We start from the raw sequence: 55,384 nt of genomic DNA, 5'->3' as shown, positions 1-55,384 counted from the left end.
GCAAACGAAATCAGGTACGAGGACGTATAGCCGGTCACGACGCTCGTAATGTCCGTGGTCGTGGGTCTGGGACTCGTTAGCACGATGCCCGCCCGCGCGCCCTCCCTGGCGGCGTTGGTGATGACAGCCTGGTCGTACAGAGCCAGGCCGAACTCGACGATTCCGAACACAATCAGCAACAGAAGCGGAAGTACGAGCGCGGTTTCGACGGCCACCACACCCTTTTGCTTTTTCTTCAGGTTCATCATTTGACTCCGTAGGCGGTCACGCAACATTCGCCGACCGCATCCTGTTCGCTAAAGCTTGCGCTCTGCTCCGGACGCTGATTCGGTGGACGCGATCTTGTATTTCGCAACGGCGCGGCTAGCGCCAGGAAATCGAAGTTGGGGTGACTGAACGGCAACGAGCCAGCACACATCGAGGTAACATCGATGACGTGGCAGGTTTGAAATATGATGGAATCGCGACGGTGCTCTTCGCTTGATTTCTCATGATGTCCCCCGACGATGAGTGCCACACTCCGCATGTGATTGCTGAATGCGAAGGGCCTCGGGAAGCCATCTGGTTGTCATTTTGGCTTCCGTTTATAGCTTCAAAGCATACGGGCCAAAGCGGGAAATTCTGCGCGCTGCCGCACAATTCTTCTGCAATAGCGGCAAGGCGGCGATCGACGACAACCCATTGGAATGGTTCACCTCCCCCTATGAGCAACAGGATCGCGCGGCTTTTCCGGCATCTGACGTCAGGCGTATATGTGATCGGCGTAGCGGACGGCGAGCGCCGCAATGCGTTCACCGCAAGCTCGGTGATGCAGGTTTCGTTTGCACCATTGCTCGTCGCGCTCGGCATCAGTCCCGAGCATCAGTCGTACGAACTGCTGCGCAGCGGCGCGGTGTTTGCGATCAGCGTGCTGCGCGCGGATCAACAGAAGCTCGCCGAGCACTTCGGCACGCAGTCGGGCCGCGCCGTCGACAAGCTCGCGACGACTCGCTGGCGTACCGGCGTGACCGGCGCGCCGCTATTGGTCGATGCGCTCGCGCATTTCGAGTGCCGGGTGGTCGATGACATCGCGGCGGGAGATCATCGGGTGGTGATCGGGCGTGTCGTCGATGGCGCGCTAGCCGGCGCGGGCGGAAAACCGCTGATCTATGCGCAGACCGGCAATCTCGATATGAGCGAGGACCTTTATCCCGGGACGTTTTCGTAATGGGTGGCGCGCTGGCTGTTCAATGCCAGTGCCCGCCATGTCCGCCGTGCCAGTGGCCGTAGTAGCCGCCATGATGATAGCCGCCGCCCCAGTAGCCTCCGATTACCACTGACGGCCCCCACCATCCGTAGTAGCCAGCCCATGGATAACCGTATGGGTAGCCGTAGGGATACCCGTAATAGCCCGGATAACCGTAATACCCGGGATAGCCGTAGTAAGCAGGCGCAGGAACCGCGACATAGGTGCAATCCTGTCCCGACAACGGCAAATCGTTTGGGGCCGGATTCGCGCCGGCCGTCCCGCTTGCCGGCGTGGGCGCGTTGCCGGTCGCGGATTCCGTGGCGGCAGTGGCCGCCCCGCTGGTGCAGGCGTAGTAACCACCCGCTCCCGGATAGTATGAATAGGGACCGTAATAGACGCAGCCACACAGCGCAAATACGCCCGCCACGCCAGTGCATAGACCAACGATTCCACAACGCATGATCGCTCCCCCTCTGCGGGCGCAGCGCAGCCGTCTCGACACGGCATGGTTTTATTCTAGTCGTCGAATCCTGCATCAGGTACGCGTCTTGCGCAGCACAGGTATTCCGTGGAAATCAGGAGTTTCGACATGAACCTGCCCGATCCTCTCGACCCGAACGCCTCCTCGACTCCCGCACAGCCGGCCACCGGCGCACGGATCGCCGGCGGTGGCGTTGGCGATGGTCCCGGCCCCGAAGTAATGGCCGCCGCCACGCTCGACGGCAACAAGGTACTGTCTTCCGACGGCCAGGACCTCGGCAAGATTTCCGACATCATGCTCGACGTGCGCAGCGGCCGCATCGCGTATGCGGTGCTGACGGAGGGCGCCATTCTCGGCATCGGCGGCACCTTGCACGCGATCCCCTGGCGCGCGCTGACGCTCGACACGGACCGCAAGTGTTTCCAGCTGGACGCCACGGCCGAGCAGGTGAAAAGCTCGCCGGGCTTCGACAAGGACCATTGGCCGGCGATGGCCGATCGCGCATGGGGCGCGTCGGTCCACCAGTTCTATCATCGCGAACCGTACTGGGAAGCCACACGCGGTGTCGTCGAAAGCGATCCCGCCGCACGTATCGATCCGACCACCGGGATCTGAAGACCCTCGTCCCGGCGCTCCAGCACCGCTATCTCACGCACGCCACCGTCTTGCGACGAGCACACGAGGCGCGGCGCGCGGCAAAGGAGAAACGACGATGATCCGACGCGCACTAATCAATCGAAAGAACATATCCTTCGTCGCGTGGGTAGCAATCGGCACGGGTTCGGTGTTTCTCAGCCTTGCGCTTCCGCTGCCCGCGCTGGGCGCATTCGTAGTCGGCGCTTGTTGCGCGTATGCGGGGCGTTCCGGCCGGTGGCAGAGCGGGCATCCGGTCGCCGGCTTGCTGGAGCGCAAGCAACCAGAGGTCGTCGACGACGTGAATCAGCAAGCACCTGCGACGAATTCGACGCGCGAGGCGAGCGAGACGGAAGACGAAGCGGCGACGCGTTGAAGCGCCGCATTCGCACGCTCATCGCCGGGCCGCGATCAAGTCATAGCGTTTGAGCAGCGCATAACGGCGAAGCTTGCGCATGCCGTCAGGCGGCACAATAGGCGTATGACGGATGTCGAGCGAAGCTTGCCTGACTAGCGAGAACGCCGCGCAGATCGCGTGCGGCGAAGGAAAAACGGATAATGCACGGCAGTCTGTCCCCTGCGCAGTGGTGCACTGCGCCATATCGGTATCGGTGCGGCTTACGGGCAGAATGGCAGTGCGCATCACTCGCGAACAAGGCGGTTTCCTTCAACTGCAACTGAAAAAAATTTCCCTATGCGCATCCCACCGCTGAAGGCGATCATCGCGTTCGAAAGCGTTGCCCGCACGAAAAGCGTAAATCGCGCGGCCGACGAACTTGGCCTGACCGCGTCGGCGGTGAGTCATCAGCTGAGCAACCTCGAATCGATCATCGGGCAGGCGCTGTTCCAGCGCTCTGGCCGCGGACTCGTGCTGACGCCGACCGGCGAGCGTTATCTGGCCGACGTGACGGGCTCGCTCGCGGACCTGAGCCGCGCGACCGAACGCGCGTCGAGCCGTACCGACGTCGAGATCCTGCGCGTGCATTCGAGCCCGAGCTTCGGCCTGATGTGGCTGCTGCCGCGACTGTCTTCGTTCCAGGAAGCGAACGACGACATCCAGCTGAACGTCGCCTGCTCATACGAAAACGTGTCGTTCTCGAACGGCTTCTACGACATCGACGTGCGCCACGGCTACGGCAACTGGAGCAACGTCGAAGTCAAAACGGTGCGCGGCGAGTTCATCGCGCCGCTCGCGTCGCCGAAGTACCTCGCGCAACATCCGGTGAAGACGCCGGAAGACCTGTTGTCGCATCGGCTGATTTATTCGGAGTCGCCGCTCGTGCAGTGGAAACAGTGGTTCGGCAGGACCGGTGTCTCCGCCGCGCACAAGACCTTCGACTTCTCGTTCGACCGCTCGTACATGTCGCTCGAAACCGCGGCACTCGGGCTCGGCATCGCGCTCGAAAGCCTGATGCTCGCATCGGTGAAGATACGCGAAGGCCTGCTCGCGCCCGTGTTCGACGCCAGCTTCGCGGTCGAAGTCGGTGCCCATCATCTCGTCTATCCGGCGCAGAACGCGGACCTGCCGCGCGTCGAGCGCTTCCTTGCGTGGATCGAGCGCGAAGCGGCCGCCGACTTGCGGGGCTGAATCCGCGTTTTCGTTCGCGTGGCTGCACACCTGGCACAGCGCCGCGCGTGCGCTCCATCCGTCATCTGAATTTTTCTCAGCTATTGCTGAACGTTTCCGCGTTGATGCGGGCGCCTCGCGAGCCGACACTCTGGGCACCAGTCAACACACAGGAGACAAACCATGTTGCTCGAGAACCGGACCATCATCGTGACGGGTGCGGCGTCGCCGCGAGGCATCGGCAAGGCCACGGCGCGCGCGCTGGCCGCGCAAGGCGCAAACGTCGTGATCCTCGATCTGCGCCGCGAAGATGCGCAAAGCGCGGCCGCCGAGCTCGGCGCGAAGCATCTCGGTCTGGCTTGCGACGTAACCGACAAGGACGCCTGCATCGCGGCCGCGCGCGAGACGCTGCAGCGCTTTGGACGCATCGACGGTCTCGTCAACAACGCGGGCATCACACAGCCGGTGCGCACGCTCGAGATCGGCGGCAAGGACTTCGACGCGATCGTCGACGTCAATCTGCGCGGCACGCTGTACATGTCGCAAGCGGTGCTCCCGGCGATGAAGGAGCAGAACGGCGGCAGCATCGTCTGCATGTCGTCGGTCTCGGCGCAGCGCGGCGGCGGCATCTTCGGCGGCCCGCACTACAGCGCCGCGAAAGCGGGCGTGCTCGGTCTCGCCAAGGCGATGGCGCGTGAATTCGGCGCGAACCAGATCCGCGTGAACTCGATCACGCCGGGCCTCATCCATACGGATATCACGGGCGACAAACTGACGCCCGCGATGCGCGAGGACATCATCAAAGGCATTCCGCTCGGCCGGCTCGGTGACGCCGCGGACGTCGCGAACGCGTGCCTGTTTCTGCTGAGCGACCTGTCGAGCTACCTGACGGGGATCACGCTCGACGTCAACGGCGGCATGCTGATTCACTGAAACACCGCGCGCCGCCAGACGGCGCAAGCAACGCACCCGGGACACTATCCGGGGCACGTGGCCGCGGGCACGCGCAGCAGCGCCTGCCGCGGCGCACATAGGAGACATCGATGAAAGCGAAATACACCGCGACCGTTGCAGGCGACGTGATACCGCGAAACGACGAAATCACGTTCGAAGCGCGGACCTATGCGAAAGTCGCCCGGCGGCTGATTCCATTCCTGATGCTGTGCTATCTCGGCGCGTATCTGGATCGCGTGAACGTCGGCTTCGCGAAGCTGCAGATGCTCAACGATCTGCAATTCAGCGAAACGGTGTATGGGATGGGCGCCGGCATCTTCTTTCTCGGCTACTTCCTGTTCGAGGTGCCGAGCAACGTCATTCTTCATCGCGTCGGCGCGCGCCGCTGGCTTGCGCGAATCATGCTGACGTGGGCCGTGATCTCCGCGAGCTTCGTGTTCGTCAGAACACCTACCGCGTTCTATGTGTTGCGGTTTCTGCTCGGCGTAGCCGAGGCCGGCTTTGCGCCCGGCGTGATCCTTTACCTGACCTACTGGTTCCCGGCGCAGCGTCGCGCCAAGGCGTTGTCGCTGTTCTTCATGGCGATTCCGCTCGCGGGCATCATCGGCGGACCGCTGTCCGGCGCGATCATGCATTCGCTGCACGGCGCGCTGTCGATGTCGGGCTGGAAATGGCTGTTCCTGCTCGAAGCGCTGCCGTCGCTCGTGCTCGGCATCGCGATTCTGCTGTATCTCGACGACGGCATCGCCAAAGCGAAGTGGTTGAACGATGCGGAGAAAACGCTGCTCGCACGCAACGTCGCGAACGATGCGCAACAGACGGTCACGCACGTGTCGATTCGCGACTTCATCGGCGACCGGCGCCTGTGGCTGATGGCCGCGATCTACTTCTGCGTGGTGCTGGGCCAGTACGGCCTGACGTTCTGGCTGCCCACGATCATCCGCAAGGCCGGCGTCGCCGATCCGTTGTGGGTTGGCCTGTTCACCGCGATTCCGTATCTGTGCGCGATCGTCGCGTTGCCGCTGATCGGCATGAGCGCGGACCGTCGCCAAGAGCGCCGCTTTCACCTGGCGATTCCGATGCTGGTCGCCGCCGCCGGCTTCGCGACCTTGCCGCTGCTTGGCAGCGTCGGCGCGTCGATCGTGTGTCTGAGCGTCGCGTCGGCAGGCATTCTCGCTTCGTCGTCGCAGTTCTGGTCGCTGCCGACCGCGTTGCTCGGCGGCATGTCCGCGGCGGCCGGTATCGCCGCGGTGAACTGCTTCGCGAATCTGGCGGGCTTCTTCTCTCCGGCAATCGTCGGCTGGCTCAACGATCTGACCGGCAAGTCCACCGCCGGGCTGATCTTCATTTCCGCCGCGGTAACGCTGGGCGCCTTGCTGGTCTTTCTGGTGCCCGCGCGATCCGTGAACCGATGAACCTCTCTCTCGACCTGCTACAGGAGTTACCGATGGACACTGAGACCATCACCGAGTCGGTCACGCTCGCCGAGCGTGCGTACCGCATTCGCCGCAACGCGTTGCTGATGGGCGAAGTACAGGGCCAGGGCTATGTCGGCCAGGCGCTCGACATCGCCGACGTGCTGGCCGTCGCCTACTTCGGCGCGATGCGTTACCGCGCCGAAGACCCCGAATGGGAAGGCCGCGACCGCTTCCTGCTGTCGAATGGCCACTACGCGATTGCTTTATACGCGGCGCTGTTCGAAGCCGGCATCCTGCCCGCCGATGAACTCGAAACCTACGGCAGCGACGACAGCCGTCTGCCGATGTCCGGCATGGCGAGCTACACGCCCGGCATGGAGATGTCGGGCGGCTCCCTCGGCCAGGGTCTGACGATCGCCGTCGGCCGCTGCCTCGGATTGAAGCGCAAAGCGTCGGACTCCTTCGTCTACACGCTGTTCTCCGACGGCGAACTCGACGAAGGCGCGGTCTGGGAAGGCCTGATGTCGGCCGCGCACTGGAAGCTCGACAACCTGATCGCGATCGTCGACGTGAACAACCAGCAGGCCGATGGTCCCTCAACGCAGATCATGTCGTTCGAGCCGCTCGTCGACAAGCTCGAAGCGTTCGGCTGGTACACGCAGCGCGTGGACGGCAACGACATCGACGCGGTGAAGCGCGCCTTCGATAACGCGCGGCATCACGACAAGCCGCAACCGCGCATCATCGTCTGCGATACGAAGATGGGCTGCGGCGTGCCGTTCCTCGAAGCGCGCGAGAAGAATCACTTCATCCGCGTCGATGCACACGAATGGCAACTCGCGCTCGAAGCGCTCGAAGCCGGGAGACAAGCATGAGTACCGTTGCAAATAAGCCGCGCCTTAAAACCTCGGCGATGATCGCGTCGATTGCCGCCGAAGGACAGGTCACGCGTTCGGCGCCGTTCGGTCACGCGCTGGTCGAACTGGCACGCACGAAGGCGAGCGTGATCGGCATGACAGCCGACCTCGGTAAGTACACCGACCTGCATATCTTCGCGAAGGAATTTCCGGACCGCTACTACCAGATGGGCATGGCCGAGCAACTGCTGATGGGCGCGGCCGCCGGCTTCGCGCACGAAGGCGCGCAGCCGTTCGTCACGACCTACGCGGTGTTCGGAACGCGCCGCGCGTACGACTTCATTCATCAAACGATCGCCGAAGACAATCTCGACGTGAAGATAGTCTGTGCGTTGCCGGGCCTGACGACCGGCTACGGCCCGAGTCACCAGGCGGCCGAAGATCTCGCGCTGATGCGCGCGATGCCGAACATGACGGTGATCGATCCGTGCGACGCGCTCGATATCGAGCAGATGGTGCCGGCCATTGCCGCACACGAAGGGCCGGTCTATGCGCGCCTGTTGCGCGGCAACGTGCCAGCCGTACTCGACGAATACGGCTATCGCTTCGAACTGGGCAAGGCGAAGCTGCTGCGCGACGGCAACGACGTGCTGCTGATCTCGTCGGGGATCATGACGATGCGCTCGCTCGAAGTCGCGAAGGCACTGGAAGCCGATAACATCGGCGTGGCGGTGCTGCACGTGCCGACCATCAAACCGCTCGACACCGCGACGATCCTGCGCGAAGCGAAGCGCACGGGCCGCATGGTGATCGTCGCGGAGAATCACACGGTGATCGGCGGACTCGGCGAAGCCGTGGCGCGCACGCTGCTCAGCGCTGGAGTTGCGCCGCCGTTCCGGCAAATCGCGCTGCCCGACGAGTTCCTCGCTGCCGGTGCGCTGCCGACGCTGCACGATCGCTATGGCATCTCGACTAATGCGATGGCTACGTCGATCAAAACGTGGCTCGATTGACGTCGCACGTTGTCACGACACCGCGCGGGCCTCGTCGGCTTTACACCCCGATGGTCCGCGTCGTCTTCAGCGCGATCCATGTCATGCCTTCGCGCAGTCCTTCGAGTACCGCTTCTCTTTCCACGGCGAACACCTGCGATTGCTGAAAGGTGCGTTCGAAGTCACCTTCGGGCGACACATGTTTGACATGGATCGTCGCCTGAAATCCGCCTTCTGCCGCCTCCTCCGTATGGACACTCACGGACCAAGTTCCTTGCTGTGCGTTTGCTGATATAGCCATCGAATGCTCCTCGGGTTGTTGCGAGCGGCTACCACCGTCAGCGTAGGTCCGTGCAACGCCCGTCTCGTTGATCCAGGTCAAGTGTCGACGCGAACCGTGCGTCACGCTCGACGCCGATCGATCCCACGATGCCTTCAGCTTCGCTTCAGATTCACGCGAGCGCGTGAAAACCCTGCCGGGAAAACGCGCAACGACCCGTGCATGCGACATGCTAAAGAGGCCGCCATGCACCGCACGCGCATCGATTTCGATGCCCCCTCGCGCCGAGGTTTCGCGGTAAGCTTTTGCGACGTACCCGCGTCACGAGTTCGTGCCGGTGCGGCAACGCTGCCCTCATGATCGACGAACGCCGGGGTTCATCATGTGGTACGCCTTTATCGATGCACAACAACGCCTCGCTCGCGCGATGGTCGGGGGAGTTCTAACCGAATCTGGGTCGATGCCGAGCGCGCAAAGGGGCTGGCTCAGCCCGAATCATGCGACCGACGCGTTCAGCCACTGGCTGCTGAGATCGACCTGCGCCTTCGAGCGAACGCCGCCATTCGCGATCCACTCGGTTGCCGTCGACGATCGCCGCGTGAGCGTCGACGAAAACGTCGTCGCCTCGTTGCCACTCGGCGCGCTGCTCAGATTCAAGCGCAACCTGCCTACACCACCTACCGACACCAAACCGCCAGTGCTGTTGTGCGCGCCACTCGCCGGACATCACTCGGTGATGCTGCGCGAGACCGTCGAGACGCTGCTCGAAGAACGTGACGTATTCGTGACCGATTGGACCGATGCGCGCGACGTTTCGCTCGAAGCGGGCCCGCTATCGCTCGACGACTACGTGCAGGCGCTCGACAGCTTCATCGGCACCGCCCGCACGTTCGGCTCGCCGGTTCATGTGGTCGCAATCTGTCAGGCGAGCGTGCCCGCGCTCGGCGCCGCGGCGCTGCTCGCCGTGGACGAGACCGCCCCGCTTGCGAGCATCTCGCTGCTGGGCGGCCCGATCGATACCCGTTTGAACCCGACCGTCACGGATCGCTTCGCGAGTTCGCACACGCTCGAGTGGTTCCACGATCATGCGATCGATATCGTTCCACCGCCCTATCGCGGCGCGGGACGTCTCGTGTATCCGGGATTCATCCAGCAGGCCGCGATTTTTGCCGCGCATCCGGAGCGGCAGTTGCGGCTCGAAGCGGACTACTGGTCCCGCTGGCTCGCCGGCGACATGCCCGGTGCGCAGCGGGCACTGCGCTCGGCCAACGAGTATGCGGCGGTCCTGGATATGACGGAGCGCTACTTCCTCGACATGCTTCGCGTGGTGTTTCACGAACATCTGTTGCCGCGCGATCTATGGTCGGTCGCCGGGCGCCGGGTGCGGATCGCCGCGCTGCGCGATACCCCGCTGTGCACGATCGAGGGCGACAGCGACGAGATCACCGGCGCGGCGCAAACGCATTGCGCGCATGCGCTGTGCGATACATCGCCGATGCGGCCCGCGCGGCAGTTCACCATCGAGCAGTGCAATCACTACGATCTGTTCATCGGCCCGCGTTGGCGCGATGCGGTTTATCCGGGCCTCTGCGAATTCTGGCGCGATGTCGAACACGCTGCGTCGGAGGTTTGCCAGCCGCGCTGCGCGGCCAGGGGTTCGGCAGACCGCAGTTCGGCGTGAGGTGGCCGCGACAACGCCGGCAGTCCGCGCGTCACGTCACGACGCCAGTTTGCTCAGTTCCCACGCTCCATGCCGATCGCGGCTTCCAGGGCCAGTTCCGCCACATCGAACGCGCGGCGGATCGCCGCTTTGGCGTCGTCGTCAGCGCAGTGCGCGATCGGCTTGAGTTCGCGCGCGGGCGTGACGAGATCGAGCCGCACGTCATACAGCGGATGCGCCGATCCCGGGCGCAATGCCTCGATGGCGAGATGGCAGTGCGACACGAGCGCGCCAAACCGCGCGAGACGCACCAACTGCGCACCTGCTTCAGCTTCGAGCGGTGCGGCACCCGCAAAGCCAAGGTAGACGATCTGCATGTCAATGCCCATCTTCGCCTCCCGTTGCCAGTGTCGAACGGACCTGTTCCACGCAGATGCAAGTCCAGGCGCTCGCTATGGGCTTATCTTGTTCCTGTCGGAGTGGCGGTCATTGACGTGGGTCAAGCGCGGTGAAGGCAGTGTGGCAATGCCGCTCTGGTTCGAGATTTGCCCGATATTCACAAGGACCCATTCGATCGGCTTCTGGTCGCACAAGCTCTTTCGGAGCCGTTGCGCTTGCTGAGTTCAGACGGCCGCCTGTCGAAATACACAGACTTGGTTATCGCCGTCTAGGACACTCGTCAATGCATATGCATCCCCCCATTGATCGCAATATCGGCACCAGTGATAAAAGCCGCTTCGTCGGAGCATAGAAACGCGATCAACGCCGCCACCTCGTCCGGACGTCCGAGCCGGCCGACCGGGATCTGCGGCAGGATCTTCGTGTCGAGAATCTCGCGCGGCACAGCTTCGACCATCGCGGTCGCGAGGTAACCGGGCGACACGGTGTTCACCGTAACGCCGTGCTTCGCGGTTTCGAGCGCAAGCGCCTTGGTAAAGCCGTGCACGCCCGCTTTGGCCGATGAATAGTTGGTTTGCCCGTAGGCGCCGCGCGAGCCGTTGACCGATCCCACGTTGACGATACGGCCGTGGCGCCGCTCGAGCATGCCGGGCAACAGCGGCTTGGTCATGTTGAACAGGCCATCGAGATCGGTGCGCAGCACGGCGTCCCAGTGCTCCTTGCTCATTTTCGCGAAGCTCGTGTCTTGCGTGATGCCGGCATTGTTGATCAGCACGTCGACCCCGCCCAGTTCGGTCAGCACGCGTTGCGCGCAGCGCGCGCAGGAATCGAAGTCGGCGATGTCGGCTTCATATGCGTGAAAGTCGCGCCCCGTGTCGCGCTCGTGCTGCAGCCAGGTCGGCACGTGATCGTTGTGCGTCGAGTGCGTCACCGCGACCGTCATACCCGCGTCATGAAGCGCCCGGCTGACCGCCGCGCCCAAACCGCCCATCCCGCCTGTGACCAATGCCACGCGATCCGTTCCCATCTGAACTCCTCCTTGCCGTGTCTGCCATTGACGGTGCGCGCGCCGGCTTTGCCGGCCCGCGCGGCTAAACGCCGCCCGCGAACGGCAGCGCGTTCTGCGAGCTCCACCACCACGCGCTCAAGCCGCCCGCGAGCGGCGCGACTCCCGGCGCGATGCCGTACGCCGCCTGCCACCACGCAGACCACGCAGCGCAAGCGCGGTTCGCCTCGTCGAACCACTCCGCCTCGCGCTGTACAGCGAAGGCGATCGACTTGCTCCAGTCGGCGAAACTCCGCGCCGCGTACTCGCGCGCCGCGCCTTGCGCGGTCTGATACGCCGACGCGTAATCGAACCAGCCTTCGGGCTGTCCGGATGCCGTCGAGGTCCATGGTGAAGCGAAGCGTCCGAGCGGCGCATCGAATTCGGAAGCCATCATCGCTGCCCTCCAGAGCACAGCATAGGATTGCCAGGCGCGGTTGCAAACCGTCGAGCGCGTCTGCCACCGTATCGAGGTCGCGGCGGCCCGCGCTTGATCTGCATCAACAGCCTCGCCCGTCGGGCCCATAGACTCCATTTGACGACGGGCGCGAGCCCGCTTGCGCCCGTTTCCCACGTTCTGTCACGGAGCTTTGGCGATGAGCTACAAAAGCATTCTCGTTCACCTCGATACGAGCGTTCGTGCACATCCGCGCCTCGAGATCGCATTGCAGCTCGCACACCGCTTTCATGCGACGCTGACCGGCCTGTTTTCGACGTACGTGCCGCCGCGGCACGCGTTCTTCGTGATGGCCGGCACCGCCGACTACTATGCGGAGCACCAGCGCCGGCGCCACGAGCGTGCCAGCGCGCTGGAGCGGCTGTTTCGCGCGGAACTCGCGCGCGCGAACGTCGATGGCCATTGGATCGCCGCGAACGGCTACGCGAACGACGTCGTGCCGCCCTATGCGCGGGTCGCCGATCTGATCGTGCTCGGCCAGCCCGACCCGACCGACCCGGAGGCGTTCGTCGCCGAACAGTTCGTCGAGCACATCGTGCTGTCGGCCGGGCGGCCGGTGTTGCTGGTGCCGTCGAGCGGCACCTTCGCGGCGCCGGGCCGCCACGCGCTGATCGCGTGGGACGGCAGCCGCGAAGCGACCCGCGCGATCCACGACGCGCTGCCGTTCCTCGCGCACGCGGCCAAAGTGACGCTGCTGACGGTTCATTCGTCGGCCGATCGTCCGCCGCAGGGCACGGCTGCCGGCGACGACATCGCACTCACCGTCGCGCGTCACGGCGTCAAGATCGACGTGCGCGAGCTGAGCGTCGCGGACCGCGCGCCGGTCGGCGACGCGCTGCTGTCGCAGGCGGCCGACCTCGGCTGCGACCTGATCGTGATGGGCGCCTACGCGCATTCGCGTCTGCACGAAGTCGTGCTGGGCGGCGCAACGCGCACGATGCTCGAATCGATGACCGTGCCGGTGCTGTTGTCGCACTGAAGTGCGCGCTTAAGGAGCCCGCCATGTTTCACCGCCTACTCGTCGCGCTCGACGGCAGCGCCACGGCCTCGCGCGCGTTCGACGCCGCGCTGACCCTCGCCGCCGAATCGGGCGCCGAGCTGATGCCGCTGTACGTGATCGACGTACCCATCATCCCTTACGACGCGCCCGGCTTCGATCCTTCCACGATCGAGGACGCGTTCATCGAGGAAGGCAAGCGGATCGCGGCCGACGCGCAGAGCCGGATGACCGCACGCGGGGTCAAGGGCACGGCCCGCACCGTCGAAGCCGCGACCACCGGCGAAGACGTCGCGCATCGCATCGTCGAGACGGCGCGCGAATGGCACGCCGATGCGATCGTGATGGGCACACACGGCCGCCGCGGGCTTCAACGGCTGATGCTCGGCAGCGTCGCCGAGCGCGTGCTGCGCCGCGCCTGTTGCCCGGTGCTGATGATTCCCGCGCAGGCGAGCGGCGCGACGCGCGTCCAGCCAGCCCCGGACAGCGCCGACAGCGGACACGCCTGAGCGAACTCTCCTGAGCCGCTAGAAACTGGCTCTGCGCGGCGCTTCAGGGCCGAGGGTGGGCTTGTTCGTCATGCCGCACGATCAGCACCGGTATGTCGGTCGACCGCACCAGTGACTCCGCGACGCTGCCGAGCAGAAAGCGCTGCACGCCACGGCGGCCATGCGTGCCCATCACGATCAGATCGGCCTGGATTTCGTCGGCGACGCGCGCGAGCACCGCCGACACGTTTTCGGCGTAAGCGTCGATCACCCGCACGCCGCCCGGCACCTGCGCCTCGCGCAACAGCTCGCGCGGGCCATCGAGCGCGCGGCTGGCGAAATCTTGCGCCGCGCCCGCCGGTTCCGGCTCGAAAGCCACGTCGGCATTGTCCGACCACTTGCCGTGCCCCACCACGCAGCAGGCTTCGAGCGTGGCGCCCGTCAGCTTCGCGAGCTTCAGCGCCTCGGCGAAGGCGCGCTGCGCGCTGGGACTGTCGTCGAGTGCAACCAGAATTCGTGCATACATGTCGGACTCCCTCTGAAAGCGCTGGCATGACCCGAAGTGGTGCCCTCGCGCATTTGCACCGACAGTGTGAAGCGCGCCCCGCCAGTCGGCTTGACGCAGGTCAACGGGCCGCCGCTCGGTGCCGCCGCGCCGCTGCTGGACGACATCGCCAGCAACCCACTAGGAATATTCCTACAACCACCACCTGAACTCCTAGCACCGCTTAAAGCGCTGCCGATATATTTCCAAGATTAGGTCGCCAATACTGGTCGGTATGGACACCGCCCCGTCAGCCACCGTATCGAGAATCTTCCTCGTCGACGATGCGGTCGAGGTCCGGCGCCGGCTTGCTTGCCTGATCGCGCTGATTCCCGGCATCGAAATCGCGGGCGAGTCGGCGGGCGTCGAGCACGCGTTCGACGACATCGTCGCGAGTCGCGCCGATGTCGCGGTGCTGGACCCGTGCTTCTCGGGCAAGACCGACCTCCTGCTGCTCGCTGCGCTAGCGCGGGTGCGGCCGTCCATCGTCAGCATCGTGCTGACCAATCATGACGCGACGGCGTTTCGCCGCGCGTGCGAAGCGGCGGGCGCCGACTTCTTCTTCGACAAGACCTCGGAGTTCGAGCTCGCCTGCCGCGCCATCGAAGCGATTGCCTATGCGCGTCGTGCGCATCGGGTCTGACCGCCAGGAGCCGATCATGCAAGTTGCCGCAGTCCGTGAACCCCGCCACGACGCGCCTCGCACCTCGCACGTGGTACCGATCCACGTCGCGCCCAGCACCGCGGCGGCACGCCACGCCGTCACGCGCTGCTCCACCTGCGCGATGCGCGCGATCTGCATGCCGCCCGAGCTGACACCGGACGAACTGAGCAGGCTCGATGCGTTGATCTGCTCGACGCGCTCGATCAAACGCGGCGACGCGCTGTATCGCGCGGGCGACGAGTTTCAAAGCATCTACGCGATACGCGCCGGCTCATTCAAAACCGTGGTCATGCATCGCGACGGTCGCGAGCACGTGACTGGCTTCCAGATTGCCGGCGACTCGCTTGGCCTCGACGGCATCGGCGAGGCCAAGCAGAACTGCGATGCGATCGCGCTCGAAGATAGCGTCGTATGCATCATTCCGTTCGCGCAGCTCGAGGCGATCTGTCGCGAGATCAAACCGATGCAGCATCACATCTATCAGATGATGAGCGGCGAGATCGTGCGTGAATCGAGCCAGATGATGCTGCTCGGCACGATGACCGCCGAGCAGCGCGTCGCGACGTTCCTGCTGAATCTGTCGAAGCGCTTCAAGGCGCGCGGCTTTTCCGCCGCGGAGTTTCATCTGCGCATGACGCGCGAGGAAATCGGCTGCTTTCTGGGCATGAAGCTCGAAACGGTGAGCCGGATGTTCTCGAAGTTCCAGCGCGAGCACCTCGTCAAGGCGAACGGCAAAACGATCCGCATCGAAGATCCGGAACGACTGTCTCGGGTCTGAGCACCGGCGCGACGCCCGCCCCACGTTCGTTCGCGGGACATGCCGGGTGGAACAGGCGCTCCTGAACTGATATAACTCAGTGCGTTGCGGTACGCGACCTTGCGTGGCCGCCCGGAGGAGCGATGGGTCTATCGAGCGGCGAGTCTTCCTGCTTCACCAGTGCTGCGTCGGGGTCGGACGTGTCCGTCGAGGATCGCTATTTCATGTTGGTCGAGGCGGTGCAGGACTACGCGATCTTCATGCTGGACCCCGCCGGCCGCGTCACCAGCTGGAATCCCGGCGCACAGCGCATCAAGGGCTACACGCCCGAAGAAATCATCGGCCAGCATTTCTCGAAGTTCTATACCCCGGAAGACATCGCGGCCGGCAAGCCCGCGCGCGAACTGGAAACCGCCGCAGCCGTAGGCCGCGCCGAGGACGAAGGATGGCGTGTGCGTCGCGACGGCTCGCGTTTCTGGGCTAATGCGGTCGTTTCCGCCGTGCACGATGCGTCGGGCGCGCTGCTCGGCTTCGCCAAGGTCACGCGCGATCTGACCGAGCGCATGCGTCTTGCGGAACTCGAACGCGCGAGTCAGGTATCCACGCACACGCACATCGCCCGTGAAAACGAGCAGAAACGTATTGCACGCGAACTGCACGACGATCTCGGCCAACGGCTGACGGCGCTAAAAATGAGCGTCGCGCTGCTCGAAGCGAAGCTGAACAAGCAAGCCGACACTGAGCCGCTTGCGGCGCAAACGCGCGAGCTGCAACAGCAGATCGACTGGATGGCCGCTTCGCTGCGGCGCATCGCCGCCGATCTGCGCCCCCCGCTGCTCGACGACCTCGGACTCGCCGCCGCGCTCGACTGGCTGGCCGAAGACTTTACGAAACGCTACAACGTGCGCTCGAGCGTGCATCTCGAACCGGCCGAGCCGGTATGCGGCGAATTCGCGGCGACGGCGCTGTTTCGCATCGTTCAGGAGGCGTTGACGAACGTCGCGCGGCACGCCAAGGCGAGGCGCGTACGCATCGACATGATCTGCGCGGGCCCGATCGTATCGCTCGATATCGACGATGACGGCGTGGGTGTCACGCTGGATCATGCGCAGGGAACACATTCATTCGGGCTGCTTGGCATTCGCGAACGTGTGCGGCAGTTGCGCGGCAACGTATCGTTCATCAGCTCGCCGGGCCATGGTTTCAGGATCTCGATCCAGATACCAGCCGACGCGCTCGTGTAGTGCTCCCACGCGGCCGCGCCCCGCTACCGCGGATTACTTCTCGGGCGCTTCCTCGCTGATCTGCTCGCGCATCAGCAACACCGGACAGGTCGAGAAACGCAGCACCCGCTCCGCCACGCTGCCGATCACGAGGCGCCGCACGCCGCGTCGCCCATGCGTGCCCAGCACGAGCAGATCGGCGTGGACGTCCTCGCCGTGGCGCAGCACGATCGTGGCGACGTCGTCGGACAGGCTCTCCGACTCGATCATCGCGGGCCGGCAACGCACGTCGGCGGCGGCGCAGGCCTGCTCGGCCTCCTCGAGCACCGAGTGGCCGTCCTGGCGCAATGCTTCGACTAGCGCGAGCGGGTCGTAATAGCCGGCATAGGAAAAGATCGGCGTCTTGTCGACTACATAAACCGGATGCACGACGGCCTTCGTCAACGCGGCGAGATTCACCGCTTCTTTCAGCGCGCGTTTCGAAAAGCTACTGCCGTCCAGCGCGACGAGGATATGTTGGTACATGCCGATTCTCCACTGAGGTTGGATTTGTCAACGCGCGTGGCGCGCCCCTGCTACAGATAAATGGGCCCGCCCGCACTGGCCGGATGCGGCGTGCCGCGCGTATGCGGCGACGGTGAGCCGCGTGCTGGTCGCGGTCGACGAGACGAAAGCGCGCATCCGCGGCGACGAACTGCCGGGCGACATGCGTGGCGAGCGCCAGTCCTGTGCCGCCCGCGGACGCGATCATCACGCGGTGGAAGGTGTTGCGCTCGGCAGCAGTGTTCATCGGCTTTCCTCGGATCGTCGCGCCGCGCCTCGGCCCGTGACGGGGCGCCCAACGGTGCGCGCTTACATAATGAACGCCGGCGCGGCGGGCGGCTTGATCTGCATCAAGCGACCATGGCTCGCGAACAAATCATGAGCGGACCGCGAGCACGGCCGCGCCGGTCAGCTTGCCGTGGCGCAGATCGTCGAGCGCGCGGTTCGCGTCGCACAACGGGTAGGTGGTCATCTCGATCGCGAGCCGGGTCTCCGCGGCGCTGCGCATGAACGCAAGCCCATCGTCGCGGGTCAGATTGGCGACCGATACGACGCGCCGCTCGCCCCACAGAAACGCGTACGGGAACGACGGAATATCGCTCATATGAATCCCGCCGCACACCACCACGCCGCCCTTCGCGACCGCCTGCAGCGCCAGCGGCACCAGTGCGCCGACCGGCGCGAACAGCAGCGCGGCGTCGAGTTCGCTGGGCGGCGCCTCGTCGCTGCCGCCCGCCCATGCCGCGCCGAGGCGCAGCGCGAGTTGCTGGGCCGCGTGATCGCCGGGACGCGTGAACGCATAGACGGTGCGCCGCCGGTGACGCGCGACCTGCGCGACGAGATGCGCGGCCGCGCCGAAACCGTAGATGCCGATCCGTTCGGCGTCGCCCGCCATGCTCAACGTGCGATAGCCGATTAGACCCGCGCACAGCAGCGGCGCGGCCTCGATATCGCTGTAGTGCGGCGGCAGATGGAAGCAGTAGCGGCTATCGGCGACCGTGCGCTCGGCATAGCCGCCGTCGATCGTGTAGCCGGTGAAGCCGGCGTCTTCACAGAGATTTTCGCGGGCGGACAGACAGTAGCGGCAGTGACCGCAGGTGCGCCCGACCCACGGCACGCCGACCCGTTCGCCCACGTTGAAACCGCTGACGCCCGCGCCCAACTCGGCCACCACGCCGACGATTTCGTGGCCTGGAATCACCGGCCGCTTCGGATGCTCGAGGTCGCGATCGACCAGATGCAGGTCCGTGCGGCACACGCCGCAGGCATGAACGTCGATCAGAATCTCGCCGGCGCCGGGCCGCGGATCCGGCACTTCCCGCTCGGTCAGGGTCGCCGAGCTGCCGTCGAACACCATCGCTCGCATCGGGTTGCTCCTTCAGACGCTTCGGCGGCGGCACGCTGGCGTCATGCAGATCGCGAGCTGCGCGCCGCTTTCATCAGATCAGCATAGGCGTGCCATTGTGTCGCGCGATCGGTCGCCGCCCTAAACCGTTTGATCGAGGTCAATAAGGGCCGTTTCGCCGCCCGTACACTGATCTTATTCCTGATAGGTGACCCGTGCCGTGATTGCGGGAATCCGAGCTTATCTGCTCGCGGGCGCGGCGGGGTACTTAGCCACTACGAGAATCAGTCAGTTATATTGCGGAGACTTGTCATGCGTTTGACCGTTCATCTCGACACGTTCGATCGTGTCAACCCGATGGCCTTCGCGATTCTCTGGCTCGACAAGGACACGCGGCAATGGTCGCGCGAAGGTCATTTCGGGCTCGAGTTGCCCGAATGGGGCGCTTTGCATGTGGATTGCGGCGATACGCTCGTGTGCGCGCCGCATAGCACGGTGCCGGTCTGCGTGCTCGAGGGGCTCGAACTGAACCAGCTCGACGGGCCGTTCGAAGGCGAGGTCGGCCGCGTGCAGTGGTGCGCCGAACGCGGCCGCAGCCTGATGTGCGGCCACTGGCGCGTGCAATGCATCGACGTGGAACGGACGGAAGCGGAAAACAGCGTATTCGCAAGCGACGAAAACGCCTGAATCGGGGCGTCGCAAGCGGGGAGGTGATCGCCATGGCTCTCGTCGCTGATCTCGATGGCGTGCGGCAAGCGTACGCTTTGCGCTTCGTCCGTACGCCGTGAGCCTATTTCACGCGACTGCGGCTCGATCAGCAATGGGGCGACGGCACCACCGCTCCGTACCGCCTTAGACGTTACGAAAAGAGGCCTCGAGCTGCGTCAGGTTATGGACATCGAGTTTCGCGTAAATTTTTCGCACGTGGTCGATCACAGTGCTTTCGCGAATACCCATCAATTGCGCAATATCCCCATGCGAGTGCCGGAGCAACAGGTAAATGCAGAGTTGCCGCTGCCGTTCGCTCAAGCCAAGCTGAAATCCCCGCGTCTCGATTTCGAACGCGAGCGGAGGGAAATGCTCAGTGTAGATAGCGATACATGCGTGGTCCGCGCTCGCTGCTGCGTGGTCGAAGCGATACGCCCTGAACGTAAATCGACCTGCGCCGTTGAACCGTTCCAGGAAAGGTGGCGCTGCGGCGCAGCCTCGCCAGATTCCGTTGAAATTGGCGAGTAGCGGCGCTAGCCAACCCGGGAGCCGTGTGTGTTGCGCGCGGCTGGCCGACTCTCCGCCTGCCAGCGCAAGCATCCGCATGCCGTCCTCATTCTGCAACATGATCTTGCCGGTGTCGTCGACCACGATAACCGACGAACGACCATCTTCCGTGTGATTGGAATGCCGGCCTTTGGGTGACGTGAGCGCATGCGCGATATGTGCCGACAAAGGTCTAATGTCCGCGAGGTCCCGTTCGGAAAACGGCCGGCCGCCGGGCATTCTCTTGAGCGTCACGCTGCCCCACCCGCGCTTCCCATCGAAGGCCGTCAGTTCCAGGCTGTGCCGGATGTACATAGGCCGGTAAAGCTCGTTATACATCGTGCTGTTGAGCAACACCCCATCATGGCGCGCCGAGTTTTCGTACCCTCGTCCTCGCCGCATCGCAGTCGAAAAGCTAACCCCCATCGCATCAACCTGCATTTCCGTATTGTGCACTTCGGACATGTAGAGCGGCATCATTGCGTATATGGCCTCGTTCTGGCTGAACATGTCGCTAAGCGCATACTGCGCGTCGGCGTAGAAGAACATGCCCCAGTCCGCCCCGACCAACGTACGAAGCGTTTCGACGACGTGCGGAATGACGATGTGCGGATCACATCCAAGCAAGCACAGCCGCCGGACGTGACCTGACAAAGCAGCGTGTTTTGAAGACATTTCTGTCTCCGGGGAGCGTAGAAGTCCGCTATGCCTTTGGTTGCTTTCTATACTGTCAGACGTTAGGCACGACTGTTACTCCCATTTGTGAGGGTGTCAGTCCAGCGGAGATGTAAAGATGGGACGAGTCGATGACATTCATGCGGCCGTGCGGCTCGTCTATCAGGCGGCGCTTCATCCCGGGGAATGGCATGCGGCGCTCGATTCGGTCGTGAACGCTATCGGTGCACATAAAGCGGTGCTCAACGGAGTGACCGGAGATGCCGTTGGTGTCGTCGCGTCGACCGGCATCGAGCCATCTTCCGCGTTACGACTGCACCACGAGTTCGCGTCACGAATGCCTGACTGGATCAGCGCCATTCCGGCAGGAACGTCCTTGCGTCAATCGTCAGCGATCTCGGACGCGGATTTCAGACGCTCCGATCTGTATAACGAGGTGGTTCGGCCAGCTGGCGGATTCTACGGGATCGTCACGCCACTTGTGCGCACGCCTGTGCGTCAGGTCTATCTTTCGTGCGGCCGCGAATTAGGTGCAGCGGATTTCGATAACGAAGATGTAGACGCCCTGAATCTCGTTGTGCCCCACCTTATCAACTCGCTTGAAGTTGGCAAGCGCCTCGTGCGCGCGGACGCGAACGTCAAGTCGGTATTTGATCTGCTTGACCGCGCGAGCGTCGGCGTCATTCTGTTCGATGCCGCACTGTGCCCTGTGTTCGTGAACAGACGCGCCGAGGCGCTTGCATCGAGCGGCGACGGATTGGTGCTGTCTAAACGCACGGTGGCGGCGACGAAGCACGCGGAAACACTGTTGTTGCAGAAGGCGATGGCCGGCTCGGTTGGCTTGCACGACATAAAACGCAACGGCCGCGAGAGTGCGATACAACAAGCCGCCCCTACGCGCTGCTATCTTTCGCGCGATCCGCCGCGCCTGCCACTCGTCGTCAGAATCATGCCATTCGACCTGCACCAGCGCTCTGGCGCGTATGGAGATGCGGGCGAATCCAACACCACACGGGGCGCTCTGTTCCTGACGGAGGCCGACCGTGCGCCGAACGTCGATGCGGACGTACTCGTTGAAACGTTCCGACTCACGCGCCGCGAGGCGCAACTTGCAGTGTTACTTGCCAACGGCTACTGCCTCGAAGAGGCGGCGACGAAGCTCACAATCGGCTTAGGCACAGCGCGGGGATACCTGAAACAGATATTGGGCAAGACGTTCACTCATAGGCAGGCCGAGCTCGTCGCGCTAATCCTGCGCAGTAGCCTGCAAGCTTTCGAATCTGCCGATGGCCGCTAGAGTCGCGGCGGCGAGGCCGTCTCCGCCAGACCGGCAAGCGGACGTTTTTCGCGCACGAGCTGACTCAGTATGCCGAGCGCGAGTAGTGCTATCGGATAGAGGATCTTGTAGTTCGAATCCGCCATCAGGAAACCACAGGACAGAAATGCGAGCGGCGTCAGAAGCCATCGCTGTGCTCCGCGTTCGATCTTCCAGCAAGCGAAAATACATATCAGGTAGAGCACCAGGAAATTCTGGTTAGCAACGATCAATAGATCCGGGATCTGGATGTGTAATGCCGTCACCCCTGCCAGTACGGCCGCAAAGCTTGCCGCCACCAACAATACTGCGTTGCGAGGCGTTCCTTGCCCGTCCAGGCGCGCAAAGACTCCGGGCAGCAGGCGGTTCCTGCTGGCGGCATAGAAAAGACGGCTGGCAGCGAAGACCCACGCATTGGCTGTCGCCTGGATAATCACAACTGTCACGAGCGCGAATGCAGACTGCCAGCGCAAGGGAACGAGATGGGCAATCCCTTCCGCCGCGTTCACGGAAGATTGGTTACTTGACGCACCGTTTACGGTGCCTGCTAGCAGGGAATACAGCACCACCACGACGAGAAAACTAGCCAGATAAACGAGCTTGATCGTTCGCTGCGGCTGCTGGAACTCCTCGAGACCGAACGAGACGTTCTCCCAGCCTATAAATGCCCAGAAAAGCAGAGCACTCACTCTCCAGACTTGCGATGGCTTCACGCCTGTCCAGTCGGGACGAGTCCACAGCAGCATACCGGTGCGCAGGTCGGCGTGCCTCGTCACGCAAAGGACGAGCACGGCAGCGATGATCAATGCGAGCGAGAGCTTATTGACGAGTGCGGCCTTGCGAATGCCGAACAGGTTGAACGTGATGGCAACCAGCAAGATCGATATGCAGATAGGGACATGAGCACTCTTGTCGAGGCCAAAGGCAACGAGCGCATAGCTTGCCCCGATCATCGATTGAGCCGGAACGGTAAGCGGGAACGTGCCGCATAGAACCGCCGTGACGGCAGATTCGGCGCGCCGCCCGAGCGCGGCTTCGGCGTAACGCGAAACGCCCGCGGCGGAGGCGTAGCGCGTGCCAAGGATTGCAAACACCCAAAGCAGCGGAAGGCAGGCGATCGCGCAGGCCAACCATCCGAATGCCGCGATTTGCGGCGAGCCGAGCTGCAGCGCAAGGCCCGGAAGACCAAACACGCCGGAGCCGACGACCATTCCGACAGCCAGCGCCGTGCCGCCGAACAGCGAAATCTGCCGACGCAATTCTGGCACTTCTTTCTCCTTCGCTGTTTCCTGTGCTGTGACTCGATGCAAGTCCAGATCGATTGCGGTGACTAGCACGGTCATATTCATGCTAGATGTCGCGCGAAGGCGAAACACCCCATGTGCAGGGGGCATCTGCGAGTCGGCCGTGAGCGGCCGGAGCATCCGTTGGACGTACCGTCGCCACGCGCGAATCGGCTGGAAGCACAGCGGAAGGTTCTCTGAGACCACCCGCCGCGTCAGGCTGTCGTCAATGGCAGCGCCACACGTGCCTCCGGAATGCATTGGAGGCAACGAGCAGTCTGGAGGGGGCTCGACACGTGCGGGTCAGCACAAGCGAGGCGGACGGTGCCGGCGTGGTCGTCACCGTGCGCGACTCCGGGCCGGGCTTCGGCCCGAACGGTCCGGAACACGCGTTCAACGCGTTCTACACGACGAAGGCGACGGGTCTGGGCATTGGACTTTCCATCTGTCGTTCGATTATCGACGCCCATGGCGGCCGCTCGTGGGTGGGTGAATCCACGCCGCGCGGCGCGGCCGTTCAGTCCACGGTGCCCCTGCACGCGTCGCCAATGCTATGACGCGCCGCCGGATATTTTCGCGAGAACGCTCGCAACGATGCGATCGCACTGCGCCCCGCCGAATTCGAACGCATCGCGCTCGGCGAGATCAAGCGCCTGGGTAAGCGACTCGCGCAACATGCTGCGCGCGCGGAAATGCCGGCTCCGCACCGTCGCTTCGGGAATGCTCAGACACTGCGCGGTCTCCTCGACGCTCATTTCCTCGATCGCGCGCAGCACGAAGACGACGCGAAACGGCTCGGGCAATTCATCGAGTTTGCGTTCGAGCAGCACGCGCACTTGCGAACGCGCAAGCGCCCGGTCGGGGGCATCGTCGTCGTGTGTGGTCATTGCATCGTCATGTTCGATGTATTCGGGCGCGTCCACGATCGGAATCACATTCTGACGCCGCGCCGAGCGCCGCAATCGCGCAAAGCATTCGTTGAGCACGAGCCGCGACAGCCACGTGAACAATTGCGACTCACCGCGAAACTGGCTGATCGATCTGTACGCATGCAAATACGCGTCCTGTAGCGCATCTTCCGCCTCGGCGTCGTTGCGCAAGGTCGCGCGCGCCATGCGATAGAGCCGGCGGTTATGCCTTCGCATCAGCAGTTCGAACGCGTCGCGGTCGCCCGCGGCGATGCGGCGCGCGATGCCGAGGTCGTCCTCAGTGGTCTCAACAGGAAGATTCATCATCGCTTTCATCGTACGTTCAGAACAGCGTGCATCGTCGGATGCAGCGTGCACGAATACGCGTAGCGTCCCACCTTGCTCGCCACGTAACTCCACGATGCATCCGGCGCGATGTCATGCGAATCGAACGCTTTCGCATCAGCGGTCGCGGTATGCGGAAACAGGTCCTTGTTGACCCACACCACGCGATCACCGCGCGCGACCGTCAATGCGGCCGGATTAAAGCGCATCTGTTCGATCACGACGACGTACGTCGCCGCCATCGCATCGACGTGCAACACGAGCACGCCCATCAGACAAGCGAGCAGGCGCATATCACGCACCGCTCTTCGCCAGTTCCGCCTGCACATGGCGCGCATGTTCGAGATGCGCGACGAACGCCGGCCGCACCTTCACGAGCAGCGCCTTCAGTTCCTCGTTCTTCGCGCTCGGAATGAGCGTCTTGTCGAGCGCGTCGATCACGTTTTCATGATAGGTGACCTCGTGATCGATATAGGCCTTATCGAAGCTGGCGCCCGAAAGTGTCCTCAGTTTGGCGATGTTCTGGTCGCCGCCCTGCTTGATGTTCTGACTCGTCGGATTGTCCTCGGGGGTCACATTGAGCTTCTTCACGAGATCCGCCGCGGCCTTGTTGACGCCGGTGTGATCGGTGACCATCCGCTGCGCGAACGCCTTCACGTCCTTCGATTTCGTTCTGGTTTCCGCGAGCTTGCCCGCGTCGATATCGACCTGATTTGCAGTCACGACGATCGCGGCAATCTGCGGATCGCTCGGCCCGGTGCCTTGCGCACCAGAAGCGATGCTCGCTAACGCGAGCGTCGTCGCCAGCACTGTGTGGATGATGAGTTTCATGTGACATCTCCCCATATTCCGTTGCGGATATGGGATTGGATGTCACGTCGGAGAAGCGCGTTCCTGATCGACCAGCAACGCGCCCGTAATGCGCGCGCCACATTGACGCGTGACGCCGGAAACCACCGCACACTACATCGCGATCACTTTGCCGGGGTTCAGGATATTGTGCGGATCGAGCGCAAGCTTGATCGCCTTCATCGCGGCGAGTTCGGCCGGCGAGCGCGACATGCCGAGCACGCTCAGCTTTTCCTCGCCGATCCCATGCTCGGCCGATACCGAGCCGCCCATTTCCCCCGTGAGTTCATAGACGACGCGCTTGACCTCGTCGATGTCCTCGTCGGTCCAGCCCGGTTCCTGCGCCACCACGTGCAGATTGCCGTCGCCGAGATGCCCGTAGACGAGGATCGTCGCTTGCGGCCAGCGCGCGCGCAGCCGCTCGTCGCAACGCTGCGCCGCATCGCCCGCCTGCGCGACCGCGAAGCTGATGTCGAACGAGATGCGTCCGGGGATCAAGCGCGGATATTCGGCCGGCGCGTCGCGAATCGCCCAGAACGCCGCGGCGTCGGCGTCCGATTGCGCGATCGCGGCGTCGGAGATCACGCCGGCGTCGAGCATGTCGGCGAGAAAGTCCTCGAACGCCGCCGCCTGCCGCTCCGGGTCCGCGCCGCAAGTCTCGAGCAATACGTAGTAAGCGTGATCGCTGCCGAGCGGCACGCGCAGTTCGGGCAGGCGTTCCCGCACGAAGTCGCAATAGCTGGGCCACATGACCTCGAACGCGGACACGCCGGCCGGCAGCCGCTCCTGCGCGCGGCCGAGCAGCGTGGTCACCGCCTCGTAATCCGGCATGCCGCACCATGCGGTCGAGATTGCGCGCGGTTTGGCGCGCAGCCGCAGCACCGCGCGCGTGATGACCCCGAGCGTGCCTTCGCTGCCGGTCAGCAGGTTGCGCAGGTCGTAGCCGGTATTGTTCTTGATCATCTTGCGCTCGCCGCCGATCACGCTGCCGTCGGCGAGCACCGCTTCGACGTCGAGCACCTGGTCGCGCATCATCCCGTAGCGGATCACGCGGTTGCCGCCCGCGTTGGTCGCGATGTTGCCGCCAATCGTGCAACTGCCGCGCGCGCCAAGGTCGAGCGCGAACATGAAGCCGGCGTGATCGGCCGCTTCCTGCACCGCCTGCAGCGGCGTGCCCGCGAACACGGTGATGGTCGCGCTGACCGGATCGATGTCGATGACCCCGTTCATCCGCTCGACGCTCAGCGCCACCTCGCCGCCGAGCACGCAGGCGCCGCCCGCGTGCCCGGTCATGCCGCCTTGCGTGACGACCGGCTGGCGGAATTGATGACAGATTCTGAGCGCGGTGGCGACCTCTTCGGTCGTGCGCGGTCGGATCAGCGCGATCGGATCGGTCGATGGCGTGCCGCTCCAGTCGGCGAACTGCCGCCCGCCAAATTCGGCCGGCAGACTCACGATGTCCGCGCCGAGCGTTTCGCGCAGCGCGGCGACGGCTTCGTTACCGCGGGTCGCGGCGTTCGGTTCTTGCTGCATCAGATATCTCCAGTTCGTCAGGCGGACAGAGCCGCTGCGCGCGCCTGCACCGTTCGGGTCTGCGTTTGCGATTGCACGCGCGACAGCGGCGCCTGCTGCCCTGGCCAACGCAGATAACTACGGTCGAGCCCGGCGATATCGCAGCAACCGAGCAAGCCGAGCGTCCGGTCGATCTCGGTCTGCAGAATCTCGATAGCCCGCTCGGCGCCCGGCTGACCGCCCGCGCTCAGACCATAGGTGGTCGCACGTCCGAGCAATACCGCATCGGCGCCCAGCGCGACCGCCTTCAGGATCTCGGAGCCGCGGCGAAATCCGCCGTCGAGCATCACGCACAGCTTACCCCCAACCTGCTCGACGACTTCGGGCAGCACGTCCATCGCCGATACCGCGCTGTCGAGCTGCCGCCCGCCGTGGTTCGACAGCACGATGCCGTCGACGCCGGCCTCCAGCGCCTTCAGCGCATCCGGCGCACCCAGCACGCCTTTGACGATCAGCCGACGCGGCCACAGATCGCGCAGCCAGCGGATATCGTCCCACGACAACGACGGGTCGAGTTCCCGGCCCAGTGTGATCGTCGCGCCCTTCACGCTGTCCTGCCCCGGGGGCAGCAGGTCGCCGAGATTGGCGAAGCGCGGCATGCCGTTCGGCCACAGCACGTTGGCCATCCAGCCCGGATGACGCAGCACGTCGAACTTGTTGCGCCAGTCGAGTCTCAGCGGCTCGATGTAGTTGCGCAGGTCCCATTCGCGTTTGCCGAACACCGCGCTGTCGGTCGTGACGACCAGCGCCTCGATGCCCGCAGCCTTCGCGCGCTGCGCCAGTTTCGCGAGAGATTCGCGCGTGCGGTACATGTAGACCTGCATCCACACGCGACCGCCGGCGCGCCGCACGACGTCCTCCAGCGAGACCGTCGACACGTTGCTCAGCACGAACGGAATGCCGGCCGCTGCCGCCGCACTGGCCAGCTTGACGTCGCCTTCGCGAAACATCAGGCCGCTATAGCCGGTCGGGCCGATCATGAACGGCGACGCGCTGCGCTCGCCGAACAGCGTCACGCTCTGATTGCGCTTTTCGACGTTCACCAGCGTGCGCGGCAGAAAAGCGATTTCGCGGAACACGTCGCGGTTGCGCCGCAGTGTCGCTTCGTCTTCGGCGCCGCCCTCCACATACTCGAAACAGAAATTCGGCAGACGCTTGCGGGCCATCGCGCGCAAATCATCGATGCTGTGCGCGCGCTTCACGTCGCGGCCTGAATAAAGGCGGCGTTCCAATTGCATCCTCCAGTGCGTGATTGACTCGTGTATTTGATTGTTGGTTGTGTCGCTGCGCAGCCGTTCAGGTCACCACGCCGACCTGCCAGGGAACGAACTCGCTTTGCCCATAGCCATGCAGTTCGCTCTTGGTGCGCGTACCTGACGCGCAGTCGAGCATCATGCGGAAGATCGCTTCGCCGAGTTCGTCGATGCTCGCGCTGCCGTCGATCACCCCGCCGCAATTGATATCGATGTCGTCCTGCTGGCGCTCCCACAACGCGGTGTTGGTCGCCAGCTTCAACGACGGCGACGGCGCACAGCCGTAAGCGGAGCCGCGCCCGGTCGTGAAGCAGATCAGGTTCGCGCCCGAGGCGACCTGTCCCGTCGCGGACACCGGGTCGTAGCCGGGCGAATCCATGAACACGAAGCCCTTCGCGGCGATCGGCTGCGCGTATTCGTAGACGTCGACCAGATTCGTCGTGCCGCCCTTCGCGACCGCGCCGAGCGATTTTTCGAGGATCGTCGTCAGACCGCCCACCTTGTTGCCCGCCGAGGGGTTGTTGTCCATCGCGCCGCCATTGCGCGCGCAATAGTCCTGCCACCATGCGATGCGCGCGAGCAGTTTGTCGCCGACCGCGGCGCTCACCGCGCGGCGCGTCAGCAGATGCTCGGCGCCGTAGATTTCCGGCGTTTCCGACAGAATCGCGGTGCCGCCATGCCGCACGAGCCGATCGACCGCGGCGCCGAGCGCCGGATTCGCGGAGATGCCCGAGTAGCCGTCCGAGCCGCCGCATTGCAGACCGACGCATAGATGCGCAGCCGGTACCGGCACGCGCTGCACGCGGTTCGCATCGGCGAGCATCTCGCGCACCATTGCGATACCGCGTTCGATCGTCTTGCGCGTGCCGCCGCTGTCCTGGATCGTGAAGCTGCGCAGCTTCGTCGAGCTGGCATCGAGGCCGCCCGCCGCGAGCACACCGTCGATCTGATTCGTCTCGCAGCCCAGCCCGACGAACAGCACCGACGCGAAGTTCGGATGCACCGCATAACCGGCGAGCGTACGACGCAGGATCGCAATGCCCTCGCCTTGCATGTCGATGCCGCAGCCGAGCCCGTGCGTCAAGGCGATTACACCGTCGACGTTCGGATAGTCGGCGAGCGCGTCGGGACGCACGTCGCGCCGGAAATGATCGGCAATCGCGCGCGCAACCGTCGCCGAGCAGTTCACACTGGTCAGAATGCCAATGTAATTGCGCGTCGCGATGCGGCCGTCGTCGCGGCGAATCCCCATGAAATGCGCCGGTTCATCGACGTAGACGGTCGGCTGCGCATCGGCGCCGAACGCGTGCTCGCGCGCGAACTCGGACATGCCGAGATTGTGCGTATGAACATGCTGGCCGCGCGCGATCGCTTCACGCGCTACGCCGATGATCTGGTTGTAGCGCTTGACCGGCTCGCCCTGCGCGATGTCGCGCGTCGCGATCTTGTGTCCCGGTGGAATCAGCCCGGCGACGACCAGTTGTTCCGCGTCGATGCGCGTGCCCGGCAACAACTGCCGGGTCGCGATGATGACGTCGTCGGCGGGATGCAGGCGAATGATCGGGCACGCGCCGCTAGCTTGAGTCGACATGAAAAGCCTCGAAGACAGGTTTATCCGTAAGCGTTCGAACAGAATACGTCAGATCGTGGAGCCCACGCCCTTGGGCAGATCGCGACTGTCCGATTCCAGCGACAGCGGCTCGATGCGTCCCACGATGAAAAGATAGCTGAACGCGCCAAGAAAGCAGAAGCCGCCCGCGACGACGAGCGGAATCGTGAACGAGCCCTTCGACATCGCCACCATCACGCCGGTGAACGTCGTGATCACGATCCCCGCCAGATTCGATGCGAAGTTCTGAATACCGCCGATCGACGCGACATGACCCGGCGTCGGCGCGACGTCGCCTGGCAGCGACCAGATGCTCGCCGCGGCGAACGCGAGGCTGCCATAGGCGATGCCGAAGAACGCGAGCATCAGATACGTGTTCTCCGTGAACGCCGACAGCGTGATCACCGACGACAACAGCATGCCGCCGACCATGCAGGTCTTGCGCGCGGCCGTCAGGCTCCAACCGCGCCGGAACAGCGCATCGGACACGAAGCCGCCGAACCAGCCGCCCGGAATCGCGATCAACGCCGGAATCATGCCGAGCGTGCCGAGCGATTTGAGCGAGAAGCCACGGGTCTCCACGAGGTAGCTCGGAAACCACGTAATGAAGAAATAGATCACGAAGTTCAGGCAGAAGAAGCCGAGCATCATGCCCCACAGCGTGCGGTGGCGAAACAGCGACGCCCATGTCACCTTCTCTGCCTTCACCTGAGCCGCGGGAGTCGCCTCGAGTGCGATGGCCATCTCGTCTTGCACAGGATTGCGATAGATCACGAACCAGCCGACGATCCAGACCGCGCCGAGCAAGCCGGTGAGAACAAAAGCCGCCTTCCAGCCGAGCGTGCTGATGATCAGCGCAACCACGGGAATCGACAGCGCAGAGCCGACCCGCGAGCCGCTATCGAAGATGCTCGTCGCGAGCGCACGTTCCTTGGGCTGGAACCATTGGCTCACGAGCTTCGTGCAGGACGGGTAAGCGCCCGCCTCGCCGACGCCGAGCAACAGGCGGCAGCCGAACATGCCCGCGACGCTGGTCGTGACCGCGGTGGCCGCGGTAAACACCGACCACCAGCCGACCGCGAGCGGCAGCGCGATGCGCGCGCCGACGCGATCGACGAACCAGCCGAACGGCATCTGCATGAACGCGTAGGTCCAGAAGAAGCCGCTCAGGATGAAGCCCATCTCGGCGGGGCCGATGCCGAGCGCCTTTTCGATTTGCGGCGCGGCGACCGCGAGATTCGCACGATCGATGTAGTTCACCGCGATCGCGAGAAAGCACAGAAAAATCACTACCCAACGCATCTTCTTCATGAAACCGTCTCCTCCTAGCCAGGCTAAGCCTATGTTTAGATGAACCTTGCGACCTCGTGAGCCGCTGGTGTACTGCGGGGTCGACGACCCGATTTACTGCGGATTTGCGGCCCGCGCCTTTAGCCGCGTTGCACGCACGCGGCAAGCGCCGCGTTCAGACGCGGTTGCTCGACACGCACGCCGAGCTCGCGAGCGAGTTCGATCACCGGCTTGAAGCGCCGCTGTTTCTTTTGCTCGTGATTGCGCGCGATGTCGGCGAGGCGATGATCGAGGAACGGATTTTCGAATCGCTCGCGCACGTCGTCGAGATAGGCGCGCGCGTCGCTGCCCTGACCGAACGCATCGAAGACCGGCAGTACCTCGTCGCACCACAGCGATTCGAGATCGGCGCGCAACAGCGGATCGCGCATCGCGTGCAGCACGTTCTCGTCGGGATCGCGCGCGTCGGCCAGCCAGCGCTCGGCGAGCCACGTATGCCCGAGATTCAGCAGCAGCAGCTTCAGGCGTTCGTAGTGCAATAGATCGTCGGTGACGATCATCGCCTCGTGCTCGCACGGCAGCACCATGCCGGCACGCCGCTCGATCGCCCACAACGCGTAGGGTTCGGCAACCGCGCCAACCGGCCGGATCGGCTCTGACACGATGCGGTCCACCAGCGAATTGACCCAGATGCAGGTGTGCTCGATGTAGCGCAGGAACTCGGTCCCGCCGCCCCAGCCGCGCGCGATATCGGCGACGAGGCCACGCAGCGTGTCGCCGTTGCCCGATACGAGTTCGCATGGCAGCAGCGTCAGCGGCGCGGCGCCGGCTTTGAAGCGCGCGTGCAGCAGCACCACGAGCTTCGCCGCGAATCCGCGCGGCACGCTCTTGTCGTTGCGCAATAGCTCGGCGGTGTCGTCGGCGAAACACTCGTAGCCTCGGTCGCCGGTGTTCGAGATCACCACGCGCGCGTCGTGCGCGAAGCGCTCCACCACTGTTGGCCAATCGGTATTCGCGTTCAATGCCTCGCTGATCGCATGACATTGCGTGGTCGTATCGATCACCGCTTCGCGACGCAGACCGCGAATGCGCACCTCGTACTGCCGGTGTGCGCGTAACGCGTCGATGCGCGCGAGGCTCTCGGGGTTGGCCGTCGTCTGCACGACGCTCACGTGCCCCAGCGCGCGGCCCGAGTCGAGCGCCGCCGATACGAACAGATCCGCGTGCGCCTGCAGAAAGCGACTCGTGCCGAATTGAAGAATCGGGTTACCCATCGTCCGTTTTCCCCGCTCGCTCAACAGGCCACCAGCGCCTTGATGACGCCGGCATCCGGTTTCAGAAGCTTGGGGAATTCGCCCGGCAGATTGGCGAGCTCGACCACGTGGGTATTGAGCGCGGCCGTCGGAATCTTGCCGGCGCGCATCGCTTCGAGCACCGTTTCGAAGTCGGCGACGGTCGCGTTGCGGCTCGCGAGCAAGGTCGTCTCGCGCTTGTGGAACTCGGGATCGGCAAACGAAATGCGCTCGCTGACGATCGACACCAGCACGTACTTGCCGCCGTGCGCGACGAACTGCAGCCCGCGCTCCATCGCCTTCACGTTGCCGGTCGCGTCGAATACCACGTCGAAGAACTCGTTATCGGTCAGCGCGGCGAGTTGGGCGGCATCGGTCGCGGCGTCGGTGGTGTCGAGCAGCACCGTGTGATCGGCCCGCAACGCGCCGGCACACACGGACAGGCGGTCCGCGCGGCCGTCGAGCACGCTGACCTCGGCGCCGCGCAGTTTCGCGAAGATCGTCACGGCCATGCCGATCGGCCCAGCCCCGACTACCAACGCACGCTGCCCGGCTTGCACGTCGGCGCGCGCGACCGCGTGTGCGCCGATAGCCAGGAACTCGAGCATCGCGGCTTGGTCGAGCGTCACGCCGTCGGCCTTGAAGACGAACGCCTGCGGCACCGCGAGGTACTCGGTCATGCCGCCGTCGGTATGGACGCCGAGCACGCGGATGTTCACGCAGCAGTTGCCCTTGCCCGCGCGGCAGGCCACGCAGCGCCCGCACGACAGATACGGCATCACGTACACCTGGTCGCCGGCCGCGACGCGCGCGCCGGCCGGCGCCGCTTCGACGATGCCGGCAAGCTCGTGCCCCATCACGCGCGGATACGACAGATACGGCTGATTGCCGGTGAAGATATGGAAGTCGGTGCCGCAGATGCCTACCCGGCGGATGCGGATCAGCACATCGTCAGGGCCGGCGTTCGGCATCGCGCGTTCGGCGAGCGCTAGCTGGCCGGGTTGTTCGCAAATGACTGTCTTCATCGTCATGGAGGAATTGATCGGGTATCGGGGGATGGAGCGACCCGCAGGTCCACTCTTCTGACGCCTGCCTGGCGTCGATCTGGCCTTACCAATTTGCAAAACTAACCGCACGTGCGATACTGGTCAAGCCAATTTGCACGGAGTTGGGGGAAACCCTGAACGCTGTCAGCGCGCCGCCGAGCGCGCCCGATTTGCGCGCCGGACGCTTCGATCTACAATCGGCGCTCGCCTTATCGGGATTGCACAAGCTCCATTGCCGGGAAACGTTTCGTGAACACCAAACCTGCCGACACTCGCCGCCTGTATCTTCAGATCGCGGAAAAATTGCGCGATCTGATCGCTCAGCCGGAGTTCGCGCCGAACGGCCGCCTGCCGCCCGAGCGCGCGCTGGCGGAAACGCTCGGCGTATCGCGGCCGTCGGTGCGCGAGGCGCTGGTCGCGCTGGAACTGGAAGGCCTCGTCGAGATTCGCATGGGCTCGGGCGTCTATCTGTGCGCGACGCCGTCCGCGCAAAGTGATGCGTCGCTGTCGCAGGCCGAACTCGGCGATAGCCTGCTCGACATCCTCGGCGCGCGCTGCCTGATCGAAGGCTCGATCATTGCGAGCGTCGCACCGTTCTGCAAACCGAAAGACCTGAAGATGCTGCGCGCGATCTACAACGAGATGGAGCGCGAAGTGAAGGCGGGCAGAATTCCGGTCGCCGCCGATCGCGCGTTCCATCTGGCGATCGCGCAGATGTCCGGCAACGAAGTGCTGGTGCGCACCGTCAGCTCGCTATTCGATGCGCGACATAGTCCGCTGTCGGAAAAGCTGCGTGGCCACTTCGAAAACGAAACGACGTGGGGCGCCGTGCCCGAAGAACATCTGGTGATTCTGGAAGCGCTGGAAGCGCACGATCCGCTGCAGGCGCAGGCGGCGATGCAGCGCCACTTGAAGCTGTCGTTGGAGCGGGTGATTACGGGGGGACAGCGGACGACTTAGAAACGGTTTCATAAAGACGTCCAGGCACGCTTGAGCGTGTTCCAGCAGATCAAAGAACAACCGTCTGAGAAACGCCTCATGAACGGTTCGTCGTCAACGATTGGTTTTCCCATCTCCTCGATCCGCTCGTTTGCGCCGCAACGGCAAACGTGCCGAGCGTCGACGCGGCTCGTATCAGCGCGCCGCCTCGGCCCGTGCGCTGCGCGATTTCACGCGCCAGTTCGCGAGCGCGCCGAGCGCCATCAGCACGCTGGTGCCGAGAAACACCGCGCGCATGCCGACGTGGCCGCCGACGAGACCGCCCAGCAGCGGACCGGCCACCTGCCCCGCGTACTGCGACGACACCGAGTAGCCGAGAATCGCGCCCGTCACGCTCGCCGGCACGTTGTGCCGGATCACGCTCGCGATGCACGGCAACAGGCCGCCGAGTGCGATGCCCATCAGGAAACGCAGCACGATCAGCTGCCAGCTCGCGGTGACGAACGCCTGCGGCACGAGCAACACCGCCGATACCGCGAGGCAGCCGACGATCACGTTCCAGTGCCCGGCGCGATCCGCGAACCTGCCGAGGCGCGACGACGAGATCACGCTGCCGAGCGCCGCGGCCGACATGACGAAGCCCGCGACCATCGTCACGTTTTGAGGCTTCGTGAGCTGGGCGACGTAGACGGTGATGATCGGTTCGATCGACATGTTCGCGACCATCAGCAGCAGGCCGGTGGCAAGCATCGCGATGGCCGGCCGCTTGTCGTCCACCGAGGCCCACGCGCCTTTCTTCGACGCGCTGTCCGCGCGCTTGCGGACCGGCTGCTCGCGAATCAGAAACGCGGTCGCGAGAAAGGCGACGAAGATTGCCGCGCCCGAGGCGCAGAAGGTCGCGCGGATGCCGATCAGCGGCGGCAGGAAGCCGCCGATCAGCGGGCCGACCAGATTGCCCGCCATGATCCCCGACGACAGCACCCCGAGCGCCCAGCCCGAACGCGCCTTCGGCGTCTGCGTCGCGACGAGGATCATCGAGCCCGACGCATAGCCGCCGAGCAGCCCGGCGAGCAGCCGCAACGCGACCAGTTGCCAAGCCGAGTGCGCCATGCCGATCAGCGACATCGCGACCGCCATGCCGAGGCTCGAGCGGATCAGCATCAGCTTGCGGCCGTAGAGGTCCGCGAGCTTGCCCCACAGCGGCGCGACGAGCGCGGCGCTGAAAAACGTCGCGCCGAACGCGGCGCCGGACCACTGCACGATCGCCGCATGATCCTTCACGCCGAGTTGCTCGACGTAAAGCGGCAGGAACGGCAGCAGCAGCGTCATCGCGACGATGGTCGTGAACGAGCCGAACACGCACACGCCCAGGTTGCGCTGCCAATGCGCGGCGGCTTCATCGCCGGCCGCCGCCGTCGCCTGCGCCTGCGCCTGCGCCTGCGGCGGCACCGGTTCGGCCGTTGGTACGTCGAGCTTGCGATTCATCTTCGAGACTTTCCAGGTGACTAGGGGCCGTTCGAGCTATCCGAAGCATGCTAACGGGCTGCGTCGCCGTCAGGCAGTCAACCCATCATCCTGGTATCGCTACTACCTCTTCCCGCTAGCGGCCCGCGGGCGACGCGCTGTGCGACGTCTGCGGCGCGGCCGCCGCCGATGCCGCCGCATCCGACACCCCCGCCGCGCCGCCCGGCAGATCGGCCGGCTTCGTCGAACTCACCGCATCCGGATAGAGCTGCATCAGCACGCGCAGCACACCATTGGTCCAGCCAAAGCCGTCCTGTAGCGGATACTCGCCGCCGCCCGCCGGCTTGTCGCTCGCGTCGACGTCGTACTTCTCGACCAGCTTGCCGGTGCGCTGGTAGTACGCGACGTTGGTGCGAATCCAGCGGGTCGCGATATCACGCGCGAGCTCCGGCTCGCTGTAGCGGCGCAGCCCGATCACCGCGAGGTACTGCAGCGGCGCCCACCCGTTCGGTTCGTCCCACTGCTGTCCGGTGTTGGCCTGCGTCGTCGCGAGACCGCCCGGGCGCAGCAGATCCCGCCGGATCGTCTGCGCCACTTCGCGCGCGTCGTTGCGTGTCGCGACGCCGGTGTAAAGCGGGTAGACGGTCGCGGCAGTCAGCCGGTGCGTGAGCGTGCGGTGCACGAAGTCGTAGTCGGCGAAAGCGTGCAGTTGCGGATCCCACAGCATCCGGCGGATCGCATCGGCTCGCACGCGGGCGCGTAGTTCGAGATTCTCCGCGTGGCCTGCGTCGCCGGTCACCCGGTAGGCTTTCGCGAGCGCGCGTTCGAGCTCCACCATCAGGCAGTTCAGGTCCACTGGCACGAGCGAGGTCACGTCGATGGTCGCGAGCGTCCTGCCGTCGGCGAACCAGCGCGAACTGAAATCCCAGCCTGTTTCGCCGCCCGCGCGCAGGTTGCGCCACAAATCCTGCGCGTCGCGTTGCGGTATCTGCTGCGCCGTCATCACATCCTCGCGGTACGACTCGTCGCGCGGCGCCGCGCGCTCGTCCCAGTAGCGATTGAGCAGCGTGCCGTCGGCGAGGCGCACCAGATGGCGCGCCGCGTTGCCGGGCGACAGATGATCGCTGCCCGCCATCCAGTACGCGTATTCACGGCGCAGCTCGGGCAGATAGCGGGCGTAGACCTGATCGCCCTCTTTGCGCGCGACGAGCTGCACCATCTGCGCGAAGAACGGCGGCTGCGAACGGCTCAGGTAATACGTGCGATTGCCGTTGGGGATATGGCCATAGCGGTCGATCAACGTCGAGAAATTGTTCAGCTCGTCGTCGACGAGCGCGCGCTGGCCGCTCGCGTCGAGCCCCAGCAGGATGAAATACGAATCCCAGTAGTAGATCTCGTCGAAGCGGTCGCCCGGCACGATGTACGACGACGGTAGCGGCAACAGCGAAGCGTACGGGCTGGCGCTCGCATCCGGTTCGCGGCGCAGCACGCTCCACAGCGTATCGATGTGCGCGGTGACGCTTTCGTTCGGATCGGACACATAGCGCTTCGGCTCGCGCGGAGGCAATGTGAAGCGCTGTTCGACGAATTGCTTCAGGTCGAAGCGCGGCTGAGCGCGCTGGCTTTCGTAGTCGGCGATGACTTGCGGCGGCGGCTCGTTTGGCGACATGTCGGCGAACGTCTTGCTGTCCGGGTACAGATGCGCGAGTTCGACGTCGCGATACAGCTCGCCATACAGCTCGGATGGCGGCGTCGGCACGACCGGCGACGGCTGCGCGTGATCCGTGTTGCCAACGCGCCCGGCCGCGGCGCTGCTCCCGGCATTCGCAGCGGCAGCCGATGCGGGCAGCGTAAGGGCCGGCACGGCCGGCTGGGTCGGCGCGACCGTCGGCGCGGATTGCGCGGTGACGCTGCTGCTTGCGGCGAGCGCCAGCGCGGTGGCCACGGAGGCTAGAACGCAGCGGTACGGCCGCTCGCGGGAAGACCAAACGTGAAGATCGGAACGAAATGGCATCGGCGGACCCGTTGAGGACGACGCGGTGACGTCGACGTAGGCGGCCCGCCGCGCGTGCCGATCCTATGCTGCACGCTACCGCGGGGCTTCGAGAGGGTCTCGCTAGCAAATGCGGGGCCCGCTTCGCAAAACGATGTCGCGCGCAAGCGCTCTTTACCGGGTGCTAACCAGGTTCTTACCGAACTGCGCTCGAGGCATGAGCCTTCATCGGGGCGCGCGGTCCGGCGCCGGCTTGCGGCCCGCTCATTCTAGGCGGAAACCAGCGTTAGCCTCCGGTCGCGAATCCTAATGACGCCGCCTTCGCGCGCAGATCCGCGAAGCGGTCCGCCGTCGGGTTGATCGCCCGCTTTTGCGACTGATCGACCGCCGATACCGAGCTCGACGGCGAAGGCACGACCGCCCCCAGGCAGGTTCCGCCGAACGGCCCCTGGGCGACCGTGAACGCGGGAGCGTCGGTGCGCGGCGCGCCGTTGAAATCGAGCGCGTAGGCGAGATTGAAGGTCGCAGGATCGCTGCCGCGCACGCCGAGCGGCTGCAAGCCGAAGCGCCATTGCAATAGCGCGTGAATCGAGCTGGGGTCGAACGGATAGCGCGTGATCGAACGCGCACGCACGCGCGGGCCCAGCAGCGCGAGCGGCACGCGAAAGCCGAGCTTGCCGTCGTTGCCGAGCGTGAGCTCGTTGTTGCTGATCGGCCTGGTGGGCGGCACCACGTGCTCGAGAAACCCGCCCCATTCGTCGTAGACGACGATCATCAGCGTGCGGCTCCACGTCGGGCTCGTGCGCAGCGCCTCGTAGACCTGCGCGAGAAACGCCTCGCCGTCGCGGATGTCGGCATGTGGATGATCGTCGGAGGAAACGCCTTCCGGCTCGCCCGTAAATGACGGATCGATCATGCAGAATGGCGGCAGCGTCCCCGCCGCGGCATGCACGAGGAAATCCGCAAACGGGCGCGAAATGCCGACATACCGCGTGCCATAAAGCGCCGTGATCGGCACGTCGTGGTAGTAGTAGCGAGCGTCGACATCGGCGTTGCTCAGCTTGTCCCAGATCGTCGCGAGCGACGACGTGTCGGCGCTGTCGTCGAGCCGGTCCGTTGCGCCGCTATGCAGATAGAGGCGATTGGGAAACGTGCTGGTCAGGATGCCGCTGAAGTAGAAGTCGCCGATCGTGTAACTGCTGGCCACGGCGTTGAAAAATTGCAGGTCGGCCTGCGTGTAGAAGCCGATAGGCAGCAGGTCGCCCCGGCTCAGGCTCGTGCCCGGCGTGAGCAGCCAGCCATTCATCGCACCCGATGCCAGTTGCGTGCGGCCCCCCGAAAAGCTGTGATTGGGGTCCAGGAACGCGCACGCCTGATAGCCGTACGCGGCATTCGCCGCGAGCGAAAACGGCGTTTGCGTCGCGCCGAACGCGTCCTTGAATTGCCGGTTCGCGGGCATGCCCTCCGCGCCCGGCACCCAGCCGAGGAAATGGTCGAACGAACGATTTTCCATCGTGACCAGCACGATGAAGTCGATGCCCGAGCTGGCCGGCGCGGGCAACGCCGGGCGCGGCAGGCTATAGCGGTCGGCGGCGTTGGGCGCCGGAATATCGGTAACCGAGGGCGCGGGGTCGCCGCCTCCTCCGCCCGTTAAGTCGTCTTCGCCCGATCCGCCACCGCAACCCGATAGCGCAACGCTGCCGGCCACCGCGGCTACGCCAGCAAGAAAGCGGCGGCGGTCGTGTGCATGAGTCTTGTGAGTCTCGTCGCCCATCACACGCCTCCTGATTGGCTGCGGCGCGGGCATTCGTCCCTGCCTGCCTGCCGCGAAGCAACACGCGCGCGCCGATTGGAGCGGCGGTTGGTCGTTGGCAGCAAGTTTCGAACCCGAGGGAGTGGCGGGCCGTTGCGAAGTAGCGATCTCCAACGAATGACTTCAAAGGCAGATGAGGCCTTGTCCGCCTAGATCTCCACGCGCGCGCCGACTTCGATCACCCGATTGGCCGGCAGTTTGAAGAAAGCCGCGATATTGCCCACGTTGTGCAGCATCACCGCGAACAGCCGCTCGCGCCATAGCGCCATGCCGTGGACGCGTTTGGGCACGACAGCCGCGCGGCTCAGGAACCAGGATGTGTCGTCCAGGTTGAACGTGAGTTCCGGCGACTTGTAGGCGGCCAGCGTGCGCGGCAAGTCCACTTCGTCCTTGAAGCCGTAATTCACCGTTGCGTGCCAGCAGCCGGCGCACAGCGGCCTGATCTGCACGCGCTCGCTGTCGGCCACCTTCGGCACGCTTTTCGTCATTACGCTCAGGAAAACCGTGCGCTCATGCAGCACACGGTTGTGCCGCAGGTTGTTGACGAGCGCGTGCGGCACCGCTTCGGCGTCCGGCGTCAGGAAGATCGCCGTGCCGCCCACACGCGTCGGCGAACTTTCGAGCAGCGTGGTGAGGTACTGTTTGAGCGGCGTCTTTCCCGCCCGCGCGCGCGCTTCGGCCAGCATCATCTCCCAGCCGCGTCCCCACGTCGCCATGATCGTGAACATGATCGCGCCGACCACGAGCGGGAACCAGCCGCCGTCGACGATCTTGAGCAGATTCGCCGAGAAGAACAGTGCGTCGATCACGAAGAAGAACGAAGTGGAGAGCACGCACAGCAGCCAGTTGTAGCGCCACGCGTAACGCACGACGAAGAACGTCAGGAACGTGGTGATCAGCATCGTGCCGGTCACGGCGATGCCGTACGCGGCCCCGAGCGCCGTGGACGAGCGGAAGCCCAACACCGCCGCGACCACGGCGATCAGCAGAATCCAGTTGATGCCGGGCACGTAGATTTGCCCGATCTCGCGCTCCGACGTATGTACGATGTTCATGCGCGGCAGGAAGGAAAGCTGCATGGCCTGCATCGTCATCGAATAGGTACCCGAAATAACGGCTTGCGACGCGATCACGGTGGCGATCGTCGCCAGCACGATCATCGGCACGATGGCCCACTGCGGGAACAGTCGGTAGAACGGGTTTTGCACCGCGCCAGGGTTCGCCAGCAGCAGCGCGCCTTGGCCCAGGTAGTTCAGCGCGAGCGCGGGAAAAACGACGCCGAACCACGTAACACGGATGGGTCGCTTACCGAAATGGCCCATGTCGGCGTAGAGCGCCTCGGCGCCCGTCAGCGACAGCACCACCGCGCCGAGCGCGACGAACGCCAGCCAGCGGTGATGCATGACCAGGCGGAGCCCTTCCAGCGGATTGAGCGCGTACAGCACGACCGGCGTGGCTATGATGTTCGCGACGCCCGCCGCGCCGATCACGACGAACCAGAGCACCATCACTGGCCCGAACACGGCGCCGATGCCACCCGTGCCGTGCTTTTGCGTGACGAACAGGACGATCAGCGCGGCGAGTGTCACCGGAACCACATAGGTTTTGAGCCCGGGCTCGACGACTTCGAGCCCTTCCACGGCGCTCAGCACGGATATGGCTGGCGTGATGACGCTATCGCCGAAGAACAGCGCCGCGCCCATCACCCCCACCACGAGGAGCCCGCGACGCAAGCGCGGCCGCGACGCGATCGACGACGCCGCGAGCGCGAGCAACGCCATGATCCCGCCTTCGCCGTGATTATTCGCCCGCAGGATCAGGACGACGTACTTCAGCGAAACGACGATCATCAGCGACCAGAAAATCAGCGAAACGATGCCGACTATATTGAAAGCATTGAGCGTGAGACCGTTGGCGGGATCGAACACGGTGGCGAGCGTATAGAGCGGGCTCGTGCCGATGTCGCCATAGACCACGCCGAGCGCGGCCAGCGCGAGCGCTGGAAGAGCCGGTGAGGCGTCGCCGTGGCCTTCCTTCCCCGACGCGGCGGTTGCGGAATGTGCCATGTCTCCCTCCTCATACGAATCGCGCGTGAGCCGTGATGGCCGCGCCGCGGGTTCGCTTCGATTCTTTCGTTTCGTTGACGCGAATTCGTCTCGGTCGTGCGCGCTGGATCGTGCCAGTGCGCTAGAGAAGTATAGAAATTTCCGGCGAAAATGCGCTTTGCGCAGCAGTCACGCATTTGGCCGACGCCGTCGCTGCGTCCACCGTCAGCTCAACGTCAGGTAGAACGGCGCAAGTGTCAGCAGACCGCCTCGTCCGTCCGCCTCGAAGGCGCCGTGCCGGCATGCTCTCCGAGTTCCATGATTTCCACGAGCCGCTGCTGGTAGTGCTCCGGCAAATACTCCGCGAGTGAATAGCTTCTGCCCTTGTCCGCCAGATGTATCGCGAGTCGATCCAGTGCCAGTTCGAGGCTCTGAGGCTCAGACCGAAATTTGATCTTGTTGCCCACCGCGTCAGCGGTCGTCGCCATGCTGCCGCCGTCGTGGACGAGGGCAGGCAAGCCGAGCATGGCGGCCTCGATAATGACGAGCGGCGCATTCTCGGCTCCCAACGATGGCACGACGACCGCGTCGGCAAATCGCCGCATCCGCGCAAACAATTCCTCCTGCGGCAGTCTGCCGAAAAAAACCAGTTTGCCGCGCTCGATCAGCGACGCGAAGCGCTGCTCCATCGCACGACGATCCGGACCGTCCCCGTAGACTCCTAATACGTCAATTCGATGAAAGTTCACGCTCTCCGCGAGTTCGATAAATTCCGCGAGTCCCTTTTCCTGTGAAATCCTGCCGACAAAGGCAAGCCTGAATCTCTGCTTGCCAGCAACACGCGAAGGCTGAAACGCGACCGGTACTGAAGAGGGATTAAAAACGACTCTCGTATTCGTGATGCCACTGCGATGCAGCGCTTCTTCCATGAAGGCGCTTGGACATACGATCGTCTCGAAGATCCGCGTGGCAGGGAATGCCTCGCGTACTGCGTGCCAGTAACACTTCGTCATCAGGTCGTGCAAAAGACCTTTAGTCGTCGACCGACGGGTCAACGCCGCACGCGTGCCCAACACTTCGAGCGGCACAATCACCGGCCGCCGGTTGTCGAAATATTGCAGTGCCGGGTTGTAATAGACGAGATGGTAGTCGTGGCTCGTGTGATATGCGCGAAAGCCGAGCTTTCGCTTTTGACGCGCTATAACGCTCAGTATCGAATTCGATAGAGCGTTATGGTAGTTGTGCACCATCACCCGATGCGGACGAAAACCCACAATAGTCTTCTCGAGTGCGCGCGCGGCCGCGACATTCCAGGACCTGGACCACTTGGTGGTTCCCACCGGAAAGCGGGTGTCGTCGAAGCGTTCAACTTCGACCCCGGGCAATCGACTCAGAAGATCTGCCGATTGCTGATAAACAACTTCCGCGCCGCCCATCGACGCATAATCGTTTATTACCAATACCCTGCAGCGCTTCATGTTTAGGCCCGCTGTTGGTGCACGACTCACGACACCGAGTACATGCATGATGGGGGTTAATTCGTCGGGAATTTTATGAAGTCATTTTCGACGACTGTGTGTGAGAGCGCACCAAGCAAGTACCCGTTCTCTTACTGCGTGTTACCGGCCGGGGTGATTTTAGAAGTGCTATTACGCCGCGAAAGCTTAACGACGGGCACCCTCAGCCAGGGTTTCCCCTCCTTCAGCACATCAAAACTTGTCCTACTATCAAGCAGTTAAAACTAACTAACTCATCAGTTAGTCCGGTGTCCATGCCGCAAGTCACCCGTTCCAGAATGGGTCGTCGTCCTCATCCGCAGGACTTCGACGCACGCGAACATCTGCTCGATGTCGCGGTGGCGCTGTTCGCCGAGCGCGGGATCGCCAACACGACAGTGGCGCAGATCGCGGCGGCGAGCGGCGTGACGTCCGCGATGGTGCACTACTGGTTCCAGACCCGCGAAAAGCTGCTCGACGCGTTGTTCGAGGAAAAGCTGGTCGCCGCGTTCGGCGCCATCTGGGACCCGGTCGATGCCGAACGCGACGATCCGCTCGCGCTGACGCAAGGCATCGTCAAACGCATGTTCGACGTCACCGAGGCCATGCCGTGGCTGCCTTCGCTATGGCTGCGCGAAATCATCAACGAAGGCGGCCTGCTGCGCGAGCGCGCGTTTGCGCATATCCCCGTGCAAAAGGTCGCCGCGTTCGGTCAGAACATCGCACGCGGTTGCGCGTCGGGTCAGTTGAATGCGCAGCTCGAACCGTTGCTGCTGTTCAACTCGGTGCTCGCGCTCGTGATGCTGCCGCAGGCGACCGCCAGGATCTGGCAACGCCTGAATCCGCGCAGTTCGTTCGATCGCGCGACGCTCGAACGCCACGTCGTCGCGCTGCTCACGCAGGGCATGAGCGCAACCACGGCGGTCAAGACCAGCGCCAGGGCAAGGAGCCGGGCGACGTCCACCGCACGCCGCGCGAAAGGAAAGCCGTCATGATTCCGTCCGCCCGCTCATCCACACGTGTCGCGTTGCTTGCGCTGTGCATCGCGTGCGCGAGCTGTTCGCAACAACCGGCGAACACATGGCAAGGTTATGTGGAAGGCGAGTTCCTGTACCTCGCGTCTTCGCAGGCGGGCCAGTTGACCGAGCTCGCGGTCTCGCGCGGGCAGACCGTCGCGCAGAACACGCCGCTCTTCGCGCTCGAAGCGCAGAACGAAACCGACGCCGTGGCGCAGGCCAACGAGCAACTGCGCTCGGCCCGCGCCCAGCTCGCCGACCTCGGAACCGGCAAGCGTCCGCCGGAAGTCAACGTGACGCGCGCGCAACTCGTGCAGGCCGAAGCCGATGCGGCGCGCGCCGCGACCCAGTTCCGCCGCGACCAACAGCAATTCGACGCCGGCGGCATCGCGCAAAGCCAGCTCGACGACTCGCGCGCGAGCGCGCTGTCGAGCGCCGCGCACGTGCGCGAGTTGCAAAGTCAGCTCGCCGTCGCGCGTCTGCCGGGACGGATCGAGCAGATCCGCGCACAGCAGGCGCAAGTCGACGCCGCGCAGGCCCAACTCGGCCAGGCCCAATGGAAGCTCGATCAGAAAAGCGTGCACGCGCCGCACGCGGGCCTCGTGTTCGACACGATGTTTCGCAGCGGCGAATGGGTGCCGGCGGGCAGCCCCGTCGTGCGCATGTTGCCGCCGGAAAACGTCAAGGTGCGCTTCTTCGTGCCGCAAGGAGTGGTCGGTTCGCTCGCGCCCGGCCGTCGCGTATCCATTCATTGCGACGGGTGCGCCGCCGATGTGCCGGCCGTGCTCAGCTTCATCTCGGACCAGGCGGAGTACACGCCGCCAGTGATCTTCAGCAACGAAAGCCGCGCGAAGCTCGTGTTCATGGTCGAAGCCAGACCGCAAACCGCCGATGCGCCGAAGCTGCGGCCCGGCCAGCCCGTCACGGTCACGCTGCAATGAGTGCGCCCGCGCCGCCCCCCGCCAACGCCAGCAACCCGGTGTACGCGATCGACGTGCACGGGCTGAACAAGCATTTCGGCACCAAGCACGTGGTCAACGACGTGACGATGCAGGTGCGGCGCGGCGAGATCTTCGGTTTTCTCGGCCCGAACGGCAGCGGCAAGACTACCTGCATCCGCATGATGTGCGGACTGCTGACGCCGGACTCCGGCAGCGGCACCTGTCTCGGCTACGACATCGTGCGGGACAGCGCGCAGATCAAACGCCGCACCGGCTACATGACGCAGCGCTTCTCCTATTGGGAAGATCTGTCGATCCGCGAAAACCTCGACTTCGTCGCGCGCATCTACGAGATGAAGAACCGCCGCGAGGCGGTGGATCGCGCGCTCGAACAGCTTGGCCTGCAAAGCCGTGAGAAGCAGTTGGCCGGCGCACTGTCGGGCGGATGGAAGCAGCGTCTCGCGCTGGCCGCGTGCATGCTCCATGAACCGGAACTGCTGCTGCTCGACGAGCCGACCGCCGGTGTCGATCCGAGCGCGCGCCGCGACTTCTGGGAAGAGCTGCACCGCCTCGCGGCGCGCGGCATCTCAGTACTCGTCAGCACGCACTATATGGACGAAGCGGAACGCTGCCACAAGCTCGCCTATATCGCGTACGGCAAGCTGCTCGCGCAGGGTACGTCGAAACAGGTGATCGACTCGCAAGGGCTCGTGACGTGGGCCGTGTACGGCCAGAATCTCGTCGAGCTCGGCGACCGGCTGCGCAGCTCGCCCGGCGTCGAGCAGACGGTCGCGTTCGGTTCGTCGCTGCACGTGAGCGGGCCCGACACGCCCGAACTCCACGCGAGCATCGACCAGTTGGAACGCTCGAACCCCACGCTACGAATCGCAAGACAGGAAACCGGCCTCGAGGACGTGTTCATCTTCATGATGAACCGCTCGACCGACAACTACGCAACGCCTTCCGCGGGCAAAGCATCGTGAATTCCGCGCGCCGACTTCCGCGCTTTTCGCTGATGCGCTGGTGGAGCATCGTGCGCAAGGAGTTTTTGCAGCTGAAGCGCGACCGCATCACGTTTGCGATGATGATCGTGCTGCCGATCATGCAGATGGCGCTGTTCGGCTTCGCGATCAATACCGACCCGAAGCATCTGCCGACGGCCGTCATCGCCGCCGATCACAGCGAGTTCACGCGCAGCTTCCTGATGGCGATGCGCAACTCCGATTACTTCGACATCGTCTCGACGCTGCCCGATGAAGAGTCCGGCCGCCGCGCGCTCGCGCAAGGCAAGGTGCTGTTCGTGCTGAATATTCCGGTCGGGTTCACCCGCCAGCTGGCCAAGGGCGCGCGGCCCTCGCTGCTCGTCGAAGCCGACGCGACGGACCCGATGGCGGTGGGCACCGCGCTCGGCGCATTGCCGTCGATCACGCAGTCGGTACTGCAGAAGGACCTCACGGGTCCGCTGTCGCCGCTCGCGGTCGGCCCCACCGCTTTCGATGTTCAATTGCACCGGCTCTACAACCCCGAAAGCATCACCCAGTACAACGTGGTGCCGGGCCTGATGGGCGTGATCCTGACGATGACGATGGTGATGATGACGGGCCTCGCGATCACGCGCGAACGCGAGCGCGGCACGATGGAAAATCTGCTGGCTACGCCCGTGCTGCCGCTCGAAGTGATGACCGGCAAGATCGTGCCTTATGTGGCGATCGGTCTGGTGCAGGTCAGCATCATTCTCGCGGCCGCTCGCTTCGTGTTCAACGTGCCGTTCGAAGGTGGTCTGATCGCGCTGTATCTGTCCGCGCTATTGTTCGTCGCGGCCAATCTGACGATCGGCATTACGTTGTCGTCGCTCGCGCAGAATCAGTTGCAGGCTATGCAGCTGACGATGTTCTATTTTCTGCCCAACATCCTGCTGTCGGGGTTCATGTTCCCGTTCGCGGGCATGCCGAAGTGGGCGCAGTACATCGGCAACCTGTTGCCGCTCACCTACTTCAACCGGCTCGTGCGCGGCATTCTGCTAAAAGGCGTCGGTTGGGCCGACATGTGGCCGCATGTGTGGCCGCTGCTGATCTTTCTGTTCGTCGTGATGGGCGTCGCCGTGAAGTTCTATCGACGCACGCTCGATTGAGGAAGGCCTGCAATGTGTTCCGCTCCTCGCTTTCGTGACGTGGTTTTTCATCGCGCGGCTTGTTTATCCGCTACGCGTCGGCTCGCCGCCTGCGGCGCAAGCGCGGCATTGTGCGCGTGCACCGTCGGCCCCGATTTCCATCGGCCCGACGTGACCAGCGTGTCGAGCTATACCGCCGCGCCGCTTGCGGCAAGCACGGTCGCCGCCGATGGTCCCGGCGGCGCCGCGCAACACTTCGTGCCGACTGACGTGCCCGGCGACGGCTGGTGGCGCGCGTTCGGCTCGCCGGCGCTGAACGCGCTGGTGCAGCAGGCGCTCGACGACAGCCCGACCCTCGCGCAAGCCCGCGCGAAACTCGACGAAGCGCAGCAGGACTACCGCGCGCAGGCGGGCGGCACGCTGTGGCCGCAGGTCGATGCGAACCTGTCGACCACGCGCGAGAGGATCGATCCCGAAGCGCTGGGCTTCGGCCAGCTGACGCAAGGCCGCGCGTTTGCGCCGTTCACGCTATACAGCGCGCAAGTCACCGTGTCGTACACGCTCGATCTGTTCGGCGCGAATCGCCGCGCGCTCGAAGCGGTGGCTGCGCAGGTCGACTATCAGCAATACGAACTCGAAGCCGCGCGTTTGACGGTCGCGGGCAATGTGGTGACGGCGGCGATCCGGCGCGCGTCGATCTCGCGACAGATCGCACTCACAGAGGCGCTGCTCGCGAATCAGATGCAGCAACTCGATATCGCCGAACACCGCTATCACGCGGGCGGCATCTCCGAGGTCGATCTGCTGAGTCAGCGCACGCTGGTGCAGCAGACCCGCGCGACGTTACCGCCGTTGCGCACGCAGCTTGCACAGACCGATCATCAGCTTGCGATCTATCTGGGACGCGCGCCAGCGGAATTGGCCACCACGCACGACCTTGCCGCGCTCGACCTCGATACGCTCGTGCTGCCCGCCGACCTGCCGCTGACCTTGCCGTCGACGCTCGCGCAGCAGCGGCCCGATATTCGCGCGTCCGAGGCGTTGTTGCATCAGGCGAGCGCGAACATCGGCGTCGCGACCGCGAACCTGTATCCGCGTATCACGCTGTCGGGCAGCGCGGCGACCGAACGTGTCAACGTGTCCGATCTGCTGACGGGCTTCAACGTGTGGAACTTTGGCGCCGGTCTCACGCAGCCGCTGTTTCATGGCGGTGAACTGCTGGCGCGCAAGCATTCGTCCGAGGCGGCCTACCAGGCGGCGCTCGCCGTGTACAAGCAAACCGTGCTGCAGGGACTGCAACAGGTCGCCGACGCGCTGCGCGCGCTCGATCAGGATGCGATTGCGTTGCAGGCGCTCGATGCCGCGCAGCGCAGCGCCCAGCACAGCGCCGGTATTGCGAGTCAGCGTTATGCGGCGGGCGGCATCAGCCAATTGACGCTGCTCGATACGCAGCGCCAGCAATTGCAGACCGGCCTCGATCGCACCAAAGCCGCCGCGCAGCGTTATGCCGATACCGCCGCGCTGTTTCAGGCGCTCGGGGCGCGGCCTTGAGTTACCGCTTCGTCATTGGTTTGCCGACGTCTCGCGCCGCACCTTGTTCAGCACGAGGTAGGCGAGCGAGCCGATCACGATGCCCCAGAACGCGGAGCCGAGCCCGAGGAAGGTCATACCGGATGCGGTCGCGAGAAACGTGATGACCGAGGCCTCGCGATGGTCTTCGTCCTGGATCGCGCCCATCACGTTCGACGTGATCGCACCGATCAACGCTAGACCCGCCAGAATCGCGACGAATTCCTTCGGCAGCATGGTGAACAGCGCGACGATCGCACCGGCGAAGGTCCCGCCGATCAGATAGAACACGCCGTTGGCGATGCCCGCGATATAGCGCTTGTCCGGCTCGTCGTGCGCGTCCTTGCCGGTGCACAGCGCCGCCGTGATTGCGGCGATAACGATCGTGATGCCGCCGAAAAACGCCGCGCCGATCGACGCGATGCTAGTCGCTGTGATGATTGGCCGGGCCGGCGTGTGATAGCCGGACACGCGCAGAATCGCCATGCCCGGCAGGAACTGGCCGGTCAGACTGACGACGACGAGCGGCAGCGCAAGACTCAGCGTGGAGCTCAGCGTCCATTCGGGTTGGATGAAGATCGGCCGCGTGACTTGCAGCGGCAGCGCGCCGAGGTGCGCGGCGCCGAGCGCGATGGCGAGCACCGTGCCCGTCAGCAACACCAGCACGATGCAATAGCGCGGCAGCACGCGCCTGAAGACGATGTACGCGCCGATCATGCCGAACGCCAGCGCCGGCATCGACGCGGCCGCCTTGAACGCATGCGTGCCGAACTGCAGCAGAATGCCGGCCATCATCCCGCAGGCGATGCCCTTCGGAATGCTGCGCACCATGCGATCGAAATAGCCCGATATGCCGATCAGCAGAATGATCACGGCCGCGCTCAGATACGCGCCCACCGCCTGATGCAGCGTCAACGCGGGGAACAGTCCGACCAGCAGCGCGGTGCCGGGCGCAGACCACGCGGTCACGACCGGCACCTTCAGCTTCCAGCTCGCGAAGATGCCGGAGAGGGCCGCGCCGATCGAGATGCCCCATACCCACGACGCGACCATCTCGTTGGGCATGTGGGCCGCTTGCGCGGCCTGGAAGAAGATCACGAGCGGGCCCGCGTACGAGATCAGCACGGCCAGAAAGCCGGCCACGATGGCGGACACGGACCAGTCGGCCGCAATGGCGCGCGTGGTAGGCGCCTGGCTAGGGGTGGGATTCATCGTCGATGTGGGTCGTGGCGGCCCGCTGTTGGTGACACGCGCCGGGCGGCGCATGTCACCGCGAGTGACCGCGAATCACCGCATGTCACCATCCGGCAGCGGAGTCATTGCGGGCCGATAGTATGAAGGACAATCGCCGCGCGGCCTATCGGCGTCGTTCGGCCCGACGCTCGCTAGCCCTGATCGCCGCCGCCCACCGGCAACACGGTGCCGGTGATATACGACGCTTCGTCGGAAGCGAGGAACAGGATCGCGCCGACCTGTTCGTCGATCGTGCCGTAGCGATGCATCAGGCTCGACGCGATCGTCTGATCGACGATGCCCTGATACCACGTCGCTTCCTGCTCGCTTTGCGGCGCGGTATTGCGCGGCACGCGGCGCGGCGGCGCTTCGGTGCCGCCGGTCGCGACCGCGTTGATGCGGATGCCGTGTTCGGCATGCTCGAATGCGAGGCTCGCGGTCAGCGCATTGACGCCGCCTTTCGACGCCGCGTACGGCACGCGATAAATACTGCGCGTCGCAATCGACGACACGTTGACGATCGCGCCGCTCGCGCGCTCGAGCATCGCGGGCAACACCGCGTGGCAGCACCACAGCGTCGGGAACAGCGAACGCCGCACCTCGGCCTCGATCTGCTCCGCTTCATACTCTTCGTACGGCTTCGCCCAGATCGTGCCGCCGACATTGTTGACGAGTGCGTCGATGCGGCCGAACGCATCGATCGCGAAGGCCGTCATCGCAGTCGCGCCCGCATAGGTTTCGAGGTCGGCGATGAACGCGCGCGCGTCGCCGCCGGCGCGCGCAATCTCTTCGGCCACCTCGTGCACGATCGGCGAACGGTCCACCAGCACCACCGCCGCGCCCTCGCGCGCCGCGCGCAGCGCGACGCCGCGACCGATGCCCTGGCCCGCGCCGGTCACGACGAGCACCTTGTCCTTGAAGCGATCGGTAAAGGTCGAAGTCATGCTACGTTGCTCGCCGAGAATTTTTCGTAGTAGAAGTTCGCGGGCTCGACGCTGCTGTCGCGCAGCCAGCCCTGCACCGCTTCGACCATCGCGACCGGGCCGCACAGGTAGACGTCGACGTCGCCGCTATTGAGCCATTCGCTGTCGACGTGCGCGGTCACGTAGCCTTTGCGCTCGTGGCTGCTCGCGGCATCGACGACACAGGTGCGGTAGCTGAAATTCGGCAGCGTGCGCTGCGCTTGTTCGAGCTGTTCGAGCGCGACCAGGTCGATGTCGTGGGTCACGCCGTACACGAGGCGCACCGGCTGCGTGTTGCCGCTCGCCTTCAGCACGTCGAGCATCGACAGGAACGGCGCGATGCCGGTGCCGCCCGCGAGGAACAGCACCGGGCGCCGCGGATCGCGCAGATAGAAGCTGCCATACGGACCCGTGAAGCCGATCCGCTGACCCGGCTGCGCATCGCGGCTCAGGAAGCCGCTCATCTTGCCATCCGGCACGTTGCGCACGACGAACGCCGCGCGCGTCGCGCCCGGCGCCGAGCTGAACGAATACGACCGGCTCTCGCCGCTCGCGCCCGGAATCTCGACGTTCACGTATTGCCCCGCGAGAAAGCTCGGCGCGCTCGCGCCGTCGATATCGATCGAGAAATGGATGGTCGAATCCGACAGCCGTTCGACCGCCGCGAGCGTACCTTCGAAACGCGACACCCCGGTCTTGCACGCCGCCGACGACGCCTGCACGCGAATCACCAGATCCGAGCGCGGCCGCGTCTGGCACGCGAGGATATAGCCCTTGCCCGCTTCTTCGGGGGTCAACGCATCTTCGACGTAGCTCTCCTCGGGCAGGTCGTACGCGCCCGATTCGCACAGTCCGCGGCAGGTGCCGCACGCGCCTTCGCGGCAGTCGAGCGGAATGTTGATCTTCTGCCGGTACGCGGCATCCGACAGCGTTTCGTTCTCACGGCAGCTGATGAAGCGCGTGACGCCGTCTTCGAATTGAAGTGCAATAGTGTGTTCCATGACCTGTCTCCTGCAACCGCACCGGCTAGATGTGGTAGATGTCGATGACCTGATTGATGTAGTCGTTCTTCAGCACGACGTACTTGCTCAGGATTTGCGGCTTGGCGCCGTTGAAGTCGATCACGTAGCGCGACATGCCGAAGTAGCTGTAGTTGGTCTTGTAGCGATGGCTCAGCGTGTGCCAGTTGAAGCGCACCGTGTACACGCCGCTCTCCGCGCTCTCCACTTCGACGTTCGCGACGTTGTGGCTCGTGCGCGTATCGGGCATCGTCGCGCTGGAACGCTCGGTCTTGATGCGAAACACGCGGTCTTCGAGGCCCTGGCGGTTCGGGTAATAGATCAGCGAAATCTCGCGCTGCGGATCGGTGACGAGCTTGTCCTCGTCGTCCCACGACGGCATCCAGAACGACGCGTCCGGGTGATAGCAGGCGAGCCATTCGTCCCATTGCTCGTCGTCGAGCAGGCGGCTTTCGCGGAACAGGAAAGCCTGAATATCGGTGATGGCGATGTTGCTCATGCGCGGCTCCCCGGCGCGTTCAGCGCCTTTTTCATCGTGTCGATCCAGTAGCGGTGCTGCACCGTGTAGAGGCCTTCGTCTTCGGTTTTCACGCCGCTCATCACGGGGCTCAGGCCGATCTTTTGCGCGGCTTCGTCGGCGCCGTCGATCCAGTGCTTCGAACCGCGGCACATGTCGTTCCATTCGACCGCGCGGGCCGCATAGCCCAACTGGCAGGCGCGGAATTCCTCGAGGTCATCGGGCGTGGCCATGCCGCTCACGTTGAAGAAGTCCTCGTATTGACGGATGCGGCGCGAGCGCGCTTCGTCGGACTCGCCCTTCGGCGCGATGCAGTAGATCGTCACCTCGGTCTTGTTGACCGACAGCGGCCGCAGCACGCGAATCTGCGAGCCGAACTGGTCCATCAGATACACGTTCGGGTACAGGCACAGGTTGCGCGAGTTCTGGATCATCCAGTCAGCGCGCTCGGCGCCGCAGCGCGCGGCGAATTCCTCGCGGCGGCCAAAGTTCGGACGGTCTTCGGGATTCGCCCAGCGCGTCCACAGCAGCATGTGGCCGTGCTCGAACGCGTAGAAGCCGCCGCCCTGGCGGCCCCAGCTGCCCGCATCCATCGCGCGGATCTTGTCTTCGCGCGCGTTTTCTTCCTTGCGATGATTGGTCGTCGCCGCGTAGTTCCAGTGCACGGCCGACACGTGATAACCGTCTGCGCCGTTTTCCGCGGTCAGCTTCCAGTTGCCTTCATACGTGTAGGTCGACGAGCCGCGCAGCACTTCGAGTCCGTCTTCCGACTGGTCGACGATCATGTCGATGATGAGCGCCGCCTCGCCGAGGAACGTCTCGAGCGGCGGCACGTCATCGCTCAGGCTGCCGAACAGGAAGCCGCGATAGTTGCCGAAGCGCGCGAGCTTCTTCAGGTCGTGCGAGCCTTCCTTGTTGAAGCAGTCGGGATAGCCCGCTTCCGACGGGTCTTTGACCTTCAGCAGCTTGCCGCTGTTGTTGAAAGTCCAGCCGTGGAAGGGGCACGTATAGGTGGCCTTGTTGCCGCGCTTGTGGCGGCACAGCATCGCGCCGCGGTGCGTGCACGAATTGATGAACGCGTTCAACTCGCCCTGTCGGTTGCGCGCGATCACGACCGGCTGCCGGCCCATGTAGGTCGTGAAATAGTCGTTGTTGTTCGGAATCTGGCTTTCGTGCGCGAGATAAATCCAGTTGCCCTCGAAAATGTGCTGCATTTCGAGTTCGAACAAACGCTCGTCGGTAAACGCGCTGCGATGCAGGCGGTAATCGCCGCGCTCGCGGTCTTCGACGAGAAAGTCGTCGATGTTCTTCAATTGTGGAGTGTGATCCGGGTAGATCGGAATCATGCGTGTCTCCTGGTACGGACTGTCGGTATGCGTGCGAAGCACGCGTGTAGGGGGCGGCCTGCCTGCCGCGAGGCCGGCTGGCCGGTTCGTCTTTCACGTCGGGGAGTGGAGGCGGTGCGCCTCCGGGGGCTGCGTCAGGTCGCGGCGCGCAAGGGTTCGACCTTCGGCACGAGAGGCGGGATATCGGTGGACAACCCTTTCGGCAGGGTTTCGATTTCAGCGTGTTTCATTGCTGCTCCTGAACTCTTTCTAAGTCTTGGGTCCCATGCGCGAGGATTTGCCTGCGCCGTCTCCGTGGGGCCGACCGACGCTTCAGACCGGGCCGAGTTGTCAATGCTCGGGAGGTATAATTTTGCGGGGCGTCTACGGTGACTGAAGGATAGTTGCGCGCCATTTGCATCGTCCAACACTGATTTAGTATCGCGACGATACTTAGAAGGTATTTTTATGGAATTGCGCCACCTGCGCTACTTCGTGGCCGTTGCCGAGGAATGCAACTTCACCAAGGCCGCCAAACGTCTGCATATTGCGCAGCCGCCGCTGAGCCGGCAGATCCAGCAGCTCGAAGACACGCTCGGCGTGCAGCTGTTCGAGCGCAACTCGCGGCCGCTGAAGCTGACCGAGGCGGGCCGCTTTTTCTATTCGCACGCGGTGCAGCTGCTCGCGCAAACGACGGAAATCGAGGCGATGACGCGGCGCGTCGGCAAGATCGAGCGGAGTTTGTCCGTGGGCTTCGTCGGCTCGACGCTGTACGGCATGCTGCCGAAAATCATCCGGCGCTTTCGTACCGAGAACAGCACGGTCGAGCTGAGCCTGCACGAGATGTCGACGATGGATCAGATCAAGGCGCTCAAGGAAGGCCGCATCGACGTCGGCTTCGGCCGCATTCGTCACGAAGACCCGAGCATCCGGCGCGTCGTGCTGCGCGAAGAACGGATGATCGTCGCGCTGCCGCTCGGCCATCCGCTGATCGACGCGAAGCCGGTGCTGTCAATGCACGACCTGACCAGCGAAACGCTGATCATCTTTCCGAAGGCGCCTCGGCCCAGTTACGCGGACCAGGTGCTGGCCGCGTTTCACGATCGCGGGCTGAAGCCGCAGCGGCTCTACGAGACGCGCGAGTTGCAGATCGCGCTCGGCCTCGTCGCCGCGGGCGAAGGCATCTCGATCGTGCCGGCGAGCGTGTACGGTTTGCAGCGCGGCGACATCGCCTATAAGGACCTCGACGATGAGAACCTCGTGTCGCCGATCATCATGAGCATGCGCATGCTCGACGAATCGGCCGACATCCAGCGCATGCAGGAACTGATCTACGCGCTGTACAACGAACAGCACATGACCTATCTACCGCCTTCGCATCAGTAGCGCGGATCGCGCGGTTCGCGGCTAGACGTCCATGCGAGCGTCGCCGTAGCGAAGTTGTATGGACAAGCGCGTCGCCACGGTATAGACCGCGGGTATACGCGAAAATTCCGGCTGAGCCCGCCGCCTTTCAATCAGCCTGAATAGCTTGTCTGTAAAGGATTTTGCTCCTATTCTCCGTCTCCCTCCTGGGTGCGCGTAAGCACTAACCCTGATTGCCGCTCATCGGCCGCACGGGATAATTTGTCTATACAACATCGCACTCGTTGCATCCCTCCTGGAGACTTTGATGAAGAAACTTGCCCTTTCCCTCGCCCTCGCACTCGCCGCCACCGG

Annotated in this window: 57 protein-coding genes and 1 pseudogene (2 of these 58 running past the window's edge); 27 read left to right on the top strand and 31 right to left on the bottom strand. The window is 64.3% G+C overall.

All coding sequences use genetic code 11. From position 1 onward, the window contains the following. Positions 1 to 245, bottom strand: the 5' portion of a protein-coding gene (locus tag AB3X95_RS36105; protein ID WP_368623763.1) for a TadE/TadG family type IV pilus assembly protein. The gene continues 172 nt to the left of window position 1, outside the view; 245 of the gene's 417 nt are visible here — the first part of the coding sequence; it begins with the start codon at positions 243 to 245; its stop codon lies beyond the left edge, outside the window. A gap of 458 nt (positions 246 to 703) precedes the next feature. Here AB3X95_RS36105 and AB3X95_RS36100 point away from each other — a divergent pair, with 458 nt between their 5' ends. After that, a complete protein-coding gene (locus AB3X95_RS36100; protein ID WP_368623762.1) occupies positions 704 to 1,207 on the top strand; it encodes a flavin reductase family protein in 504 nt (167 codons plus the stop codon). Positions 1,208 to 1,226: 19 nt separating this feature from the next. Here the strand turns inward: AB3X95_RS36100 and AB3X95_RS36095 are convergent, their stop codons facing one another. Continuing rightward, a complete protein-coding gene (locus AB3X95_RS36095; protein WP_368623761.1) occupies positions 1,227 to 1,688 on the bottom strand; it encodes a hypothetical protein in 462 nt (153 codons plus the stop codon). Positions 1,689 to 1,817: 129 nt separating this feature from the next. On the opposite strand from AB3X95_RS36095, the gene AB3X95_RS36090 reads away from it, so the two are divergent. Then, positions 1,818 to 2,324, top strand: coding sequence for a PRC-barrel domain-containing protein (locus AB3X95_RS36090; RefSeq protein WP_368623760.1), 507 nt, complete (start codon positions 1,818 to 1,820; stop codon positions 2,322 to 2,324). A 97-nt stretch (positions 2,325 to 2,421) separates the two neighbouring features. After that, positions 2,422 to 2,718: a hypothetical protein gene (locus tag AB3X95_RS36085; protein ID WP_176121408.1), complete on the top strand. Its 297-nt coding sequence runs from the start codon at positions 2,422 to 2,424 to the stop codon at positions 2,716 to 2,718. Between the two features lie 18 nt (positions 2,719 to 2,736). On the opposite strand, the gene AB3X95_RS36080 is transcribed toward AB3X95_RS36085, so the two are convergent. Beyond that, the gene (locus AB3X95_RS36080; protein WP_176367980.1) at positions 2,737 to 2,985 is read right to left on the bottom strand and encodes a hypothetical protein; all 249 of its coding nucleotides are present in this window, start codon (positions 2,983 to 2,985) and stop codon (positions 2,737 to 2,739) included. Between the two features lie 51 nt (positions 2,986 to 3,036). On the opposite strand from AB3X95_RS36080, the gene AB3X95_RS36075 reads away from it, so the two are divergent. The 5 genes from AB3X95_RS36075 (at position 3,037) to AB3X95_RS36055 (ending at position 8,151) form a co-directional block, all read left to right on the top strand. Then, complete coding sequence (locus AB3X95_RS36075) at positions 3,037 to 3,930, top strand: LysR substrate-binding domain-containing protein (RefSeq protein ID WP_368623759.1); 894 nt, start codon at positions 3,037 to 3,039, stop codon at positions 3,928 to 3,930. Positions 3,931 to 4,092: 162 nt separating this feature from the next. Beyond that, positions 4,093 to 4,842, top strand: coding sequence for an SDR family NAD(P)-dependent oxidoreductase (locus AB3X95_RS36070; RefSeq protein ID WP_368623758.1), 750 nt, complete (start codon positions 4,093 to 4,095; stop codon positions 4,840 to 4,842). Positions 4,843 to 4,952: 110 nt separating this feature from the next. Further along, positions 4,953 to 6,278: an MFS transporter gene (locus AB3X95_RS36065; protein ID WP_368623757.1), complete on the top strand. Its 1,326-nt coding sequence runs from the start codon at positions 4,953 to 4,955 to the stop codon at positions 6,276 to 6,278. Between the two features lie 32 nt (positions 6,279 to 6,310). Beyond that, positions 6,311 to 7,156 (top strand): transketolase, encoded by an 846-nt coding sequence (locus AB3X95_RS36060; protein ID WP_184227079.1) that lies wholly within the window; start codon positions 6,311 to 6,313, stop codon positions 7,154 to 7,156. Next, positions 7,153 to 8,151: a transketolase family protein gene (locus AB3X95_RS36055; RefSeq protein ID WP_176121412.1), complete on the top strand. Its 999-nt coding sequence runs from the start codon at positions 7,153 to 7,155 to the stop codon at positions 8,149 to 8,151. The genes AB3X95_RS36060 and AB3X95_RS36055 overlap by 4 nt, the downstream gene beginning before the upstream one ends. 40 nt (positions 8,152 to 8,191) lie before the next feature. Here the strand turns inward: AB3X95_RS36055 and AB3X95_RS36050 are convergent, their stop codons facing one another. Then, entirely contained in the window at positions 8,192 to 8,431 is a 240-nt protein-coding gene (locus AB3X95_RS36050; RefSeq protein ID WP_176121643.1) for a hypothetical protein, read from the bottom strand. 361 nt (positions 8,432 to 8,792) lie between these two features. Here AB3X95_RS36050 and phaZ point away from each other — a divergent pair, with 361 nt between their 5' ends. Beyond that, a complete protein-coding gene (phaZ, locus tag AB3X95_RS36045; protein WP_368623756.1) occupies positions 8,793 to 10,091 on the top strand; it encodes a polyhydroxyalkanoate depolymerase in 1,299 nt (432 codons plus the stop codon). A gap of 53 nt (positions 10,092 to 10,144) precedes the next feature. On the opposite strand, the gene AB3X95_RS36040 is transcribed toward phaZ, so the two are convergent. Then, positions 10,145 to 10,459 (bottom strand): hypothetical protein, encoded by a 315-nt coding sequence (locus AB3X95_RS36040; protein ID WP_176121414.1) that lies wholly within the window; start codon positions 10,457 to 10,459, stop codon positions 10,145 to 10,147. 135 nt (positions 10,460 to 10,594) lie between these two features. On the opposite strand from AB3X95_RS36040, the pseudogene AB3X95_RS36035 reads away from it, so the two are divergent. After that, positions 10,595 to 10,741, top strand: a pseudogene (locus tag AB3X95_RS36035) (PIN domain nuclease); the annotation flags it as partial. Between the two features lie 8 nt (positions 10,742 to 10,749). Here the strand turns inward: AB3X95_RS36035 and phbB are convergent. Continuing rightward, complete coding sequence (phbB, locus tag AB3X95_RS36030; RefSeq protein ID WP_176367985.1) at positions 10,750 to 11,496, bottom strand: acetoacetyl-CoA reductase; 747 nt, start codon at positions 11,494 to 11,496, stop codon at positions 10,750 to 10,752. A 64-nt stretch (positions 11,497 to 11,560) separates the two neighbouring features. After that, positions 11,561 to 11,911 (bottom strand): polyketide synthase, encoded by a 351-nt coding sequence (locus AB3X95_RS36025; RefSeq protein ID WP_184227076.1) that lies wholly within the window; start codon positions 11,909 to 11,911, stop codon positions 11,561 to 11,563. Between the two features lie 199 nt (positions 11,912 to 12,110). Between AB3X95_RS36025 and AB3X95_RS36020 the strand changes: the two genes are divergently transcribed. Then, on the top strand, positions 12,111 to 12,950 hold the full coding sequence (locus tag AB3X95_RS36020; protein ID WP_368623755.1) for a universal stress protein: 840 nt from the start codon (positions 12,111 to 12,113) through the stop codon (positions 12,948 to 12,950). A gap of 23 nt (positions 12,951 to 12,973) precedes the next feature. After that, positions 12,974 to 13,477, top strand: coding sequence for a universal stress protein (locus AB3X95_RS36015; RefSeq protein WP_368623754.1), 504 nt, complete (start codon positions 12,974 to 12,976; stop codon positions 13,475 to 13,477). Positions 13,478 to 13,520: 43 nt separating this feature from the next. On the opposite strand, the gene AB3X95_RS36010 is transcribed toward AB3X95_RS36015, so the two are convergent. Then, positions 13,521 to 13,982, bottom strand: coding sequence for a universal stress protein (locus AB3X95_RS36010; protein ID WP_176121419.1), 462 nt, complete (start codon positions 13,980 to 13,982; stop codon positions 13,521 to 13,523). Between the two features lie 253 nt (positions 13,983 to 14,235). Between AB3X95_RS36010 and AB3X95_RS36005 the strand changes: the two genes are divergently transcribed. From AB3X95_RS36005 to AB3X95_RS35995, 3 genes are all read left to right on the top strand, one after another. Then, positions 14,236 to 14,643 (top strand): response regulator, encoded by a 408-nt coding sequence (locus AB3X95_RS36005; protein WP_176121420.1) that lies wholly within the window; start codon positions 14,236 to 14,238, stop codon positions 14,641 to 14,643. Between the two features lie 16 nt (positions 14,644 to 14,659). Then, positions 14,660 to 15,442: a fumarate/nitrate reduction transcriptional regulator Fnr gene (gene fnr / locus AB3X95_RS36000; RefSeq protein WP_368623753.1), complete on the top strand. Its 783-nt coding sequence runs from the start codon at positions 14,660 to 14,662 to the stop codon at positions 15,440 to 15,442. Between the two features lie 122 nt (positions 15,443 to 15,564). Continuing rightward, positions 15,565 to 16,665, top strand: a complete 1,101-nt coding sequence (locus AB3X95_RS35995; RefSeq protein ID WP_368623752.1) for a PAS domain S-box protein — start codon at positions 15,565 to 15,567, stop codon at positions 16,663 to 16,665. 33 nt (positions 16,666 to 16,698) lie between these two features. Here AB3X95_RS35995 and AB3X95_RS35990 read toward each other — a convergent pair whose 3' ends face one another. Next, positions 16,699 to 17,169: a universal stress protein gene (locus AB3X95_RS35990; protein ID WP_184227071.1), complete on the bottom strand. Its 471-nt coding sequence runs from the start codon at positions 17,167 to 17,169 to the stop codon at positions 16,699 to 16,701. 121 nt (positions 17,170 to 17,290) lie between these two features. Here AB3X95_RS35990 and AB3X95_RS35985 point away from each other — a divergent pair, with 121 nt between their 5' ends. After that, a complete protein-coding gene (locus tag AB3X95_RS35985; protein WP_176121424.1) occupies positions 17,291 to 17,569 on the top strand; it encodes a hypothetical protein in 279 nt (92 codons plus the stop codon). Here the strand turns inward: AB3X95_RS35985 and AB3X95_RS35980 are convergent. Then, the gene (locus AB3X95_RS35980) at positions 17,564 to 18,553 is read right to left on the bottom strand and encodes a zinc-dependent alcohol dehydrogenase family protein (protein ID WP_368623751.1); all 990 of its coding nucleotides are present in this window, start codon (positions 18,551 to 18,553) and stop codon (positions 17,564 to 17,566) included. The two genes, AB3X95_RS35985 and AB3X95_RS35980, sit on opposite strands and share 6 nt — an antisense overlap. Before the next feature lie 291 nt (positions 18,554 to 18,844). On the opposite strand from AB3X95_RS35980, the gene AB3X95_RS35975 reads away from it, so the two are divergent. Next, positions 18,845 to 19,219 (top strand): DUF3564 domain-containing protein, encoded by a 375-nt coding sequence (locus AB3X95_RS35975; RefSeq protein ID WP_184227069.1) that lies wholly within the window; start codon positions 18,845 to 18,847, stop codon positions 19,217 to 19,219. A 165-nt stretch (positions 19,220 to 19,384) separates the two neighbouring features. Here AB3X95_RS35975 and AB3X95_RS35970 read toward each other — a convergent pair whose 3' ends face one another. Then, the gene (locus AB3X95_RS35970; protein WP_368623750.1) at positions 19,385 to 20,461 is read right to left on the bottom strand and encodes a helix-turn-helix transcriptional regulator; all 1,077 of its coding nucleotides are present in this window, start codon (positions 20,459 to 20,461) and stop codon (positions 19,385 to 19,387) included. A 118-nt stretch (positions 20,462 to 20,579) separates the two neighbouring features. On the opposite strand from AB3X95_RS35970, the gene AB3X95_RS35965 reads away from it, so the two are divergent. Then, positions 20,580 to 21,758: a helix-turn-helix transcriptional regulator gene (locus AB3X95_RS35965; protein ID WP_184227068.1), complete on the top strand. Its 1,179-nt coding sequence runs from the start codon at positions 20,580 to 20,582 to the stop codon at positions 21,756 to 21,758. Here the strand turns inward: AB3X95_RS35965 and AB3X95_RS35960 are convergent. Then, positions 21,755 to 23,125: an APC family permease gene (locus AB3X95_RS35960; protein ID WP_176121429.1), complete on the bottom strand. Its 1,371-nt coding sequence runs from the start codon at positions 23,123 to 23,125 to the stop codon at positions 21,755 to 21,757. The genes AB3X95_RS35965 and AB3X95_RS35960 overlap by 4 nt on opposite strands. Positions 23,126 to 23,319: 194 nt before the next feature. On the opposite strand from AB3X95_RS35960, the gene AB3X95_RS35955 reads away from it, so the two are divergent. Next, entirely contained in the window at positions 23,320 to 23,616 is a 297-nt protein-coding gene (locus tag AB3X95_RS35955; RefSeq protein WP_368623749.1) for an ATP-binding protein, read from the top strand. Here the strand turns inward: AB3X95_RS35955 and AB3X95_RS35950 are convergent. The 9 genes from AB3X95_RS35950 to AB3X95_RS35910 all read right to left on the bottom strand — a co-directional run bounded on the left by AB3X95_RS35950 (position 23,611) and on the right by AB3X95_RS35910 (position 33,202). Next, positions 23,611 to 24,294 (bottom strand): RNA polymerase sigma factor, encoded by a 684-nt coding sequence (locus AB3X95_RS35950; RefSeq protein WP_254905826.1) that lies wholly within the window; start codon positions 24,292 to 24,294, stop codon positions 23,611 to 23,613. The genes AB3X95_RS35955 and AB3X95_RS35950 overlap by 6 nt on opposite strands. Before the next feature lie 5 nt (positions 24,295 to 24,299). Continuing rightward, positions 24,300 to 24,605: a cupredoxin family copper-binding protein gene (locus tag AB3X95_RS35945; RefSeq protein WP_176121431.1), complete on the bottom strand. Its 306-nt coding sequence runs from the start codon at positions 24,603 to 24,605 to the stop codon at positions 24,300 to 24,302. 1 nt (position 24,606) lies between these two features. Then, positions 24,607 to 25,143 carry a DUF4142 domain-containing protein gene (locus tag AB3X95_RS35940; protein ID WP_368623748.1) on the bottom strand — a complete coding sequence of 179 codons (537 nt, stop codon included), beginning with the start codon at positions 25,141 to 25,143 and terminating at the stop codon, positions 24,607 to 24,609. A gap of 132 nt (positions 25,144 to 25,275) precedes the next feature. Next, on the bottom strand, positions 25,276 to 26,694 hold the full coding sequence (locus AB3X95_RS35935; protein WP_176121432.1) for an FAD-binding oxidoreductase: 1,419 nt from the start codon (positions 26,692 to 26,694) through the stop codon (positions 25,276 to 25,278). Positions 26,695 to 26,711: 17 nt separating this feature from the next. Beyond that, positions 26,712 to 27,965: an alpha-hydroxy acid oxidase gene (locus AB3X95_RS35930; RefSeq protein WP_368623747.1), complete on the bottom strand. Its 1,254-nt coding sequence runs from the start codon at positions 27,963 to 27,965 to the stop codon at positions 26,712 to 26,714. 64 nt (positions 27,966 to 28,029) lie between these two features. Next, positions 28,030 to 29,577: a UxaA family hydrolase gene (locus tag AB3X95_RS35925; RefSeq protein ID WP_368623746.1), complete on the bottom strand. Its 1,548-nt coding sequence runs from the start codon at positions 29,575 to 29,577 to the stop codon at positions 28,030 to 28,032. 48 nt (positions 29,578 to 29,625) lie between these two features. Further along, positions 29,626 to 30,906: an MFS transporter gene (locus AB3X95_RS35920; RefSeq protein WP_176121435.1), complete on the bottom strand. Its 1,281-nt coding sequence runs from the start codon at positions 30,904 to 30,906 to the stop codon at positions 29,626 to 29,628. A 119-nt stretch (positions 30,907 to 31,025) separates the two neighbouring features. Beyond that, complete coding sequence (locus AB3X95_RS35915; protein ID WP_184227063.1) at positions 31,026 to 32,159, bottom strand: mannitol dehydrogenase family protein; 1,134 nt, start codon at positions 32,157 to 32,159, stop codon at positions 31,026 to 31,028. A gap of 20 nt (positions 32,160 to 32,179) precedes the next feature. Further along, positions 32,180 to 33,202, bottom strand: a complete 1,023-nt coding sequence (locus AB3X95_RS35910) for a zinc-binding alcohol dehydrogenase family protein (RefSeq protein WP_184227108.1) — start codon at positions 33,200 to 33,202, stop codon at positions 32,180 to 32,182. Positions 33,203 to 33,472: 270 nt separating this feature from the next. Between AB3X95_RS35910 and AB3X95_RS35905 the strand changes: the two genes are divergently transcribed. Continuing rightward, positions 33,473 to 34,183 (top strand): FadR/GntR family transcriptional regulator, encoded by a 711-nt coding sequence (locus tag AB3X95_RS35905; RefSeq protein WP_176111459.1) that lies wholly within the window; start codon positions 33,473 to 33,475, stop codon positions 34,181 to 34,183. A 174-nt stretch (positions 34,184 to 34,357) separates the two neighbouring features. Here the strand turns inward: AB3X95_RS35905 and AB3X95_RS35900 are convergent, their stop codons facing one another. The 5 genes from AB3X95_RS35900 to AB3X95_RS35880 all read right to left on the bottom strand — a co-directional run bounded on the left by AB3X95_RS35900 (position 34,358) and on the right by AB3X95_RS35880 (position 42,955). Beyond that, positions 34,358 to 35,647, bottom strand: a complete 1,290-nt coding sequence (locus tag AB3X95_RS35900) for an MFS transporter (RefSeq protein WP_368623745.1) — start codon at positions 35,645 to 35,647, stop codon at positions 34,358 to 34,360. A 115-nt stretch (positions 35,648 to 35,762) separates the two neighbouring features. Then, positions 35,763 to 37,571, bottom strand: coding sequence for an alpha,alpha-trehalase TreA (gene treA / locus AB3X95_RS35895; protein WP_368623744.1), 1,809 nt, complete (start codon positions 37,569 to 37,571; stop codon positions 35,763 to 35,765). Between the two features lie 334 nt (positions 37,572 to 37,905). Next, complete coding sequence (locus AB3X95_RS35890; RefSeq protein ID WP_368623743.1) at positions 37,906 to 39,393, bottom strand: alkaline phosphatase family protein; 1,488 nt, start codon at positions 39,391 to 39,393, stop codon at positions 37,906 to 37,908. 188 nt (positions 39,394 to 39,581) lie between these two features. Continuing rightward, positions 39,582 to 41,498, bottom strand: a complete 1,917-nt coding sequence (locus AB3X95_RS35885; RefSeq protein WP_368623742.1) for a potassium transporter Kup — start codon at positions 41,496 to 41,498, stop codon at positions 39,582 to 39,584. Positions 41,499 to 41,734: 236 nt separating this feature from the next. Then, positions 41,735 to 42,955, bottom strand: coding sequence for a glycosyltransferase (locus tag AB3X95_RS35880; protein ID WP_368623741.1), 1,221 nt, complete (start codon positions 42,953 to 42,955; stop codon positions 41,735 to 41,737). Between the two features lie 317 nt (positions 42,956 to 43,272). Here AB3X95_RS35880 and AB3X95_RS35875 point away from each other — a divergent pair, with 317 nt between their 5' ends. From AB3X95_RS35875 to AB3X95_RS35855, 5 genes are read left to right on the top strand one after another with little or no spacing between them, the layout of a single operon-like run. Then, positions 43,273 to 43,968, top strand: coding sequence for a TetR/AcrR family transcriptional regulator (locus AB3X95_RS35875; RefSeq protein WP_176111465.1), 696 nt, complete (start codon positions 43,273 to 43,275; stop codon positions 43,966 to 43,968). After that, complete coding sequence (locus tag AB3X95_RS35870; protein WP_368623740.1) at positions 43,965 to 44,930, top strand: HlyD family secretion protein; 966 nt, start codon at positions 43,965 to 43,967, stop codon at positions 44,928 to 44,930. The genes AB3X95_RS35875 and AB3X95_RS35870 overlap by 4 nt, the downstream gene beginning before the upstream one ends. Then, entirely contained in the window at positions 44,927 to 45,913 is a 987-nt protein-coding gene (locus tag AB3X95_RS35865) for an ABC transporter ATP-binding protein (RefSeq protein ID WP_368623739.1), read from the top strand. The genes AB3X95_RS35870 and AB3X95_RS35865 overlap by 4 nt, the downstream gene beginning before the upstream one ends. A gap of 32 nt (positions 45,914 to 45,945) precedes the next feature. Continuing rightward, a complete protein-coding gene (locus tag AB3X95_RS35860; protein ID WP_368623772.1) occupies positions 45,946 to 47,061 on the top strand; it encodes an ABC transporter permease in 1,116 nt (371 codons plus the stop codon). Positions 47,062 to 47,073: 12 nt separating this feature from the next. After that, on the top strand, positions 47,074 to 48,591 hold the full coding sequence (locus AB3X95_RS35855; RefSeq protein WP_368623738.1) for an efflux transporter outer membrane subunit: 1,518 nt from the start codon (positions 47,074 to 47,076) through the stop codon (positions 48,589 to 48,591). Between the two features lie 12 nt (positions 48,592 to 48,603). Here AB3X95_RS35855 and AB3X95_RS35850 read toward each other — a convergent pair whose 3' ends face one another. The 5 genes from AB3X95_RS35850 to benA form a co-directional block, all read right to left on the bottom strand. Continuing rightward, positions 48,604 to 49,821 carry a benzoate/H(+) symporter BenE family transporter gene (locus tag AB3X95_RS35850; protein WP_368623737.1) on the bottom strand — a complete coding sequence of 406 codons (1,218 nt, stop codon included), beginning with the start codon at positions 49,819 to 49,821 and terminating at the stop codon, positions 48,604 to 48,606. 173 nt (positions 49,822 to 49,994) lie between these two features. Further along, positions 49,995 to 50,786, bottom strand: coding sequence for a 1,6-dihydroxycyclohexa-2,4-diene-1-carboxylate dehydrogenase (locus tag AB3X95_RS35845; protein WP_176368008.1), 792 nt, complete (start codon positions 50,784 to 50,786; stop codon positions 49,995 to 49,997). Continuing rightward, positions 50,783 to 51,805, bottom strand: a complete 1,023-nt coding sequence (gene benC, locus AB3X95_RS35840; RefSeq protein ID WP_368623736.1) for a benzoate 1,2-dioxygenase electron transfer component BenC — start codon at positions 51,803 to 51,805, stop codon at positions 50,783 to 50,785. The genes AB3X95_RS35845 and benC overlap by 4 nt, the downstream gene beginning before the upstream one ends. 25 nt (positions 51,806 to 51,830) lie before the next feature. Next, complete coding sequence (gene benB / locus AB3X95_RS35835; RefSeq protein ID WP_368623735.1) at positions 51,831 to 52,322, bottom strand: benzoate 1,2-dioxygenase small subunit; 492 nt, start codon at positions 52,320 to 52,322, stop codon at positions 51,831 to 51,833. After that, on the bottom strand, positions 52,319 to 53,686 hold the full coding sequence (gene benA, locus AB3X95_RS35830) for a benzoate 1,2-dioxygenase large subunit (protein WP_368623734.1): 1,368 nt from the start codon (positions 53,684 to 53,686) through the stop codon (positions 52,319 to 52,321). Before benA ends, benB begins: the two co-directional genes overlap by 4 nt. A gap of 447 nt (positions 53,687 to 54,133) precedes the next feature. Between benA and AB3X95_RS35825 the strand changes: the two genes are divergently transcribed. Then, positions 54,134 to 55,051, top strand: coding sequence for a LysR family transcriptional regulator (locus AB3X95_RS35825; RefSeq protein ID WP_176111474.1), 918 nt, complete (start codon positions 54,134 to 54,136; stop codon positions 55,049 to 55,051). Between the two features lie 286 nt (positions 55,052 to 55,337). Then, positions 55,338 to 55,384, top strand: the 5' end (the start) of a protein-coding gene (locus AB3X95_RS35820; RefSeq protein WP_176121448.1) for an ABC transporter substrate-binding protein. 727 nt of this gene lie beyond the right edge of the window; only the first 47 of its 774 coding nucleotides appear in the window; its start codon is at positions 55,338 to 55,340; its stop codon lies off the right edge, out of view.

Source organism: Paraburkholderia sp. BR13444 (assembly GCF_040948755.1).
Lineage (GTDB): Bacteria > Pseudomonadota > Gammaproteobacteria > Burkholderiales > Burkholderiaceae > Paraburkholderia > Paraburkholderia youngii.
This window is presented reverse-complemented; position numbering and strand designations above follow the sequence as displayed.

Bases quoted from the DNA above. Each gene is read 5' to 3' on its own strand.
- AB3X95_RS36100 (WP_368623762.1), top strand. From the start codon at position 704: ATGAGCAACAGGATCGCGCGGCTTTTCCGGCATCTGACGTCAGGCGTA.
- AB3X95_RS36095 (WP_368623761.1), bottom strand. From the start codon at position 1,688: ATGCGTTGTGGAATCGTTGGTCTATGCACTGGCGTGGCGGGCGTATTT.
- AB3X95_RS36090 (WP_368623760.1), top strand. From the start codon at position 1,818: ATGAACCTGCCCGATCCTCTCGACCCGAACGCCTCCTCGACTCCCGCA.
- AB3X95_RS36085 (WP_176121408.1), top strand. From the start codon at position 2,422: ATGATCCGACGCGCACTAATCAATCGAAAGAACATATCCTTCGTCGCG.
- AB3X95_RS36080 (WP_176367980.1), bottom strand. From the start codon at position 2,985: ATGCGCACTGCCATTCTGCCCGTAAGCCGCACCGATACCGATATGGCG.
- AB3X95_RS36075 (WP_368623759.1), top strand. From the start codon at position 3,037: ATGCGCATCCCACCGCTGAAGGCGATCATCGCGTTCGAAAGCGTTGCC.
- AB3X95_RS36070 (WP_368623758.1), top strand. From the start codon at position 4,093: ATGTTGCTCGAGAACCGGACCATCATCGTGACGGGTGCGGCGTCGCCG.
- AB3X95_RS36065 (WP_368623757.1), top strand. From the start codon at position 4,953: ATGAAAGCGAAATACACCGCGACCGTTGCAGGCGACGTGATACCGCGA.
- AB3X95_RS36060 (WP_184227079.1), top strand. From the start codon at position 6,311: ATGGACACTGAGACCATCACCGAGTCGGTCACGCTCGCCGAGCGTGCG.
- AB3X95_RS36055 (WP_176121412.1), top strand. From the start codon at position 7,153: ATGAGTACCGTTGCAAATAAGCCGCGCCTTAAAACCTCGGCGATGATC.
- AB3X95_RS36050 (WP_176121643.1), bottom strand. From the start codon at position 8,431: ATGGCTATATCAGCAAACGCACAGCAAGGAACTTGGTCCGTGAGTGTC.
- phaZ (WP_368623756.1), top strand. From the start codon at position 8,793: ATGTGGTACGCCTTTATCGATGCACAACAACGCCTCGCTCGCGCGATG.
- AB3X95_RS36040 (WP_176121414.1), bottom strand. From the start codon at position 10,459: ATGGGCATTGACATGCAGATCGTCTACCTTGGCTTTGCGGGTGCCGCA.
- phbB (WP_176367985.1), bottom strand. From the start codon at position 11,496: ATGGGAACGGATCGCGTGGCATTGGTCACAGGCGGGATGGGCGGTTTG.
- AB3X95_RS36025 (WP_184227076.1), bottom strand. From the start codon at position 11,911: ATGATGGCTTCCGAATTCGATGCGCCGCTCGGACGCTTCGCTTCACCA.
- AB3X95_RS36020 (WP_368623755.1), top strand. From the start codon at position 12,111: ATGAGCTACAAAAGCATTCTCGTTCACCTCGATACGAGCGTTCGTGCA.
- AB3X95_RS36015 (WP_368623754.1), top strand. From the start codon at position 12,974: ATGTTTCACCGCCTACTCGTCGCGCTCGACGGCAGCGCCACGGCCTCG.
- AB3X95_RS36010 (WP_176121419.1), bottom strand. From the start codon at position 13,982: ATGTATGCACGAATTCTGGTTGCACTCGACGACAGTCCCAGCGCGCAG.
- AB3X95_RS36005 (WP_176121420.1), top strand. From the start codon at position 14,236: ATGGACACCGCCCCGTCAGCCACCGTATCGAGAATCTTCCTCGTCGAC.
- fnr (WP_368623753.1), top strand. From the start codon at position 14,660: ATGCAAGTTGCCGCAGTCCGTGAACCCCGCCACGACGCGCCTCGCACC.
- AB3X95_RS35995 (WP_368623752.1), top strand. From the start codon at position 15,565: ATGGGTCTATCGAGCGGCGAGTCTTCCTGCTTCACCAGTGCTGCGTCG.
- AB3X95_RS35990 (WP_184227071.1), bottom strand. From the start codon at position 17,169: ATGTACCAACATATCCTCGTCGCGCTGGACGGCAGTAGCTTTTCGAAA.
- AB3X95_RS35980 (WP_368623751.1), bottom strand. From the start codon at position 18,553: ATGCGAGCGATGGTGTTCGACGGCAGCTCGGCGACCCTGACCGAGCGG.
- AB3X95_RS35975 (WP_184227069.1), top strand. From the start codon at position 18,845: ATGCGTTTGACCGTTCATCTCGACACGTTCGATCGTGTCAACCCGATG.
- AB3X95_RS35970 (WP_368623750.1), bottom strand. From the start codon at position 20,461: ATGTCTTCAAAACACGCTGCTTTGTCAGGTCACGTCCGGCGGCTGTGC.
- AB3X95_RS35965 (WP_184227068.1), top strand. From the start codon at position 20,580: ATGGGACGAGTCGATGACATTCATGCGGCCGTGCGGCTCGTCTATCAG.
- AB3X95_RS35960 (WP_176121429.1), bottom strand. From the start codon at position 23,125: ATGAATATGACCGTGCTAGTCACCGCAATCGATCTGGACTTGCATCGA.
- AB3X95_RS35950 (WP_254905826.1), bottom strand. From the start codon at position 24,294: ATGATGAATCTTCCTGTTGAGACCACTGAGGACGACCTCGGCATCGCG.
- AB3X95_RS35945 (WP_176121431.1), bottom strand. From the start codon at position 24,605: ATGCGCCTGCTCGCTTGTCTGATGGGCGTGCTCGTGTTGCACGTCGAT.
- AB3X95_RS35940 (WP_368623748.1), bottom strand. From the start codon at position 25,143: ATGAAACTCATCATCCACACAGTGCTGGCGACGACGCTCGCGTTAGCG.
- AB3X95_RS35935 (WP_176121432.1), bottom strand. From the start codon at position 26,694: ATGCAGCAAGAACCGAACGCCGCGACCCGCGGTAACGAAGCCGTCGCC.
- AB3X95_RS35925 (WP_368623746.1), bottom strand. From the start codon at position 29,577: ATGTCGACTCAAGCTAGCGGCGCGTGCCCGATCATTCGCCTGCATCCC.
- AB3X95_RS35920 (WP_176121435.1), bottom strand. From the start codon at position 30,906: ATGAAGAAGATGCGTTGGGTAGTGATTTTTCTGTGCTTTCTCGCGATC.
- AB3X95_RS35915 (WP_184227063.1), bottom strand. From the start codon at position 32,159: ATGGGTAACCCGATTCTTCAATTCGGCACGAGTCGCTTTCTGCAGGCG.
- AB3X95_RS35910 (WP_184227108.1), bottom strand. From the start codon at position 33,202: ATGAAGACAGTCATTTGCGAACAACCCGGCCAGCTAGCGCTCGCCGAA.
- AB3X95_RS35900 (WP_368623745.1), bottom strand. From the start codon at position 35,647: ATGAATCGCAAGCTCGACGTACCAACGGCCGAACCGGTGCCGCCGCAG.
- AB3X95_RS35890 (WP_368623743.1), bottom strand. From the start codon at position 39,393: ATGGGCGACGAGACTCACAAGACTCATGCACACGACCGCCGCCGCTTT.
- AB3X95_RS35885 (WP_368623742.1), bottom strand. From the start codon at position 41,498: ATGGCACATTCCGCAACCGCCGCGTCGGGGAAGGAAGGCCACGGCGAC.
- AB3X95_RS35880 (WP_368623741.1), bottom strand. From the start codon at position 42,955: ATGAAGCGCTGCAGGGTATTGGTAATAAACGATTATGCGTCGATGGGC.
- AB3X95_RS35875 (WP_176111465.1), top strand. From the start codon at position 43,273: ATGGGTCGTCGTCCTCATCCGCAGGACTTCGACGCACGCGAACATCTG.
- AB3X95_RS35870 (WP_368623740.1), top strand. From the start codon at position 43,965: ATGATTCCGTCCGCCCGCTCATCCACACGTGTCGCGTTGCTTGCGCTG.
- AB3X95_RS35865 (WP_368623739.1), top strand. From the start codon at position 44,927: ATGAGTGCGCCCGCGCCGCCCCCCGCCAACGCCAGCAACCCGGTGTAC.
- AB3X95_RS35860 (WP_368623772.1), top strand. From the start codon at position 45,946: ATGCGCTGGTGGAGCATCGTGCGCAAGGAGTTTTTGCAGCTGAAGCGC.
- AB3X95_RS35855 (WP_368623738.1), top strand. From the start codon at position 47,074: ATGTGTTCCGCTCCTCGCTTTCGTGACGTGGTTTTTCATCGCGCGGCT.
- AB3X95_RS35850 (WP_368623737.1), bottom strand. From the start codon at position 49,821: ATGAATCCCACCCCTAGCCAGGCGCCTACCACGCGCGCCATTGCGGCC.
- AB3X95_RS35845 (WP_176368008.1), bottom strand. From the start codon at position 50,786: ATGACTTCGACCTTTACCGATCGCTTCAAGGACAAGGTGCTCGTCGTG.
- benC (WP_368623736.1), bottom strand. From the start codon at position 51,805: ATGGAACACACTATTGCACTTCAATTCGAAGACGGCGTCACGCGCTTC.
- benB (WP_368623735.1), bottom strand. From the start codon at position 52,322: ATGAGCAACATCGCCATCACCGATATTCAGGCTTTCCTGTTCCGCGAA.
- benA (WP_368623734.1), bottom strand. From the start codon at position 53,686: ATGATTCCGATCTACCCGGATCACACTCCACAATTGAAGAACATCGAC.
- AB3X95_RS35825 (WP_176111474.1), top strand. From the start codon at position 54,134: ATGGAATTGCGCCACCTGCGCTACTTCGTGGCCGTTGCCGAGGAATGC.